Source organism: Pseudomonas sp. Irchel 3F3, from assembly GCF_900187545.1.
Taxonomy (GTDB): Bacteria; Pseudomonadota; Gammaproteobacteria; order Pseudomonadales; family Pseudomonadaceae; genus Aquipseudomonas; species Aquipseudomonas fortuita.
Genome location: NZ_FYDS01000006.1, coordinates 1 through 57671, shown reverse-complemented (window position 1 = coordinate 57671; position 57671 = coordinate 1). Strand labels below are relative to the sequence as shown.

General features: G+C 62.8%; 45 protein-coding genes (1 of these 45 running past the window's edge). 24 read left to right on the top strand and 21 right to left on the bottom strand.

From position 1 onward, the window contains the following. From CKW35_RS13910 to CKW35_RS13895, 4 genes are all read right to left on the bottom strand, one after another. On the bottom strand, nucleotides 1–1039 hold the 5' portion of the coding sequence (locus tag CKW35_RS13910) for a homoserine O-acetyltransferase (protein ID WP_016489640.1). Its footprint begins 101 nt before the window's first position; the window shows 1039 of its 1140 coding nt (coding positions 1–1039); the start codon lies at nucleotides 1037–1039; the stop codon falls past the left edge of the window. Between the two features lie 88 nt (nucleotides 1040–1127). Beyond that, on the bottom strand, nucleotides 1128–1718 hold the full coding sequence (locus tag CKW35_RS13905) for a YggT family protein (RefSeq protein WP_016489639.1): 591 nt from the start codon (nucleotides 1716–1718) through the stop codon (nucleotides 1128–1130). Nucleotides 1719–1728: 10 nt separating this feature from the next. After that, nucleotides 1729–2547, bottom strand: coding sequence for a pyrroline-5-carboxylate reductase (gene proC / locus CKW35_RS13900; RefSeq protein ID WP_016489638.1), 819 nt, complete (start codon nucleotides 2545–2547; stop codon nucleotides 1729–1731). Nucleotides 2548–2585: 38 nt separating this feature from the next. Beyond that, on the bottom strand, nucleotides 2586–3272 hold the full coding sequence (locus CKW35_RS13895; protein WP_016489637.1) for a YggS family pyridoxal phosphate-dependent enzyme: 687 nt from the start codon (nucleotides 3270–3272) through the stop codon (nucleotides 2586–2588). Nucleotides 3273–3337: 65 nt separating this feature from the next. On the opposite strand from CKW35_RS13895, the gene CKW35_RS13890 reads away from it, so the two are divergent. Continuing rightward, nucleotides 3338–4333, top strand: a complete 996-nt coding sequence (locus tag CKW35_RS13890) for a type IV pilus twitching motility protein PilT (protein ID WP_016489636.1) — start codon at nucleotides 3338–3340, stop codon at nucleotides 4331–4333. 53 nt (nucleotides 4334–4386) lie between these two features. Here the strand turns inward: CKW35_RS13890 and CKW35_RS13885 are convergent, their stop codons facing one another. After that, entirely contained in the window at nucleotides 4387–5013 is a 627-nt protein-coding gene (locus CKW35_RS13885) for a C40 family peptidase (protein WP_016489635.1), read from the bottom strand. Nucleotides 5014–5179: 166 nt separating this feature from the next. Between CKW35_RS13885 and CKW35_RS13880 the strand changes: the two genes are divergently transcribed. Continuing rightward, nucleotides 5180–5596, top strand: coding sequence for a TM2 domain-containing protein (locus CKW35_RS13880; RefSeq protein WP_016489634.1), 417 nt, complete (start codon nucleotides 5180–5182; stop codon nucleotides 5594–5596). Between the two features lie 66 nt (nucleotides 5597–5662). On the opposite strand, the gene CKW35_RS13875 is transcribed toward CKW35_RS13880, so the two are convergent. The 3 genes from CKW35_RS13875 to CKW35_RS13865 form a co-directional block, all read right to left on the bottom strand. Beyond that, complete coding sequence (locus CKW35_RS13875; protein ID WP_016489633.1) at nucleotides 5663–6361, bottom strand: SPOR domain-containing protein; 699 nt, start codon at nucleotides 6359–6361, stop codon at nucleotides 5663–5665. A gap of 1 nt (nucleotide 6362) precedes the next feature. Continuing rightward, nucleotides 6363–8099: an arginine--tRNA ligase gene (gene argS, locus CKW35_RS13870; protein ID WP_016489632.1), complete on the bottom strand. Its 1737-nt coding sequence runs from the start codon at nucleotides 8097–8099 to the stop codon at nucleotides 6363–6365. Nucleotides 8100–8219: 120 nt separating this feature from the next. Continuing rightward, the gene (locus CKW35_RS13865) at nucleotides 8220–10439 is read right to left on the bottom strand and encodes a primosomal protein N' (protein ID WP_095116163.1); all 2220 of its coding nucleotides are present in this window, start codon (nucleotides 10437–10439) and stop codon (nucleotides 8220–8222) included. A gap of 167 nt (nucleotides 10440–10606) precedes the next feature. Between CKW35_RS13865 and rpmE the strand changes: the two genes are divergently transcribed. The 3 genes from rpmE (at nucleotide 10607) to CKW35_RS13850 (ending at nucleotide 13093) form a co-directional block, all read left to right on the top strand. Continuing rightward, the gene (rpmE, locus tag CKW35_RS13860; RefSeq protein WP_016489630.1) at nucleotides 10607–10822 is read left to right on the top strand and encodes a 50S ribosomal protein L31; all 216 of its coding nucleotides are present in this window, start codon (nucleotides 10607–10609) and stop codon (nucleotides 10820–10822) included. Between the two features lie 2 nt (nucleotides 10823–10824). Next, nucleotides 10825–11646 (top strand): thermonuclease family protein, encoded by an 822-nt coding sequence (locus tag CKW35_RS13855; RefSeq protein WP_095116161.1) that lies wholly within the window; start codon nucleotides 10825–10827, stop codon nucleotides 11644–11646. A 178-nt stretch (nucleotides 11647–11824) separates the two neighbouring features. After that, on the top strand, nucleotides 11825–13093 hold the full coding sequence (locus CKW35_RS13850; protein ID WP_024717569.1) for a malic enzyme-like NAD(P)-binding protein: 1269 nt from the start codon (nucleotides 11825–11827) through the stop codon (nucleotides 13091–13093). Between the two features lie 403 nt (nucleotides 13094–13496). Here CKW35_RS13850 and CKW35_RS13845 read toward each other — a convergent pair whose 3' ends face one another. After that, complete coding sequence (locus CKW35_RS13845; protein WP_371855226.1) at nucleotides 13497–15947, bottom strand: penicillin-binding protein 1A; 2451 nt, start codon at nucleotides 15945–15947, stop codon at nucleotides 13497–13499. Between the two features lie 194 nt (nucleotides 15948–16141). Between CKW35_RS13845 and pilM the strand changes: the two genes are divergently transcribed. The 12 genes from pilM (at nucleotide 16142) to CKW35_RS13790 (ending at nucleotide 31175) form a co-directional block, all read left to right on the top strand. Next, nucleotides 16142–17023, top strand: a complete 882-nt coding sequence (pilM, locus tag CKW35_RS13840; protein WP_023048611.1) for a type IV pilus biogenesis protein PilM — start codon at nucleotides 16142–16144, stop codon at nucleotides 17021–17023. Continuing rightward, nucleotides 17020–17556: a PilN domain-containing protein gene (locus CKW35_RS13835; protein WP_095116157.1), complete on the top strand. Its 537-nt coding sequence runs from the start codon at nucleotides 17020–17022 to the stop codon at nucleotides 17554–17556. Before pilM ends, CKW35_RS13835 begins: the two co-directional genes overlap by 4 nt. Then, on the top strand, nucleotides 17553–18569 hold the full coding sequence (locus CKW35_RS13830; RefSeq protein ID WP_095116155.1) for a pilus assembly protein PilP: 1017 nt from the start codon (nucleotides 17553–17555) through the stop codon (nucleotides 18567–18569). Before CKW35_RS13835 ends, CKW35_RS13830 begins: the two co-directional genes overlap by 4 nt. Further along, the gene (locus CKW35_RS13825) at nucleotides 18493–19755 is read left to right on the top strand and encodes a type IV pilus secretin PilQ (RefSeq protein WP_016489623.1); all 1263 of its coding nucleotides are present in this window, start codon (nucleotides 18493–18495) and stop codon (nucleotides 19753–19755) included. Before CKW35_RS13830 ends, CKW35_RS13825 begins: the two co-directional genes overlap by 77 nt. Before the next feature lie 4 nt (nucleotides 19756–19759). Beyond that, nucleotides 19760–20278, top strand: a complete 519-nt coding sequence (aroK, locus tag CKW35_RS13820; protein ID WP_024717571.1) for a shikimate kinase AroK — start codon at nucleotides 19760–19762, stop codon at nucleotides 20276–20278. Between the two features lie 96 nt (nucleotides 20279–20374). Beyond that, entirely contained in the window at nucleotides 20375–21472 is a 1098-nt protein-coding gene (gene aroB / locus CKW35_RS13815) for a 3-dehydroquinate synthase (protein ID WP_024717572.1), read from the top strand. Between the two features lie 15 nt (nucleotides 21473–21487). Then, nucleotides 21488–23092 carry an SPOR domain-containing protein gene (locus tag CKW35_RS13810; RefSeq protein WP_095116153.1) on the top strand — a complete coding sequence of 535 codons (1605 nt, stop codon included), beginning with the start codon at nucleotides 21488–21490 and terminating at the stop codon, nucleotides 23090–23092. Between the two features lie 129 nt (nucleotides 23093–23221). Next, on the top strand, nucleotides 23222–23446 hold the full coding sequence (locus tag CKW35_RS27960; RefSeq protein WP_132844974.1) for a hypothetical protein: 225 nt from the start codon (nucleotides 23222–23224) through the stop codon (nucleotides 23444–23446). 19 nt (nucleotides 23447–23465) lie between these two features. Then, nucleotides 23466–27911, top strand: a complete 4446-nt coding sequence (gene gltB, locus CKW35_RS13805) for a glutamate synthase large subunit (protein WP_016489619.1) — start codon at nucleotides 23466–23468, stop codon at nucleotides 27909–27911. A gap of 123 nt (nucleotides 27912–28034) precedes the next feature. Next, complete coding sequence (locus CKW35_RS13800) at nucleotides 28035–29453, top strand: FAD-dependent oxidoreductase (protein ID WP_016489618.1); 1419 nt, start codon at nucleotides 28035–28037, stop codon at nucleotides 29451–29453. Between the two features lie 194 nt (nucleotides 29454–29647). Beyond that, nucleotides 29648–30712, top strand: coding sequence for a uroporphyrinogen decarboxylase (gene hemE, locus CKW35_RS13795; protein WP_051099567.1), 1065 nt, complete (start codon nucleotides 29648–29650; stop codon nucleotides 30710–30712). Between the two features lie 115 nt (nucleotides 30713–30827). Continuing rightward, nucleotides 30828–31175 (top strand): YgiW/YdeI family stress tolerance OB fold protein, encoded by a 348-nt coding sequence (locus tag CKW35_RS13790; RefSeq protein ID WP_016489616.1) that lies wholly within the window; start codon nucleotides 30828–30830, stop codon nucleotides 31173–31175. Between the two features lie 81 nt (nucleotides 31176–31256). Here the strand turns inward: CKW35_RS13790 and CKW35_RS13785 are convergent, their stop codons facing one another. Then, entirely contained in the window at nucleotides 31257–32444 is a 1188-nt protein-coding gene (locus CKW35_RS13785) for an MFS transporter (protein ID WP_224372599.1), read from the bottom strand. 165 nt (nucleotides 32445–32609) lie between these two features. On the opposite strand from CKW35_RS13785, the gene CKW35_RS13780 reads away from it, so the two are divergent. Beyond that, nucleotides 32610–33509 (top strand): LysR family transcriptional regulator, encoded by a 900-nt coding sequence (locus CKW35_RS13780; RefSeq protein ID WP_016489614.1) that lies wholly within the window; start codon nucleotides 32610–32612, stop codon nucleotides 33507–33509. Nucleotides 33510–33585: 76 nt separating this feature from the next. Then, a complete protein-coding gene (locus CKW35_RS13775; protein WP_016489613.1) occupies nucleotides 33586–34359 on the top strand; it encodes a ParA family protein in 774 nt (257 codons plus the stop codon). Between the two features lie 353 nt (nucleotides 34360–34712). Here the strand turns inward: CKW35_RS13775 and trxC are convergent, their stop codons facing one another. From trxC to CKW35_RS13755, 4 genes are all read right to left on the bottom strand, one after another. Further along, on the bottom strand, nucleotides 34713–35147 hold the full coding sequence (gene trxC, locus CKW35_RS13770; protein ID WP_016489611.1) for a thioredoxin TrxC: 435 nt from the start codon (nucleotides 35145–35147) through the stop codon (nucleotides 34713–34715). Nucleotides 35148–35283: 136 nt separating this feature from the next. After that, nucleotides 35284–36744 (bottom strand): protein adenylyltransferase SelO, encoded by a 1461-nt coding sequence (gene selO, locus CKW35_RS13765; RefSeq protein ID WP_095116151.1) that lies wholly within the window; start codon nucleotides 36742–36744, stop codon nucleotides 35284–35286. A gap of 45 nt (nucleotides 36745–36789) precedes the next feature. Continuing rightward, nucleotides 36790–40098, bottom strand: a complete 3309-nt coding sequence (gene mscK, locus CKW35_RS13760) for a mechanosensitive channel MscK (RefSeq protein WP_016489609.1) — start codon at nucleotides 40096–40098, stop codon at nucleotides 36790–36792. Between the two features lie 35 nt (nucleotides 40099–40133). Continuing rightward, a complete protein-coding gene (locus CKW35_RS13755) occupies nucleotides 40134–41876 on the bottom strand; it encodes a potassium/proton antiporter (RefSeq protein ID WP_016489608.1) in 1743 nt (580 codons plus the stop codon). A gap of 179 nt (nucleotides 41877–42055) precedes the next feature. Between CKW35_RS13755 and CKW35_RS13750 the strand changes: the two genes are divergently transcribed. Beyond that, nucleotides 42056–44206 (top strand): dermonecrotic toxin domain-containing protein, encoded by a 2151-nt coding sequence (locus tag CKW35_RS13750; RefSeq protein ID WP_095116149.1) that lies wholly within the window; start codon nucleotides 42056–42058, stop codon nucleotides 44204–44206. 45 nt (nucleotides 44207–44251) lie between these two features. Here the strand turns inward: CKW35_RS13750 and betA are convergent, their stop codons facing one another. The 3 genes from betA to betI form a co-directional block, all read right to left on the bottom strand. Beyond that, entirely contained in the window at nucleotides 44252–45949 is a 1698-nt protein-coding gene (gene betA, locus CKW35_RS13745) for a choline dehydrogenase (protein WP_016489606.1), read from the bottom strand. A 77-nt stretch (nucleotides 45950–46026) separates the two neighbouring features. Beyond that, nucleotides 46027–47499 carry a betaine-aldehyde dehydrogenase gene (betB, locus tag CKW35_RS13740; protein WP_016489605.1) on the bottom strand — a complete coding sequence of 491 codons (1473 nt, stop codon included), beginning with the start codon at nucleotides 47497–47499 and terminating at the stop codon, nucleotides 46027–46029. A gap of 39 nt (nucleotides 47500–47538) precedes the next feature. Then, nucleotides 47539–48195: a transcriptional regulator BetI gene (gene betI / locus CKW35_RS13735; RefSeq protein ID WP_016489604.1), complete on the bottom strand. Its 657-nt coding sequence runs from the start codon at nucleotides 48193–48195 to the stop codon at nucleotides 47539–47541. 532 nt (nucleotides 48196–48727) lie between these two features. Here betI and CKW35_RS13730 point away from each other — a divergent pair. After that, nucleotides 48728–50674, top strand: coding sequence for a BCCT family transporter (locus CKW35_RS13730; RefSeq protein ID WP_224372596.1), 1947 nt, complete (start codon nucleotides 48728–48730; stop codon nucleotides 50672–50674). Between the two features lie 173 nt (nucleotides 50675–50847). Here the strand turns inward: CKW35_RS13730 and CKW35_RS13725 are convergent, their stop codons facing one another. The 4 genes from CKW35_RS13725 to gpmI form a co-directional block, all read right to left on the bottom strand. Next, nucleotides 50848–51615 carry a divergent polysaccharide deacetylase family protein gene (locus tag CKW35_RS13725; RefSeq protein ID WP_024717347.1) on the bottom strand — a complete coding sequence of 256 codons (768 nt, stop codon included), beginning with the start codon at nucleotides 51613–51615 and terminating at the stop codon, nucleotides 50848–50850. 8 nt (nucleotides 51616–51623) lie between these two features. Further along, nucleotides 51624–52940 carry a S41 family peptidase gene (locus CKW35_RS13720; RefSeq protein ID WP_016489601.1) on the bottom strand — a complete coding sequence of 439 codons (1317 nt, stop codon included), beginning with the start codon at nucleotides 52938–52940 and terminating at the stop codon, nucleotides 51624–51626. 78 nt (nucleotides 52941–53018) lie between these two features. Then, on the bottom strand, nucleotides 53019–54326 hold the full coding sequence (locus CKW35_RS13715) for a murein hydrolase activator EnvC (RefSeq protein WP_016489600.1): 1308 nt from the start codon (nucleotides 54324–54326) through the stop codon (nucleotides 53019–53021). A gap of 208 nt (nucleotides 54327–54534) precedes the next feature. Further along, the gene (gene gpmI, locus CKW35_RS13710; protein WP_060516906.1) at nucleotides 54535–56070 is read right to left on the bottom strand and encodes a 2,3-bisphosphoglycerate-independent phosphoglycerate mutase; all 1536 of its coding nucleotides are present in this window, start codon (nucleotides 56068–56070) and stop codon (nucleotides 54535–54537) included. A gap of 206 nt (nucleotides 56071–56276) precedes the next feature. Here gpmI and CKW35_RS13705 point away from each other — a divergent pair, with 206 nt between their 5' ends. The 3 genes from CKW35_RS13705 to secB are packed head-to-tail and all read left to right on the top strand — an operon-like array spanning nucleotide 56277 to nucleotide 57471. Beyond that, nucleotides 56277–56690, top strand: coding sequence for a rhodanese-like domain-containing protein (locus CKW35_RS13705; protein ID WP_095116147.1), 414 nt, complete (start codon nucleotides 56277–56279; stop codon nucleotides 56688–56690). Nucleotide 56691: 1 nt separating this feature from the next. Beyond that, nucleotides 56692–56946, top strand: coding sequence for a glutaredoxin 3 (gene grxC / locus CKW35_RS13700; protein ID WP_016489597.1), 255 nt, complete (start codon nucleotides 56692–56694; stop codon nucleotides 56944–56946). A gap of 39 nt (nucleotides 56947–56985) precedes the next feature. Continuing rightward, nucleotides 56986–57471, top strand: a complete 486-nt coding sequence (gene secB / locus CKW35_RS13695) for a protein-export chaperone SecB (protein WP_016489596.1) — start codon at nucleotides 56986–56988, stop codon at nucleotides 57469–57471. The last annotated feature ends 200 nt before the right edge of the window (nucleotides 57472–57671 follow it).

The following is a 57671-nucleotide window of genomic DNA, read 5'->3' as shown; positions in this document are numbered from 1 at the left end:
AGCAGACGTTCTTGCGTGCAGCCATCAGGGCGTCGACGATCTCGCGCGAACGGGCCGGCGAGAAGCGCCAGTCGGTGGTGAACGACATGATGCAGTAATCCGCTTTGACGTGGGCCAGGGTAGCGGCCAGGTCGCCGCCTTGGGCTGCGGCCGGGTCGAAATAGTCCAGCGCCTTGGTCATCAGCAGGTAGGTGTTGGCATCGAAACGGCCGGAAAACTCCTCGCCCTGGTAGCGCAGGTAGCTTTCGACCTGGAACTCGACGCTGTGGAAGTCGTAGTTGAGCTTGTCGCTCTTCAGCTCGCGGCCGAATTTTTCGCCCATCGAGTCGTCGGACAGGTAGGTGATATGGCCGACCATGCGTGCCAGCATCAGGCCGCGTTTGGGAATCACGCCCTGGTCCTGGAACGAACCGCCGTGGAATTCGGGGTCGGTGAGGATTGCCTGGCGAGCCACTTCGTTGAAGGCGATGTTCTGCGCCGACAGCTTGGGGGCCGAGGCGATGTCGACGCAATGGCGCACACGCTCCGGGTAGCTGATGGTCCATTGCAGTGCCTGCATGCCGCCCAGGCTGCCGCCGACCACAGCGGCCCATTGCTGGATGCCCAGGCGCTCGCCCAGGCGCACCTGGCTGTGCACCCAGTCCTCTACGGTCAGTACCGGGAAGTCGGCGCCATAAGGCTTGCCGGTGGCCGGGTTGACGCTGCTGGGGCCGGTGCTGCCGTTGCAGCCGCCAAGGTTGTTCAGGCTGACGACGAAGAAGCGGTTGGTGTCGATCGGTTTGCCAGGGCCAATGCAGCTGTCCCACCAGCCTGGTTTGCGGTCGGTGGCGGCATGATAGCCAGCGGCATGGTGGTGGCCGGACAGGGCATGGCAGATCAGCACGGCGTTGCTTGCGCTGGCGTTCAGGGTGCCATAGGTCTCGTAGACCAGCTCGTAACTGGCCAGGGAGCGGCCACAAGCCAGTGCCAGCGGTTCATCGAACCGGGCGGTTTGCGGTACTACCAGACCGACGGAATCTTCGGGAAAGACAGTGGACATCGACCCTGCTCACGCTTGACGGAGGCGTAAGTCTAAAGAGCGCTACCCCCAGCGGCAAGCAGAGGCTTGCCGCTGGAAGCAACCAGGGTCAGATCATGCGCCACAGTTCTTGTGGCATGCCTGCGTAGGCGGCCAGCGGGGGCATGACGAACGACTGGATTACCTGGATCGCCAGGAAGGCGAAGATCGGCGAGATGTCCATGCCGCCCAGGTTGGGCACGATGCGGCGGAACGGTGCCAGCACCGGTTCGCTGATCTGGTAGGCCAGTTCCGCTGCCGGGTTGTGACTGTTGGGGGCAACCCAGGACACGATCACCATGACAATCATCGCCACCCAGAAAATTTTCAGGAACAGCGAGGTGATGCCAATGATCGCCCACATCAGCAGGTGCAGGACGTCACCGAAGGTGCCGTAGGTGACCATCAGCACAAAGCCCATCAGCAGCGCCTGGATGACGATCGCCAGCAACAGCGACGAGGTGTCCAGCCCGCCGATGCTGGGGATGATCCGGCGGATCGGCTTGAGCAGCGGCTGCGTGGCACGCACAGCGAACTGGCACAGCGGGTTATAGAAGTTGGCTTTGACCAGTTGCAGGACAAAACGCAGCAGGACGATCACCAGGTAGAGGCTGACCAGGGTTTGCACCACGAAGATCGCGGCGCCAGACAGTGCATTCATCTAAAGCTCCTTATTTGCCCAGTTGTTCGGCCAGCTCGGCGGAGCGCGTGGCCGCAGCCTGCAGTGCCTGCTCGACGATGGCTTCGAAGCCGCTGGCCTGGAACGACTTGATGGCCGCTTCGGTAGTGCCGGCGGGCGAGGTGACGCGGCGGCGCAGCTCGGCGGCATCGACATCGCTTGCAACCGCCATGCGGGCAGCACCAAGGGCAGTCTGCAAGGTCAGCTGGGAGGCGGTTTCACGTGGCAGGCCGAGTTTTTCGCCCGCTGCCGTCATGGCCTCAATCAGCAGGAAGAAATACGCAGGGCCGCTGCCGGATACAGCGGTCACAGCGTCCAGTTGTTGTTCCTGCTCCAGCCACAGGGCAGTGCCGACGGCCGACAGCAGCTGTTCGGCCTGCTGGCGTTGCGCGTCGGACACTTCAGCGGTGGCGTACAGGCCGCTTACGCCCTGGCGCAGCAGCGCTGGGGTATTGGGCATGCAGCGCACCACCGGGCGAGCGCCCACCCAGCTTTGCAGGCTGGCACAGGTGATGCCGGCGGCGATGGAAACGATCAGCTGGCCATCCTGCAGGTGGGGTTGCAGGGCCTGGCACACGGTTTTCATGACCTGCGGCTTGACCGCCAGCACGATGACGTCAGCGCCGTCGATGGCCTGGGCGTTGTGCTCGAAGGTTTCGATGCCGTGCTCGGCCTGGATACGGGTGCGGGTCTCGACGCCCGGGTCGCTGGCGCGGATCTGCGAGGCGTCCAGGCCCTGGGCACGCAAACCACCGATCAGGCTGGCGGCCATGTTGCCGGCGCCGATAAAGGCAATACGTGTCTTGCTCATGTCAGGTCCTTGTGGGGAAGAGTGAGTAAAGCATGGAGTCAGTGTTGGCCGTAGTCGCGGGCGCCGAACAGGGCGGTACCAATGCGTACCCAGGTCGCACCCTGTGCAATAGCCGCTTCAAGGTCGTGGCTCATGCCCATGGAGAGCGTGTCCAGGCCAAGGCCCAGGCTTTCCTGCAGCTGGCGCAAGCGGGCGAACGCTGCCTCTTGGGCGGCGCGGTCGTCGGTGGGCTCGGGGATTGCCATCAGCCCACGCAAGCGCAGGTTGGGCAGCCCGGCCACTGCCTGGGCCAGGGCCGGAAGGTCAGCGGGGGCGCAGCCAGACTTGCTGTCTTCGCCGCTCACGTTCACTTGCAGGCAGAGGTTCAGTGGCGCCAGGCCGGCAGGGCGCTGCTCGGACAGGCGTTGGGCAATTTTCAGGCGGTCCACGGAATGCACCCAGTCGAAATGCTCGGCGATGGCTTTGGTCTTGTTCGACTGAATGGGGCCGATGAAGTGCCAGATCAAGGGCAGGTCGCTTAGCGCCTGCTGCTTTGTCAGCGCTTCTTGTAGGTAATTTTCCCCGACATCGCGCACGCCAGCGGCGTGGATTTCGCGAATGGCGCTGGCGGGCTTGGTCTTGCTCACGGCCAGCAACTGGACGCTGGCCGGATCGCGCCCGGCAGCCTGGGCAGCGCTGGCAATACGGGCGGAAATAGCGGAAAGGTTGTCTGCTAGGGTGGACATGGACGGATGCCGACGGCTGTAGGGTCTGCGGCATTCTACCTACTTGAAGGCCTTTGGGGAGTCTCATGGATGTGACCGACCTGTTGGCCCGTGCTGTGGATGCAGGGGCTTCGGACCTGCACCTGGCGGCGGGTCAGATCCCGATGCTGCGCCTTGAGGGCGACTTGCAGCGCCTGGACATGCCGGCGTTGGTGCCGGCAGACCTGGCCGACGGCATGGCGGCCTTGCTGGCTGAACGCCAACGGCGGCAATGGGCAGAGGGCGATGAGTTGGACCTGGCGCTGCAGCTGCCCGCCCTGGGCCGTTTTCGGCTGAATCTGTTTCGCCAGTTGAACGGCCCTGCGGTTACCTTCCGGTTGATCCCGGGGCGGATCGCCACGGTCGGTGAACTCGACCTAGGGGATGTGTATCAAGCTGTTGCGCAGTGCACTGATGGCCTGGTCCTGGTAGGTGGGCCTACGGGCAGTGGCAAGTCCAGCACCCTGGCGACCTTGCTCGACCAACTGAACCGCGACCGAGCGCTGCATATCATCACCCTCGAAGACCCCGTCGAAGTTATCCACAGCAGCCAGCGCAGCCTGATCAATCAGCGTGAGATTGGCCGCCATAGCGGCGGGTTCGCCCAGGGGCTGCGCAGTGCGCTGCGCCAGGACCCTGATGTGATCATGATCGGTGAGCTACGGGACCTGGAATCCGTTCGCCTGGCCTTGCGCGCCGCCGAGACCGGGCACCTGGTGCTGGCGACCGTGCATACGCGCTCGGCGGCCAGCAGCATTGACCGATTGGTGGAGGTATTTGCTGCCGAGGAAAAACCGTTGGTGCGGGCAATGCTGGCCGAATCGTTACGCCTCGTGGTGGTGCAGACGCTGGTCCGGCGTGTGGACGGTGGGCGGGTGGCGGCGCGGGAAGTGCTGGTGGCGACGCCGGCGGTGCGCAACCTGGTTCGGGAGGGGCGAATGGCGCAGTTATGTTCGGTGATGCAGGGCGGGGCGTCGCAGGGGATGCGGACGATGGAAGGGGCGATGCGGGGGCTTAAGGAGAGCGGACTGATCAGAGGGTGATAGTGCACGCTCAGGCCTCTTCGCGGGCGTGCCCGCGAAGAGGCCGGGCGCTGTTAGCGCTTGGCCAGGTTCAGCTGCTGCTGTTCCTTCGGCAGCACCCGCTTGGCCACTACGTAGTGCTTCTGCCAGTACGGCTTGCTCAAGTTGTCGATGCTTACCCGCTTGCCACGCCGGGGTGCGTGGATGAAGCGGTCGTTGCCCAGGTAGATGGCAACATGGTTTACGCGGCGGCTCTTGATGTTGAAGAAGATCAGGTCACCAGGCTTCAGGTCACCCTTGGCTACCTTGACGCCGTGGCCCTGGGCCATGGCGTTGGAGGTGCGCGGCAGGTCGACGTCAGCGACATCGTTGAAGGCGTATTTAACCAGCCCGCTGCAGTCAAAGCCTTTTTTCGGGCTGCTGCCACCCCAAACATAAGGGGTGCCGAGCACATTCACCGCACGGCTAAGCACATCGCTGCTCTGCTTCGGCGACATGGCAGCGACAGGCAAGCCGCGGTTGCTGGCGGCATTGCCTGGTCGCGTGCGCAGGGAGGTCTGTTTGACCGGCGCGTGTTTCACCGAGGCATTGGAGGTATAGCCGGTGAAACCATTAGGAAGACGTTGCTCACGATTGGTGGCGTGGGCGGCCAGGGGCAATAATAGGCAGAGGGTCAGCCATGTCTTGATCAAAGGCGGCATAGATGAAGCTCTTATGAATAGTTATGTGTTGGGCGCGCAACTTTATAACAGCTTTTTGATCAATCTTTGATCCGTTGGTCGATTGCCCAGGTGCCGTACGTCGGCCTGCAACGAGAAAGTCACATTTTTTTTTAGAAAATTTTCGGATAACCCACGAGGGCTATGCATGAACAGTTATCAACAGGGGGCGCCCTTTCACGACACCCATAGCAAGACCATCGGTTACCTGCTGTGGATTTTCGGCTTCACCGGGTCGCATCGGTTCTATTACGGCAAGCCGATTACCGGAACCCTCTGGTTCTTTACATTCGGCCTGCTGGGCATCGGTTGGCTGATCGACCTGTTTCTGATCCCGTCCATGGACCGTGAAGCCGATCTGCGGTTCCAGTCTGGTCGCATCGATTACAACATCGCCTGGGTTCTGCTGACCTTCCTTGGGGTGTTCGGCCTGCACCGGCTGTACCAGGGCAAATGGATCACCGCGATCATTTACTTCTTTACTGGCGGCTTGTTCCTGGTGGGGGTGCTGTACGACTTCTGGACATTGAACAGCCAGGTGTCCGAGCGCAACGCCTTGCGTTGAAATGCTTTGCGGGTAATGAAAAAGGCCTTGTCGCACCGAAGCGGCAAGGCCTTTTTTGTTGCTGGGTTACTGCCGGGTCTGCCGTTGTTGCAGCAGCAGGTTGGTGAACCCGGCCCCGGCCAGTTGCTTCTGCGCGCCGGTCAGTTGCTCGCGGTTGCTGAAGGGCCCGACCAGTACGCGGTACCAGGTCTCGTCCTTGACCGTACCCGACTCCACCTTCACCGACTGGCCCAGCAGGATGATCTGCGCGCGGACCTTGTCGGCATCGGCCTGCTTGCGGAACGAGCCGGCCTGCAGGAAATACTGGGTGGTCGCTGCCGGCTTGATCACCGGCGGGGGCGGTGGCGGGGTCTGGCCCAGCAATGCCGCCTGCGCGCGCGCGGTGTCGATCTTCGCAGCTTCTGCCGGCGTTACCGGGGTCACCGGCTGGGCGGGTACCGGTGGTGTCTTCTCGGGCACGGCCTCCGGTGGCACGATCACCTCGGACTCTGGCAGCAGCGTGTAGAAGTCATACTTCGGCTTCACGGGCTGCTGTGGGGTGGCCTGCGCAGGCTTGCTGGCTTCGGCCGCTTTCTCCACCTTCTGTTGCTCGGGCTTGGCGCGCTTGATGTCTTCGCCGCCTGGCTCGAGCTTCATCAGGAACACGATAAACGCGCCGACGGTGAGGCCGACGGCCATCCATACCCAACCAGGGATCGGCTGTTTGGCCGGCGCCGTCTGGCGGCTGGCGCCGCGTTTGGGGGCGGGTTTTTTCTTGGCAGCCAACTTACATGCGCTCCAGGGTTTCCAGGCCGAGCAGTTCCAGACCTTGTTTGAGGGTGCGGCCGGTCAGGGCGGCCAGACGCAGGCGGCTCTGCTGTTGTTCCGGGGTTTCGGCGGCCAGGATCGGGCAGTTCTCGTAGAAGCTGGAGAACAGGCCGGCCAGGTCGTACAGGTAGCTGCACAGCACATGCGGCGTGCCTTTTTCGGCGACGCTGTTGAGGGTTTCGCCAAACTGGGCCAGGCGCGCAGCCAGGTCCTGCTCGTGGGGGGCCTGCAGCACGATCTTGCCGTCGACTTCGTCAAAGCCCTTGCCCAGCTTGCGGAACACGCCGGCTACGCGGGTGTAGGCGTACAGCAGGTATGGAGCGGTGTTGCCTTCGAAGTTGAGCATCAGCTCGAAGTTGAAGCTGTAGTCGCTGGTGCGGTGCTTGGACAGGTCGGCGTACTTCACTGCGCCAATGCCCACCACTTCGCCGATGTGGCGCAGATCTTCGTCGGCCAGGCTCGGGTTCTTTTCCTTGACCAGCGCGTAGGCACGCTCCTTGGCCTCGGTGAGCAGGTCGATCAGCTTGACGGTGCCGCCGTCGCGGGTCTTGAACGGGCGGCCGTCGGCGCCGTTCATGGTGCCGAAGCCCATGTGCTCCATCTGCATCGGGTGGCCGACAAAGCCTGCGCGGCGGGCGACTTCGAACACCTGGTTAAAATGCAGGGCCTGGCGCTGGTCGACAAAGTACAGGGCGCGGTCAGCGTGGAGTACGTTGCTGCGGTAGCGCACGGCGGCCAGGTCGGTGGTGGCGTACAGGTAGCCGCCGTCGGCTTTCTGCACGATCACCGGCAGTGGTTCGCCTTCGCTGTTCTTGAATTCCTCGAGGAACACGCATTGGGCGCCTTGGTCCTCGACCAACAGGCCCTTGGCCTTGAGCTCGGCCACCACGTTGGCCAGGTCGTCGTTGTACGCGCTTTCGCCCATCACGTCGGCCATGGTCAGCTTGACGTTGAGCAGCTCGTAGGTCTTCTGGCAGTGCGACAGCGAAATGTCCTTGAAGCGTGTCCACAGGGCCAGGCACTCGGGGTCGCCGGCCTGCAGCTTGACCACCAGGCCACGGGCGCGATTGGCGAACTCTTCCGATTCGTCGAAGCGTTTCTTCGCCGCCCGGTAGAAGTTTTCCAGGTCTGACAGCTCGTCACTGGTGATCGGGTTTTCCTGCAGGTAGGCCATCAGCATGCCGAACTGGGTACCCCAGTCGCCGACGTGGTTCTGGCGAATGACGTTGTCACCCAAAAATTCCAGCACGCGTGCGACGCTGTCACCGATGATGGTCGAGCGCAGGTGGCCGACGTGCATCTCTTTGGCCAGGTTTGGCGCCGACATGTCGATGACGACCTTTTCGCTCGGGCCGGCCTTGCGCACGCCCAGGTGGTCATCGGCCAGGGCAGCATCCAGGCGGTTGGCCAAGGCGTCGGTGTTCTGGAAGAAGTTGAGGAAGCCGGGGCCAGCGATTTCTACCTTGCTGATGTCGGCGCTGGCCGGCAGGGCGGCGATCAGTTTTTCGGCCAGGTCGCGTGGCTTCATGCCTGCCTGCTTGGCCAGCATCATGGCGATGTTGCTGGCGAAGTCGCCGTGGGTCTTGTCCCGGGCGTTTTCCACCTGGATCGCCGGCGACAGCCCTTCAGGCAGCACACCGTCGGTGACGAGTTGGGTGAGGGCTTGCTGGATCAGCTGGCGAATGGTGTCTTTCATGGGGATCTCTTTTCGACCGCAAGCGCGGTGAGCGCCTGGATGCGCAGGTGGAAAAACTGGGCATTATCCGTTGCCGGGAGCGGGTTGCCAACCTTTGGGGCTGCAAAGCAGCGCCAGACGTCAATACAGGTCGACCGGGTCGACGTCCAGCGACCAACGTACCTGGCGCCCGCTGGGCATCTGCTCCAACACTAGCAACCAGGCGCTGATGAGTCGATGCAAAGGCGCCCGGGTATTGGCCTGTATCAACAGTTGCGCGCGGAAGCGCCCGGCGCGGCGCTCCATGGGCGCCGGCACCGGGCCCAGCAGTTCGATGCCCGGCAGGTGTTGCTCGGCGACCAGGCGCTCGGCGGCGGCGCAGGCTTCGTCGAGAAAGCCTTCGGCCTGCCCCGGCTTGTGCGCTTCGGCGCGTAGCAGGGCCAGGTGGGAGTAGGGCGGCAGCCCGGCGGCGCGGCGTTCGTCCAGGGCCTGTTCGGCAAAGGCGAAGTAGCCCTGCTCGGTAAGCTGCACCAACAGCGGGTGGTCGGCCAGGTGGGTCTGGATGATGACCTTGCCTGGCTCTTCGGCCCGCCCGGCCCTGCCGGCCACCTGCACCATCAGCTGCGCCATGCGCTCACTGGCGCGAAAATCACCCGAGAACAGCCCGCCATCGGCATCGAGGATGGCCACCAGGGTCACCCGGGGGAAATGGTGACCCTTGGCAAGCATCTGCGTACCGACAAGGATGCTCGGCTGGCCCCGCTGAATAGTCGTGAACAGGTTGTGCATGGCGTCTTTGCGCGCTGTGCTGTCGCGGTCCACCCGCAGGATCGGGTAGTCCGGAAACAGCACTTTCAGGCGCTCTTCGGCCCGCTCGGTGCCTGCGCCGACCGGGCGCAGGTCCACGTGGTTGCACTGCGGGCACTGGTGCGGCAGGCGTTCGTCATAGCCGCAGTGGTGGCAGCGCAGCACGCCAGAACGCTGGTGCACGGTCATGCGTGCATCACAGCGCGGGCACTCGGACAGCCAGCCACAATCGTGGCACAGCAAGGTAGGGGCGAAGCCGCGGCGGTTGAGGAACACCAGCACTTGCTGGCCTGCTTCCAGGGTCTGGCGGATGGCTTGTTGCAACGGGCCGCTGATGCCGCTGTCCAGTGGCAGGCTCTTTACATCCAGGCGCAACATGCGCGGCGGGCGGGCTCCGCCAGCGCGCTGGTTCATGCGCAGCAGGCGGTAACGGCCGGTAAGGGCGTTGTGCAGGGTTTCCAGCGACGGCGTGGCAGAGCCGAGCAGGATCGGGATGTTTTCCTGGTGGGCGCGCACCAGTGCCAGGTCGCGGGCGTGGTAGCGCAGCCCTTCCTGCTGTTTATAGGAGCCGTCGTGCTCCTCGTCGATGATGATCAGGCCGGGGTTTTTCATCGGTGTGAACAATGCCGAGCGGGTGCCGATGATGATGTCGGCTTCGCCGTCCCGGGCAGCCAGCCAGGCGTCCAGGCGCTCGCGGTCGTTCACTGCCGAATGCAGCAGGGCGATGCGGGCGTTGAAGCGTTGCTCGAAGCGCGCCAGGGTCTGTGGGCCGAGGTTGATCTCCGGAATCAGCACCAGCGCCTGTTTGCCGGCTTCCAGGGTTTCACGAATCAGCTGCAGGTAGACCTCGGTCTTGCCGCTACCGGTAACGCCCGCCAGCAGGAACGCGCCAAAGCCCCCAAAGCCTTCGCGCACAGCATCAAAGGCGTCGCGTTGCTCCTCGTTGAGCGGCAATTCCGGCTGCGCCAGCCAGTGTTCGTGGCGTAGCCCCGGCAGGTGCCGGCGTACTTCAATTTGTACCAGTTCCTTGGCCAACAGCAGGTCGAGGCTGTCCTTGTTCAGGTTGAGCTTGGCCAGCAGGCTGTGGGCCACGCCGTGTGGGTGCTGGGCCAGGGTCTTGAGCGCGTCGCGCTGGCGTGGCGCGCGGGCGATGCGCGGGTCTTCCAGGCGGGCGCCGGGGGCGACGTGCCAGAAGCGCTCCTGGCGCATCTCGGCGGGCTCGCCCTGGCGCAATAATGTCGGCAGGGCCCAGCTCAGGGTGTCGCCCAGGCTGTGCTGGTAGTACTGGGCGGTCCACAGGCACAGCTTGAACAGCGATGGCGGGATCGGTGATACCGGATCGAGCAGGGCGCTGGCCGGCTTGAGCTTGTCGGCGGGCACCTCGCTTTGCGCGCATACCTCCACCAGCACGCCGATCATTTCGCGGCGGCCGAATGGCACACGAATGCGCATGCCCGGGGTCAAGGCCTGGCGCGCCATGCTCGTGGGTGCCTTGTAGTCGAACAGGCGACGCAGCGGGGAGGGCAGGGCAAGGCGCAGGATGACGTCGGGCACGCGGAAGGTCTCGGAGGGCGTATCAAAGACTGGCGAGCCTAGCAGACGACGGCCGGTGCAAGCGACAACTTGCACTGACGCAGCGCTCTGGTATTATTTGCCGCCTAATTACGTGCGGTATTCAACAATTGGTGTTGGATGGCGGCACGCAGCTCGAGGAAGCGACCATGAAAGAAGGTATCCACCCGAACTATGAAGTAGTTGCAGTCACCTGCAGCTGCGGCAACAAGTTCGAAAGCCGTTCGACCCTGGGCAACACCCTGTCGATCGACGTTTGCAACCTGTGCCACCCGTTCTACACCGGTAAGCAGAAAGTCCTGGACACCGGTGGTCGCGTACAGAAGTTCGCCGATCGCTTCGGCATGTTCGGTGCCAAGAAGTAATCATGCGCATGGCGAACCCCTCGGGTTTCGCATTGCTGCACAAAAAAGCGTCCCTTGTGGGCGCTTTTTTTATGGGCGTCATCTGGCATTTCCCGGCCCTGGCGTTCTGCCCACTGCCGCAGCAGGCGCAGCAAGTGGTTGTGCGCCAGGTAGTGGATGGCGATACCTTGCGCCTGGTTGATGGCCGCAGCGTGCGGCTGATCGGCATCAATGCTCCGGAAATTGGCCGCAAAGGGCGCACCAGCGAGCCCTATGCCGAGGCTGCCAGGCGGCGCCTCCAAGCATTGGTCAACGCCAGTGACGGGCGCATCGGGCTGGTACCGGGCGTTGAGGAAAAAGACAAGTATGGCCGCACACTGGCGCATATCTACGGCATCAGTGGGGACAATATTGAAGCACGGTTGCTCAGCGAGGGTTTGGGCTACCGGGTGGCAGTTGCCCCCAATGTAAGCCTCAGCGGCTGCCAGCAGGTTGCCGAGCAAGCAGCGCGCAAGGCCGGCAATGGTGTGTGGCGGCGCTCGCCTGTGGTGGCTGCAGCCGATGTCAGGCAGTCGGGTTTCGCGGTGGTCAGTGGCCGCATCAAGGGTGTCGAGCGCAACCGTGGCGGGGTCTGGTTGACCCTGGACGAGGCTGTTGTGCTACAGGTTCCCACTCGTCTGCAACGCAACTTCCCCGCCAGCTTCTTCGATAATCTCAAGGGACGCCAGGTCGAAGCGCGTGGCTGGGTGCTGGATCGTTCCCGCAAGGGCGGCCTCAAGCCTGGGCAGCGACGCTGGGTATTGCCATTGACCGATCCGAGCATGTTGGAGCGTTTTTCAGGCTAAAAGATGTAGACATTTCGCTATTGGATTGTACACACTGTGAGCCGTATGCCCCCGTGGGTTATAGCGTAAAGTCGTAGGCTAAAGGCCTTGACACAAGTGACCGACCAGTCTTGTGACTCCCCGGCTCTTTGCGTATCCTCGGCGGTCCGTCAGAACAGTAAATAGCGGAATGCCCACCATGTCAGACCTGAAAACCGCCGCTCTCGAATATCACGCTCACCCTCGTCCGGGGAAACTGAGCGTCGAACTCTCCAAGCCCACTGCCACCGCCCGTGATCTCGCCCTGGCCTACAGCCCAGGTGTTGCTGAGCCCGTGCGTGAGATTGGCCGTGATCCAGAGCTGGCTTACAAATACACCGGTAAAGGTAACCTGGTTGCGGTGATTTCCGATGGCACCGCCATCCTCGGTCTGGGTGACCTCGGCCCACTGGCTTCCAAGCCGGTCATGGAAGGCAAGGGTGTTCTGTTCAAGCGTTTCGCGGGTATTGACGTGTTCGACATCGAAGTCGAATCGGAAAGCCCACAAGCGTTCATCGACACTGTCCGCCGCATCTCGATCACCTTCGGTGGCATCAACCTTGAAGACATCAAGGCGCCAGAGTGCTTCGAAATCGAGCGCACCCTGATTGAACAGTGCGACATCCCGGTGTTCCACGATGACCAGCACGGTACCGCCATCGTTACCGCGGCCGGCATGATCAACGCCCTGGAAATCGCCGGCAAAAAGCTCGAAGACGCCAAGATCGTCTGCCTGGGTGCCGGTGCTGCCGCCATCTCCTGCATGAAGCTGCTGGTGAGCATGGGTGGCAAGGTCGAAAACATCTTCATGATCGACCGCAGCGGTGTCATCCACGCTGGCCGTGACGACCTGAACCAGTACAAGGCACAGTTCGCTCACGCAACCGACAAGCGCACCCTGGCTGACGCACTCGACGGTGCGGACGTGTTCGTAGGCCTGTCCGGCCCGAACCTGCTCAGCCCGGAAGGCCTGAAGTCGATGGCTGCCAACCCGATCGTGTTCGCCTGCTCGAACCCGGACCCGGAAATTTCGCCAGAGCTGGCGCACGCCACTCGCAGCGACGTGATCATGGCTACCGGTCGTTCCGACTACCCGAACCAGGTCAACAACGTACTGGGCTTCCCGTTCATCTTCCGTGGTGCTCTGGACGTTCGTGCCAAGCGTATCAACGAAGAAATGAAGATCGCCGCCGCCATCGCCCTGAAAGACCTGGCCAAGCTGCCAGTGCCGAAGGAAGTGTGCGAAGCCTACGGTGTCGAAGGCCTGGAGTTCGGTCGTGAGTACATCATTCCGAAGCCGCTGGACGCACGCCTGATCACTGTCGTTTCCGACGCTGTTGCCAAGGCCGCTATCGAATCCGGTGTGGCTACCCTGCCGTATCCGAAGCACTACCCGCTCACCAGCGTGGATGACGTGTTCAAGGGCTGATTACCCCTGTCGCGACAAAAAAGCCCCGGCTCGCATGAGCCGGGGCTTTTTGTTGGGGCGTTGGAATGCGTCAGGGCTGCCAGGTGTTCGTCAGGGTACTTGTGGCGCCTATGAGACCGAGCGCCGCCCGCGCGGCGCATCGCGACGCAAGGCCGCTCCCACATTTGTTGCAACGTGGCCATGTCTGTGAGGCCATGGTTGTCAGCCTTGCTGGCATGACTGGATTTGGAGGTGGGCATTGATGCCGCCCTGCCTGTCTCAAGGCATGCACCCAGGCGGGCAACCATGGCTTGGCAGGTTCGGCACGTTGCAACAGATGTGGGAGCGGCCTTGCGTCGCGATGCGCCGCGCGGGCGGCGCTCGATTCACGCGCCCACGCAAAACCTGAGTCAGGCGCCCTGCCTTAAAACAGGTCCATCGGCGCCGCTTCATCGGCCGGCAGCGGGCTGCCCGGTGCTGCGCCATTGCCCAGTTCGTCCACCGAGGGTGGCGAATCTTCGGCCTTGAACAGCTCGAAGAAGGCATTCGGCGTGCTCGGGGAGGCAGCACGGCCGCTGACCGGGTCGACGCGCAAGCTGAGGATGCCTTCAGGTTCTGCTGGCGCATGCGCCGGCTTGTCCTTGAGTGCCGCGCCCATGAAGCTCATCCAGATCGGCAGCGCCGCCGTGCCACCGTACTCGCGGCGGCCGAGGGTTTCCGGCTGATCGAAACCGACCCATACCGTGGTCACATAATCGGCGTTGTAGCCGGAGAACCAGGCATCTTTGGACTCGTTGGTAGTGCCCGTCTTGCCTGCCAGGTCGGTGCGGCCCAGGGCCAGCGCCCGGCGCCCGGTACCGCGTTTGATCACGTCTTGCAGCATGCTGGTGAGGATATAGGTGGTGCGCCCGTCGATGATCTGTTCGGCCACAGCCGGCGCTTGCGGTGCAGCGGCCACCTGGTTGAAGGCAGAAGGTGCCTCACCTGGCATGGCCGCGGTGCTGATCGGCTGCTCGGGAGCCGCCAGGCCAGCCTGATCCTGGGCCCCTTCGGGGACGCGGGCCGGGTTGGCGGTGAACAGTGTTTCGCCGCTGCGGCTTTCGATGCGCTCGATCAGGTATGGGCTGATCTTGTAGCCGCCGTTGGCGAAGGTGCTCCAGCCTGTGGCGATTTCCATCGGGGTCAGGGTGGCGGTGCCCAAGGCCAGCGACAGGTTGCGCGGCAGGTCCTGCTTGTTGAAACCGAACTTGGCGATGTAGTCGATGGTGCGGTCTACACCCATGGCCTGCAGCAGGCGAATCGACACCAGGTTGCGCGACTTGTACAGGGCTTCGCGCATGCGGATCGGGCCGAGGAAGGTGTTGGTGTCGTTCTTCGGTCGCCATACTTTGTCCACGGATTCGTCGACGAACACGATCGGCGCATCGTTGACCAGAGTGGATGCGGTGTAGCCGCTGTCCAGTGCGGCGCTGTAGATGAACGGCTTGAAGCTCGAACCCGGCTGACGCTTGGCCTGCATGGCGCGGTTGTAGTTGCTCTGCTCGAACGAGAAGCCGCCAACCAGTGCACGAATGGCACCGTTGTAAGGGTCGAGGGTGACCAGCGCACTTTGCGCGCCAGGCACCTGGCTGAACTTGAGCTTGCCGTCTTCCAGGCGCTGCAGGCGTACCAGGTCACCGACCTGTGCCACGTCGGCCGGCGATTGTGGTGCGCGGCCCTGGGCGTTGCTGTTGATGAACGGGCGCGCCCACTTCATGGTGTCCCAGGCCACTTCGGCTTGCTGGCCGTCCCGGGTCAGTACCTGGAGGCCGGTTTTATCGACATGGGTAACGATGGCCGGTTCCAGGCCACCCAAGGTGCGCTGCTTGCCCAGTTCCTGTAGCCAGGCTGCCTGGGTACGCCCCGGAAAGCGTGCTTCGGGGCCACGGTAGCCGTGGCGCTCATCGTAGTCGGACAGGCCTTTGAGGATGGCCCTATTGGCCATTTCCTGCATGTCGCTGGGCACCGTGGTGGTAACGCGGAAACCTTCGGTGTAGGCCTCGCTGCCGTAGCGCCCGACCATTTCGGCGCGGGCCATTTCGGCGATGTAAGGCGCATTCACCTCAGGCGTCGGCACGTGGTAGCTGGCATTGAGCGGCTCAGCCAGGGCCGCCTGGTAGCTGGCCTGGTCGATCTTGCCCAGCTTGTACATGCGGCCGAGGATCCAGTCGCGGCGCTCCTTGGCGCGCACCGGGTTGGCCAGCGGGTTGAAGCGTGACGGTGCCTTGGGCAGGCCGGCGATCATCGCCATCTGCGCCAGGCTCACGTCGCGGATCGATTTGCCGTAGTACACCTGCGCGGCGGCGTCGATGCCGTAGGCGCGGTTGCCCAGGTAGATCTTGTTCACGTAAAGCTCAAGGATTTCGTCCTTGGTCAGCTCACGTTCGATCTGCAGTGCCAACAGGATTTCGTTGGTCTTGCGCGAGAAGCTGCGTTCGCTGGTGAGGAAGAAGTTTTTCGCCACCTGCATGGTGATGGTGCTGCCGCCGGTCTGGATATGCCCGGTTTTCACCAGCTGGGTCGCCGCGCGCATCAGGCTGCTGGGGTCGACACCATAGTGATTGAGGAAATTGTCGTCCTCGGCTGACAGAAGCGCCTGAATGAACTGTGGCGGAATTTCTGCGAAGCGGATCGGCGAACGACGCATTTCGCCGAACTCGGCAATCAGCTTGCCGTCGCTGCTGTACACCCTGAGGGGGATCTGCAACTGGATGCTTCTGAGGGACTCGACCGAGGGCAGGCTGGGGCTAAGATACAGAAACGCACCGCTCACACCGAGTACGAGCGCGCAAATGACGGCGACGGAAGACCACCAGAAGAACTTCAGCAGGCGTATCAAGGCTTTTCGGTGTCCAGGTTGGGAGTGAGTTGCACGCAGGTCCGGCGGACCAGAAAACGCTGGGCATTATAAGCATTTTTTCGCCCCTCCGGGTTACCGGCCAGGCTGTCCGTCGCCTCGATGGGCAGGCCGGGCCTGGTGTTGACGCGGGGTTGCGACAGACCGCTGCACCACGCAGCAAGGAAGCCGCGATGCTAGGACGCTTCGGCAAGGATGCCAGTTCAATCGTGGGGGTGGAAATCGCCCCTGACGCTGTTCGTGTTGTGCAACTGCAGCGGCGCAGTCGGCGCTACAGGGTACTTGCATCGGCACAAGAACCATTTGAATCCGCAGCTGGCAAGGATTGGGTCGCAGAGCCCGATGCCGTGGTGGCTGCCTTGCGCCGTGCCTACCTGCGTAGCGGCCTCAGGCAGCACCGGATAGCGTTGGCGTTACCGGCCAGCCAGGTGATCTGCAAGCGGTGCCATGTGCCGATGGAGCAGGTCGGGGCTGAACTGGAGACGCAATTGCTGGCCGATGCCGAGCGGCTGTTTCCATTTCCATTGGAGGACCTGGCCTTGGACTTTCAGGTCTTGGGGGCATCCGGAACGCAACCGGGGTGCGCCGAACTGATGGTGGCCGCGTGTCGGCAAAGTGCCTTGGCGTCACTGGATGCCATCGTCGAGGCGGCCGGGTTGCAACTGGAGGCCATCGAGGTCGACAACATTGCCTTGTGCCGCATGTTGCCCGTGGGCTGCCTTGAAGGTTCGGCGCTGCTGCGGGTCGAAGCGCACAGCGCAGTGCTTTATGACTGGCAGCCTGGCCGGCCTTACCAGCGTCGTGAACTAAACATGCAGGGGCTGAAGGGCATGGCGCAGTTGCCGGAGCACCTGCACGCGCTGCTTGCCGATGCGCAGTTGCCGGCGGGCCTGTGGATTACCAGTGGCTCATCGGTGGAGCCTGGGGTGTTGCAAAACCTTGGCCGCCAGCTGAATACGCCGTGCAGGCACTTGCCTGGCCTGAAAGGGTTGGAGCACGTTGACGGCACGATGGTCCTGGCGTGCGCCCTGGCACTTGGAGGGTTGCACCCATGATACGGCTTAACCTGCTGCCTTGGCGGGAACGGCAGCGCGAGGCGGCGCTCAGGCGCTTTCGCACCCAGCTGGTTGCCGGCGCACTGCTAGCGCTGTGTGCCGTGACCCTGGTCGACCAGTTGGCCCGACAGCGCGGTCAGCAGCAGGCGCTGGTCAATGCCCAGCACCAGGCCGCCCTTGAGGTGCTGGCCGAGCAACTGCAGCCGCTGGCAGATGTGCGTGCGCAGCATGATGCACTCAATGCCCGTGCAGCTGCACTCGAAAGCTTGCGCGCCCAGCAGGGGGTGCTGGGTAATGTGTTCGCTGAGATCGAAGGGGCGCTGCCGGTCGGGGTCCAGCTACTCGAACTCAGCTTTGAAAACGGCCATCTGCAGGTGACTGGGCTGGCTGCCTCTGGCGCCTTGGTTGCGCAGTTCATGCGCGATCTGGAGCGATCGGGTGTGCTGCTCGATCTGACGCTCAAGCGTGTCAGGAGCATGCCGGCTGGCGATGAGTTTCTGCTGGCTACGCGTGTTGCGGCGTTCTGGTCGTGAAAGCAGCGCAGGTCTTTGCCTGGTGGGCGGTTGCCGAACGTTCCAGAAGCATCAGGCTCATCGCCCCAGTGCTGGTGGCCGGGATGGTGTTCGGCCTGGGTTGCGCGCTTCGCCTGCCGGCAGGGTTGCAGCAGCAGGCACAGGAAGCGGCCCGGCAGGCCACATTGAACGAGCAGCAAGCAGCCAGTGCGGCAAAGCTGGAGGAGCTGCAGCGATTGCGGGCGTCTCTGGCTTTTGCCGAACGGCGGTTGCTGGAGGCTCACTGGCACCTGGCCGCCGGGGAAGGCATGAGTGAGCTGGTTGACCGCCTGGCGGCTTCGGGGCATGCACATGGCTTGCTGGTTGAGCGGTTCGACGTGCAGGAAGTCGAGCAACAGGCAGGCTATTGGAAAGTGCCGTTGCAGGTGCAGGTGGTGGGCCGGTACATGGATTTGCGCCAGTGGCTGGGTGACTGGCTGGGCCAGGCACGCCTGCTGCGCAGCGGTGACATGAAACTGGCCGCCGTCGCGGGGCAGCCCGGGCTTTTGCGTCTGCAACTGCAGGTAGATGCGTTTCAGGCCTCAGCGCCCGTACCGACACCTGAGGTGCTTGCGCTTATGCCGGCCAAGGCCGCCACGCCAGTGCCTGGGGTCGATCCCTTCGCCCCTGGGGCGATACGAGTGGCCGGTTCCGGTCTGGGCAGCGTGCCACTGGCACAGCTGGAAATGGTCGGCAGCCTGTCGCGAGGGGCGGCCCATGAGGCGCTGCTGATGGCGGCTGGCAGGCTCTACCGCGTGCGGGCGGGTGAGCGCTTGGGGCGTAACCACGGAGTGGTGGCGCGGGTCGATCAAGGTCAGGTCGAAGTGCGAGAACGGTTATTCATGGCGGGGGTGTGGCATGAGCGTACGGCGTTCATCACCCTGGCAAAGCGCCCGGGCAAGGAGGCCCCGAACCAGAATGAAGAACGTGATGAAATGGGTGTTGGCGGCCCTGCTGCCGATCCCGCTGGTGTGGGCGACGCCGTATCAGGGTGAGCCACTGTCTTTGAATTTCCAGGATGTAGAGGTTCGCTCGGTGCTGCAGGTGCTGGCCGATTACGCGGGCATCAATCTGGTTGCCAGCGATGACGTGCAGGGCAACGTGACCTTGCGTTTGCAGGACGTGCCCTGGGATCAGGCGCTTGACCTGGTGCTGCGCAGCAAGGGCCTGGCACAGCGGCACGAAGGCAATGTGTTGCTGGTGGCCCCTGCGGCAGCGTTTGCCCCGCAGCCGTTCGATGCCCATCCGGTGCCGGATGCGCAGATGCAGCCGTTACGCCGTGAACTGATACCGATCCATCATGCCAAGGCGGCGGAGCTGGTTGAGTTGTTGCTGACCAGCCTGGCGGATGACAGCACCTTCACCGTTCGTGGCAGCCTGGGTGTCGATGAGCGCACCAATACCCTGGTGGCGCATCAGCCGGCCGATCGCCTGGCCGAATTGCGGCAACTGGTTACGCAGCTGGACGTGCCGGTGCGCCAGGTGGCGATCGAGGCGCGTATCGTCGAGGCCAACGTCGACTACGAGAAAAGCCTGGGGGTGCGCTGGGGCGGGCCGCTGTACGGGGAAAGCCTGCGCCCGGGCAAGGAACTGTTCGTCGACCTCGGCGTGGAGCGGGCGGGCAGCAGCGTCGGCCTGGGCCTGCTGCGCGGTGACGTGTTGCTCGACCTGGAACTCAGCGCCATGGAAAAAAGCGGCAACGGCGAGATCATCTCGCAGCCCAAGGTGGTCACGGCCGACAAGGAAACGGCCAGGATCCTCAAGGGCACCGAGGTGCCCTACCAGGAAACCAGCCAGAGTGGCGCCACCTCGGTCGCCTTCCGCGAAGCCTCGCTTTCGCTGGAGGTGACCCCGCAGATTACACCTGACAACAAGGTAATCATGGCTGTCAGGGTGACCAAGGACGAGCCTGATTACGTCAATGCCGTGAACAACGTACCGCCGATCCGCAAGAACGAGGTCAATGCCAAGGTTCGTGTGGCTGACGGCGAAACGATCGTGATCGGTGGCGTGTACTCGACTTCGCAAAACAATGTGGTCGACAAGGTGCCATTTTTTGGCGATCTGCCGTATGTTGGGCGGCTGTTTCGACGCGATGTATTACAAGAGAAAAAATCCGAGCTGCTGGTCTTCCTGACTCCGCGTATCATGAGTGACCAGGCGATTGCTGTGAGTCGTTGATTCTGTGCGAAATTTGATACTTGTGGGACCCATGGGCGCTGGTAAAAGCACCATTGGACGCCTATTGGCCAAAGAGCTGCGCCTGCTGTTCAAGGATTCCGACAAGGAAATCGAACTGCGATGCGGCGCCAACATCCCGTGGATTTTCGACAAGGAAGGCGAGCCAGGTTTCCGTGAGCGCGAGCAGGCGATGATCGCCGAACTGTGCGCACTCGACGGCGTGGTTCTGGCGACCGGCGGTGGCGCGGTGATGCGCGAAGCCAACCGCCAGGCATTGCGCCGGGGTGGTCGGGTTATCTACCTGCATGCTTCGGTGGAGCAGCAGGTTGGCCGTACCGCGCGTGATCGCAATCGCCCGCTCCTGCGCACCGCCAACCCCGAGGCCACCCTGCGCGCCCTGCTGGAAGCCCGCGACCCGCTCTACCGCGAGATCGCCGACGTGGTGGTGGAAACCGACGAGCGGCCGCCCCGCATGGTGGTGATCGATATTCTCGAGCGCTTGCAGCAGTTGCCGCCCCGTTAGCCCGGGTCTATTCTCGGCCACCAGCGCCGAGGCGAGGTTCAACGTTAGCGCGTGGTTGCCCGAACGGCGCCGCGCCCAAGTACATTGTGGGGATACATGCAGACACTTAAGGTCGACCTGGGCGAGCGCAGCTACCCGATCTACATTGGCGAAGGCCTGCTGGGCCAGCCCGAGCTGCTGGCGCCGCACATTGCCGGCCGGCAAGTCGCCATCGTTTCCAACGAGACCGTCGCACCCCTGTATCTCGAACGCCTGAGCAACACCCTCGGCGCCTACTCGGTGCTGTCGGTGATATTGCCCGATGGCGAAGCCCACAAGAACTGGGAAACCCTGCAACTGATCTTCGATGGCCTGCTGACAGCTCGCCATGATCGTCGCACAACCGTGGTTGCCCTGGGCGGCGGCGTGATCGGTGACATGGCCGGCTTCGCTGCCGCCTGCTACCAGCGCGGTGTCGACTTCATCCAGGTGCCGACCACCCTGCTTTCCCAGGTTGACTCTTCGGTGGGCGGCAAGACCGGTATCAACCACCCGTTGGGCAAGAACATGGTCGGTGCCTTCTATCAGCCCAATGCGGTGCTGATCGATACAACCAGCCTTAAAACCCTGCCAGCGCGCGAACTGTCGGCCGGCCTGGCGGAAGTGATCAAGTACGGTCTGATCTGCGACAAGCCGTTTCTCGCCTGGCTCGAAGATAATATGCAAGCCCTGCGCGCCCTCGACTCGGCAGCCCTGACCGAGGCCATCCGCCGCTCGTGCGCGGCCAAGGCCGCAGTGGTGGGTGCCGATGAGCGTGAGTCCGGCGTGCGGGCCACGCTGAACCTGGGGCATACCTTCGGGCATGCCATCGAGACCCATATGGGCTACGGCGTCTGGCTGCACGGCGAAGCCGTGGCGGCGGGCACGGTGATGGCCCTGGAAATGTCCATGCGCCTTGGCTGGATCGACCAGGCCGAGCGTGATCGCGGGATCCGCCTGTTGCAGGACGCAGGTTTGCCGGTGGTGCCACCACAGGAAATGACCCCGGCGCATTTCATGGAGCACATGGCGGTCGACAAGAAAGTGATCGACGGACGCTTGCGTCTGGTGCTGTTGCGCCAGATGGGCGAGGCCGTTGTGACCGACGACTATCCGAAAGAGATTCTTCAGGCCACGCTGTCGGCGGATTACCGCGCGATCGTGGCCCAGCTTTGAGGTTGTGACAGCGCAATGACCAGTTTGCATGCCGATGAGGCCTTTCTCGACCATTACCAGTTGAGCCACGATCCGTTCGCGCCCCGTGTGCCCGGCTTCAAGTTCTTCCCGGCGCAGCGCAAGCCCGTGCTTGGCCAGCTGCACCACCTGGCGCGCTACAGCCAGCTGATGCTGGTGGTCAGCGGCCCGCTGGGCAGCGGCAAGTCGCTGCTGCGCCAGGCCCTGGTGGCCAGCACCAACAAGCAGGCTGTGCAGAGTGTGGTGGTGTCTGCCCGCAGTGCCAGCGATGCTTCCAGCATGCTTGCCCAGGTCGCTCAAGACCTGGGTGTGGCCCAGCCCGAAGTGCAGGCGATCCTGTCCAAGGTGGTGCAACTGGCACTGACCGGGCAGGAAGTGTATTTGCTGGTGGACGATGCGGAACAACTCGACGAGTCGGCACTCCAAGCGTTGCTGGAGTTGGCGGCGGGGGTACCGGAAGGGCGCCCGCACGTGTTCCTGTTCGGTGAGCCTTCACTGATTGCCGGGCTGGACGAGCTCAATGTCGAGGAAGAACGCTTCCACATCATCGAGCTTGCCCCCTACAGTGAAGAAGAAACCCGCGAGTACCTGGAGCAGCGCCTGGAAGGGGCTGGCCGGGGCATCGAGGTGTTCAGCCGTGAACAGATCGTCGATATCCATGAACACTCCGACGGCTGGCCTGGCAACATCAACCAGGTCGCCCGTGACACTTTGATCGAAGCCATGATCGCCAGCCGTTCGACGGTCAAGCGACCATCCATGGGGTTCAAGATGCCTAAAAAACATGTGCTCGCGCTGTCCGCTGTGGTCGTGGTCGCTGTCGCGGCCGCTGTGTTGATGCCCAAGAAAGGCGACAAGCCACCCGCTGAGGCGCCGGCCGCCCAGGCCCAGTTGCCGCTTGGCGACGGCAAGCAGGGTGCCAATATCGAGTTTTCCGGGTCTTCCCAGCCGATGCCGCTGCCGCTGGTTGGCCAGTCCCAGCCTGTAATGCGCGAGCCGCTGGCCCAGGCCGCGGGCATGGGGGAGGGTGAAGAAGGCAGCCCGGCGGGTGACACTGCCCTGCAGCCTGGCAACCCGCCGCCAACCGTGACCACCATTGCGCCGCCGCAAGGCGTGCCGGCTGGCCCGGCACCTGTGCCTGCACAGCCTGTGGCTACTGCGCCGGTCCAGCCGGTTGTACCTGCGCCCAAGCCTGTCGCAACCCAGCCTGCGAAGCCGGTTGCACCTGCCAAGCCTACGCCTGCGCCTACCCAGGTCGCCGTGGCCAAGCCGGCCGCCAAGCCTGCCGAGAAACCTGCCGCCACTGGCAGCGGCAACAGCGGCTGGTACGCCGGGCAGAAGCCGGGCAATTACGTGGTGCAGATCCTGGGCACCAGCTCCGAGGCCTCGGCCCAGGCGTTCGTCAAGAGCCAGGGTGGCGACTATCGCTACTTCAAGAAAAACCTGCAGGGCAAGCCGCTGTACGTAGTCACCTACGGCAGCTTCGCCAACCGTGATGCAGCGGTTGCGGCAATCAAGAACTTGCCAGAGAAGGTCCAGGCTGGTAAACCTTGGCCACGTACCGTCGGCAGCGTCCAACAAGAGCTGGCCACGGCCCGCTGATACCTTCCGGGCGGCATCACCCCGCCGCCCAGTTGCTGAGCGATTACTGACTTTCGAATAGCCTGCTGCGTTTCAACGCGGCAGGCTTTTCTGTCCCAGACTGCCGGCCACAAGCCCCTAGTTGCAGTCATGGCTGAAACGCTTCAGACTCACGCCAAGCCGCTATCACGGCGCATGGCGCAAAAACATTCAAAATTACGACATAAATTTTCAATGGTGAGACATGAAAATTTGTGGGCGTCGCTGTCGCTGTGCAACAATGGTTTTCCATGGCCACCGCAAAAAAGCTGGCGTTTGATCGGCGTGGATGGTAAGTGGTTGTTAAAAAAGAGATTTACCTCCGTTGAGAGGTGAACCTGGTGAGAATGTGTCTATGAAAACAGGTCTGTACCATCCCGAAGAATTCAAGGACAACTGTGGTTTTGGCCTGATCGCCCATATGACGGGCGAACCGAGCCACCACCTTCTGCAAACCGCCATGCAGGCGCTGACCTGCATGACCCACCGTGGCGGTATCAACGCCGACGGCAAGACCGGTGACGGTTGCGGTCTGCTCATGCAGAAGCCCGATCAATTCCTGCGAGCCGTGGCCCAGGAACACTTCGCCGTCGAGCTGCCCAAGCAGTACGCCGTCGGCATGGTGTTCTTCAACCAGGACCCGGTCAAAGCCGAAGCGGCCCGCGCCAACATGGACCGCGAAATCCTCGCCGCTGGCCTGAAACTGGTCGGCTGGCGCAAGGTACCGATCGACACCAGCGTACTCGGCCGCCTGGCCCTGGAGCGCCTGCCGCAGATCGAACAGGTGTTCATCGGTGGCGAAGGCCTGAGTGACCAGGAATTCGCCATCAAGCTGTTCAGTGCCCGTCGCCGTTCATCGGTGGCTAACGCCCACGACAGCGACCACTACATCTGCAGCTTCTCGCACAAGACCATCATCTACAAAGGCCTGATGATGCCGCGCGATCTCGCGGCGTTTTATCCAGACCTGGGTGACGAGCGCCTGCAAACCGCGATCTGCGTGTTCCACCAGCGCTTCTCCACCAACACCCTGCCGAAATGGCCGCTGGCGCAGCCGTTCCGCTTCCTCGCCCACAACGGCGAGATCAACACCATCACCGGCAACCGCAACTGGGCCATGGCCCGTCGCACCAAGTTCGCCAATGACCAGATCCCCGACCTCGAAGAGCTCGGTCCGCTGGTCAACCGTGTCGGTTCCGACTCGTCGAGCATGGACAACATGCTGGAACTGATGGTGACCGGTGGCATCGACCTGTTCCGCGGCGTGCGCATGCTGGTACCGCCAGCCTGGCAGAACGTCGAGACCATGGACGCCGACCTGCGTGCCTTCTACGAATACAACTCCATGCACATGGAGCCGTGGGATGGCCCGGCCGGTATCGTCATGACCGAAGGCCGCCACGCGGTGTGCCTGCTGGACCGCAACGGCCTGCGCCCGGCGCGCTGGGTGACCACCACCAACGGCTACATCACCATCGCCTCGGAAATTGGCGTGTGGGGTTACCAGCCTGAGGAAGTGTTGGCCAAGGGCCGTGTCGGCCCGGGCCAGATCCTGGCGGTGGACACCGAAACCGGCCAGATCCTCGACACGGACGCCATCGACAACCGCCTGAAGTCGCGCCACCCGTACAAGCGCTGGCTGCGTCAGCACGCCACCCGTATCCAGGCGACGCTGACCGACGACCAGGGCGCGGCCAGCTACGACGCTGACCAGCTCAAGCAATACATGAAGATGTTCCAGGTCACCTTCGAAGAGCGTGACCAGGTACTGCGCCCATTGGGTGAGCAGGGCCAGGAAGCCGTTGGTTCGATGGGTGACGACACGCCGATGGCCGTGCTGTCGCAGCGTGTGCGTTCGCCTTACGACTTCTTCCGCCAGCAGTTCGCCCAGGTGACCAACCCGCCGATCGACCCGCTGCGCGAAGCCATCGTGATGTCGCTGGAGATCTGCCTGGGCGCCGAGCGCAACATCTTCCAGGAGTCCCCGGAGCACGCTTCGCGGGTCATCCTCAGCTCCCCGGTCATTTCGCCCGCCAAGTGGCGTTCGCTGATGAACCTGGAGCGCGAAGGTTTCGACCGTCAGCTGATCGACCTCAACTATGAACAGGGCGTCGGTCTGGAAGCGGCCATTCGCAACATCGCCGACCAGGCTGAAGAAGCCGTGCGCGCTGGCAAGACCCAGCTGGTGCTGAGCGACCGCTACATCGCCCCGGGCAAGCTGCCGGTGCACGCTTCGCTGGCCGTTGGCGCGGTACACCACCGCCTGACCGAACAGGGCCTGCGTTGCGACAGCAACATCCTGGTGGAAACCGCTACCGCCCGCGACCCGCACCACTTTGCCGTGCTGCTGGGCTTCGGTGCCTCGGCCGTCTACCCGTACCTGGCGTATGAAGTACTGGCTGACCTGATTCGTACCGGCGAAGTGCTGGGCGACCTGGACGAAGTGTTCAAGTACTACCGCAAGGGCATCTCCAAGGGCCTGCTGAAGATCCTGTCGAAGATGGGTATCTCCACCATCGCCTCATACCGCGGTGCGCAGCTGTTCGAAGCCATCGGCCTGGCCGAAGAAGTGGTCGGCCTGAGCTTCAAGGGCGTGTCCAGCCGCATCAAGGGGGCGCGCTTCGTAGACCTTGAAAGCGACCAGAAGCTGCTGGCGGCCGAAGCCTGGAGCGCGCGCAAGCCGATCCAGCAAGGTGGCCTGCTGAAGTTCGTCCACGGTGGTGAATACCACGCCTACAACCCGGACGTGGTCAACACCCTGCAAGCCGCCGTGCAGCAGGGCGACTATGCCAAGTTCAAGGAATACACCACGCTGGTCGACCAGCGTCCGGTATCGATGATCCGCGACCTGCTGAAAGTGAAGGTGGCCGACCAGCCACTGGCGCTGGAGCAGATCGAACCGCTGGAGGCCATTCTCAAGCGGTTCGACTCGGCCGGTATCTCGCTGGGCGCACTGTCGCCGGAAGCCCACGAGGCGCTGGCCGAGGCCATGAACCGCCTGGGCGCGCGTTCCAACTCTGGTGAAGGCGGTGAAGACCCGTCGCGCTACGGCACCATCAAGAGTTCGAAGATCAAGCAGGTGGCCACCGGCCGCTTTGGTGTGACCCCTGAATACCTGGTCAATGCCGAGGTGTTGCAGATCAAGGTTGCCCAGGGCGCCAAGCCTGGTGAGGGCGGCCAGCTGCCGGGCGGCAAGGTCAACGGCCTGATCGCCAAGCTGCGTTATGCGGTACCGGGCGTGACCCTCATCTCGCCGCCGCCGCACCATGACATCTACTCGATCGAAGACCTGGCCCAGCTGATCTACGACCTCAAGCAGGTCAACCCGCAGGCCCTGGTGTCCGTGAAGCTGGTGGCAGAAGCCGGCGTGGGCACCATCGCCGCTGGCGTGGCCAAGGCCTATGCCGACCTGATCACCATCTCCGGTTATGACGGTGGTACCGGTGCTTCGCCGCTGACCTCGATCAAGTACGCCGGCGCCCCGTGGGAACTGGGCCTGGCCGAAACCCACCAGACCCTGCGTGGCAACGACCTGCGCGGCAAGGTGCGGGTTCAGACCGACGGCGGCCTGAAAACCGGCCTGGACGTGATCAAGGCGGCCATCCTTGGCGCCGAAAGCTTCGGCTTCGGTACCGCGCCAATGATCGCCCTGGGTTGCAAGTACCTGCGCATCTGCCACCTGAACAACTGCGCCACCGGCGTAGCCACGCAGAACGACAAGCTGCGCAAGGACCACTACATCGGCACCGTCGACATGGTGATCAACTTCTTCACCTTCGTCGCTGAAGAAACCCGTGAGTGGCTGGCCAAGCTGGGCGTGCGCAGCCTGGGCGAGCTGATCGGCCGTACCGACCTGCTCGAAATGCTGCCAGGCGATACCGAGCGCCAGCAGTACCTGGACCTGTCGCCGCTGCTGGGCAGCTCGCACATTCCGGCAGACAAGCCGCAATTCTGCGAAGTCGACAAGAACCCGCCGTTCGACAAAGGCGAGCTGGCCGAGAAGATGGTGGACATGGCCCTGCCGGCGATCCGCGACCAGGCCGGTGGCGAGTTCAACCTCGACATCTGCAACTGCGACCGCTCCATCGGTGCCCGCATCTCTGGCGAAATCGCCAAGCTGTACGGCAACCAGGGCATGGCTGCCAACCCGATCACCTTCCGCTTCAAGGGTACTGCGGGCCAGAGCTTTGGCGTGTGGAACGCCGGTGGCTTGAACCTGCACCTGCAGGGTGATGCAAACGACTACGTCGGCAAGGGCATGACCGGTGGCAAGGTCACCATCGTGCCGCCAGCCGGCAGCCCGTTCGAAACCCAGCACAGCGCCATCGTCGGCAACACCTGCCTGTACGGTGCCACTGGCGGCAAGCTGTTTGCCGCGGGCACTGCGGGCGAGCGCTTCGCTGTGCGTAACTCCGGCGCCCACGCTGTTGTCGAGGGCACTGGCGATCACTGCTGTGAATACATGACCGGCGGCTTTGTCTGCGTCCTGGGCAAGACCGGTTACAACTTCGGTTCTGGCATGACTGGCGGCTTCGCCTACGTGCTCGACATGGACAATAGCTTCGTCGACAAGCTGAACCACGAGCTGGTGGAAATCCAGCGTATCAGTGGTGAAGCGATGGAAGCCTACCGCAGCCACCTGGCGCGGGTACTTGGCGAGTATGTGGAAGAGACCGGCAGCGAGTGGGGGCGTGAGCTCTCGGAGAACCTGGACGACTACGTGCGGCGCTTCTGGCTGGTGAAGCCGAAGGCAGCCAACCTGAAGCAACTGTTGTCCAGCACACGTGCCAACCCGCAGTAAAAACAGCTGCAAGTGGCAAGCCTCAAGCTGCACCTGAAGGCAGTACGAGGTTTGCCCGGCTTAAGTGATCGTCTTGCGGCTTGCAGCGTGTAGCTTGCAGCTGCTGTAAAGAGGTTTTGAAAAATGGCTGAACGTCTGAACAACGACTTCCAGTTCATCGAAGTGGGCCGCAAGGACCCTAAGAAAAAGCTGCTGCGCCAGCGCAAGAAGGAGTTCGTGGAAATCTACGAACCGTTCAAGCCGCAGCAGTCAGTAGACCAGGCGCACCGCTGCCTGGGCTGCGGTAACCCGTATTGCGAATGGAAGTGCCCGGTGCACAACTTCATCCCTAACTGGTTGAAGCTGGTGTCCGAAGGCAACATCCTGGCGGCGGCTGAGCTGTCGCACCAGACCAACACCCTGCCGGAAGTGTGCGGCCGTGTGTGCCCGCAAGACCGTTTGTGTGAAGGTGCCTGCACCCTGAACGACGGCTTCGGCGCGGTGACCATCGGTTCGGTGGAGAAGTACATCACCGACACCGCCTTTGCCATGGGCTGGCGCCCGGACATGTCAAAGGTCAAACCAACCGGCAAGCGCGTCGCCATCATCGGTGCCGGCCCTGCTGGCCTGGGGTGCGCCGACGTGCTGGTGCGCGCTGGCGTAACCCCGGTTGTGTTCGACAAGAACCCGGAAATCGGTGGCTTGCTGACCTTCGGCATTCCAGAGTTCAAGCTGGAAAAGACCGTGCTCAGCAACCGCCGCGAAGTGTTCACCGGCATGGGCATCGAGTTTCGCCTGAATACCGAGGTGGGCAAGGACGTGACCATGGAACAGCTGCTCGCCGAGTACGACGCAGTGTTCATGGGCATGGGTACCTACACCTACATGAAGGGCGGCTTCCCGGGCGAAGACCTGCCGGGCGTGCATGACGCACTGGATTTCCTGATCGCCAACGTCAACCGCAACCTGGGCTTCGAGAAGTCCCCGGAAGACTTCGTCGACATGCAAGGCAAGAAGGTGGTGGTACTGGGCGGTGGTGACACCGCGATGGACTGCAACCGCACCTCGATCCGCCAGGGCGCCAAAGCGGTGACCTGCGCCTATCGCCGTGACGAAGCCAACATGCCGGGTTCGCGCAAAGAGGTGAAGAACGCCAAGGAAGAAGGCGTGAAGTTCCTTTACAACCGCCAGCCTATCGCCATTGTCGGCGAGGACAAGGTCGAAGGCGTGAAGGTGGTCGAGACGCGTCTCGGCGAGCCGGATGCCCGTGGCCGCCGCAGCCCTGAGCCGATCCCGGGCTCCGAGGAGATCCTGCCAGCCGATGCCGTGGTGATCGCCTTCGGCTTCCGCCCAAGCCCGGCGCCGTGGTTCGAGCAGCATGGTATCCAGCTGGACAGCCAGGGCCGTGTAGTAGCCCCGGAGAAAGGCAAGTTCAAGCACCAGACCAGCAACCCGAAAGTGTTCGCCGGTGGCGACATGGTGCGTGGTTCGGACCTGGTGGTGACGGCGATCTTCGAAGGGCGTACGGCTGCGGAAGGTATCCTGGACTACCTCGAAGTCTGATTTTCGACCTATTCGCGGGCATGCTCGCTCTCACAGGGTTAAGCGCAGAACCTGTGGGAGCGGGCATGCCCGCGAAGCTTTTGTATACAAAAACGCTTGATCTATAGCATCCAATAGACAAAACGCATGGCCATGGCCGTGCCTTTTGCGCTGGCGTCTGAGAAAATGCCCGCACTATTTTTCCGGATGCCGACATGACTGCCCTGAAGAACGATCGTTTCCTGCGTGCGCTGCTCAAGCAACCCGTAGACGTCACCCCGGTGTGGATGATGCGCCAGGCCGGCCGCTACCTGCCGGAGTACCGCGCCAGCCGCGCCAAGGCCGGCGACTTCATGAGCCTGTGCATGAACCCGCAGTTTGCCTGCGAAGTTACCCTGCAGCCGCTGGACCGCTACCCGCTGGACGCGGCGATCCTGTTCTCGGACATCCTCACCATCCCTGACGCCATGGGCCTGGGCCTGTACTTCGAAACCGGCGAAGGCCCGCGTTTCAAGAAGGTCATCAGCACCCCGGCCGACATCGAAGCGCTGCCGATCCCCGATCCGCAGAAAGACCTGGGCTATGTGATGGACGCGGTCAGCACCATTCGCCGTGAGCTCAATGGCCGTGTGCCCTTGATCGGCTTCTCCGGCAGCCCGTGGACCTTGGCCACCTACATGGTCGAAGGCGGCTCGTCGAAGGACTTCCGCAAGACCAAGGCCATGGCCTACGACAACCCGCAAGCCCTGCACCTGCTGCTGGACAAACTGGCCCAGTCGGTCACCAGCTACCTGAACGGCCAGATCCTGGCCGGTGCCCAGGCTGTGCAGATCTTCGACACGTGGGGCGGTAACCTGTCGGCGGCGGCCTACCAGGAGTTCTCCCTGGCCTACATGCGCAAGATCGTCAGCGGGCTGATCCGCGAGCACGAAGGGCGCAAGGTGCCGGTGATCCTGTTCACCAAGAACGGTGGCTTGTGGCTGGAAAGCATTGCCGAAGCCGGCGCCGACGCACTGGGCCTGGACTGGACCTGCGAGATCGGCGATGCCCGCCGCCGTGTGGGTGACAAGGTGGCGCTGCAAGGCAACATGGACCCGACCGTGCTGTACGCCAAGCCTGAGGCCATCCGCCAGGAAGTGGCGCGCATTCTGGCCAGCTATGGTCACGGCACCGGCCACGTGTTCAACCTTGGCCATGGCATTACCCCGGAAGTCGACCCGGAGCATGCGGGCGTGTTCATCAATGCCGTGCACGAGCTTTCGGCGCAGTACCATCAGTGACCTGAGCGCTGAAAGCAAAGCCCGGCCCTGTGCCGGGCTTTTTGTTGCATTAAGTTTGGATTCAGCGAACGTCGCTAATCTGGTCCCATCCAAACCTAAACAGGACCCGATCCTCATGAAAGCACGTTATCTCGCCCTTATCTTTGCCCCGCTGTTCAGCACTGCTGCACTGGCCGCCAGCTATACCGGCCCCGGCGCCCAGTCGGTCACCACCGTGGCAGCTGCCAACGACGCTGCCGATGACACGCCCGTGGTGCTGCAGGGGTATGTGACCAAGAAGATCAACAACGACGACAAGTACGAGTTCAAGGACAACACCGGCACCATCACTGTTGAAATCGACGATGAAGACCTGCCGCCGACGCCGTTCAACGACAAGACCAAGGTGAAGCTGACCGGTGAGGTGGAAAAGCACCTGATGAGCCGGGAAGTGGATGTGGATATCGTCGAGATCATCAACTGACCTGATGGCCTCTTCGCGGGCACGCCCGCTCCCACAGGGATTGCACTGAACCCTGTGGGAGCGGGCGTGCCCGCGAATGTTTCACACCGATTTGGGCGGTAACTTGCTCAGGTGCAACGCCACCAGCAACGCAACCGCCAGCAAGCTGCCAATGAACAGCCCGATGCCGTTCCAGCCCCACTGGTGCCAGAATACCCCGCCCGCCGTACCGGCCACGCTGGACCCTGCGTAATAGCTGAACAGGTACAGCGACGATGCCTGCCCCTTGGCTTTGAGCGCCCGGCGGCCAATCCAGCTGCTGGCCACCGAGTGTGCGCCAAAAAAGCCGAAAGTGAACACCAGCATGCCCACGATCACCATCGCCAGCGGGCTGGCCAGGGTCATCAGCAAGCCACCGGCCATCACCACGATACTGGCCCAGAACACTTTGCGCCGGCCTAGCTTGTCTGCCAGGGCACCGACTTGCGCCGAGCTGTAGATCCCGGACAGGTACACTACCGACAGCAAACCGACCAGCGCCTGGTTCATGTGGTAGGGCTCGGCCAGCAAGCGGTAGCCGATGTAGTTGAACAGGGTGACGAAAGCCCCCATCAGCAGGAAGGCTTCCAGGAACAGCCAAGGCAGCCCGGCATCTTTGAAGTGCATGACAAAACCGTCCAGCAGGCTGCGCGGGCTCATCATCTGCGGGCGGAAGTTGCGCGATTCGGGCAGCACCTTCCAGAACACCAGTGCGGCGACCAGGGCCAGGCCACCGATGGTCAGCATGGCCGTGTGCCAGCTGACGAAGTCGATCAGCACGCCGGTAATCAGCCGCCCGCTCATGCCGCCAATCGCGTTGCCGCCGATGTACAGGCCCATGGCCAGGCCGATGTGCTGTGGGTGGATCTCTTCGCTCAGGTAGGTCATGGCCACAGCGGCCAAACCGCTCAGGGACAGGCCAACCAGGGCGCGGGTGGCCAGTACCAGTTCCCAGCTTGGCATTACCGCGCTGGCCAGGGTGGAGAGGGCGGCGCAAACCAGGGCAAAGACCATCACCGGCTTGCGCCCGATGCGGTCAGAGATGGGGCCGGTGATCAGCAGGCCGAACGCCAGCATGGCGGTGGAAACCGACAGCACCAGGCTGCTCTGCGCCGCGTTGATGGCAAATTCTTTCGACAATAGCGGCATCATCGGCTGCACGCAGTACAGCAGGGCAAAGGTGGCGAAGCCGCCGCTGAACAGTGCCAGCACGGTCTTCATGAAGGCGGGGGTGCCTTTTTCAATCCACATTTCGTTCAGGGAGGCAGGCTCTGGTTCGGCAGGAAGGGGAGCTACAGCAGTTTTCACGGGCGGGTACCTCTGGCGCAATGAAAAAAGCATATAGCTGGCTAATGATTAGATCCAATATATTGTTCGACCTATTTAAGACGTTTTTCGACTCATTAGGAGCTGGTCATGGAACTGCGTCACCTGCGCTACTTCATTGCTGTGGCTGAAGAGCTGCACTTTGGCCGCGCCGCCCAGCAACTGGGCATTTCCCAGCCGCCCCTGAGCCAGCAGATCCAGGCCCTGGAGCAGGAACTGGGAGCGCGGCTGTTCGAGCGTACCAACCGTCGGGTCGAGCTGAGCGAGGCGGGGCGACTGTTCCTTGAGGAAGCGCGGCAGGTGCTGGCGCAAGTGGAGAAGGCCGCAGATGTGGCGCGGCGGGCGCAGTTGGGTGAATTGGGCGAAATGAAGATTGGCTTTACCTCGTCTGCGCCATTCACCTCGAAGATCCCCAAGGCCATCCATGCCTTTCGCCAGCGCTTCCCGGCTGTGCACCTGAACTTAAAAGAAATGAGCAGCCGTGATATCGCCGAAGCAGTGTTCGACGAGTCCATCGAAGTAGGGCTGATGCGGCCGATGCCTTTGCCGGAAGGCTTGTTGGCCACCGAATTGTTCCGCGAGCCGCTGGTGGCGGTGATCAACGCATCGCATCCGCTGGCTGAAGGCACGGAACAAGGGGTGCACATGGCGGCGCTGGCCCATGAGCCGTTTGTGTTCTTCCCGCGCAGTTATGGCAGCGGCCTGCATGCACAGTTGCTCAGCCTGGCGCGGCAGGCGGGCTTCAGCCCGCACTTTGCCCAGGAGGCTGGGGAGGCAATGACCATCATCGGCCTGGTCTCGGCGGGGTTGGGGGTATCGGTGTTGCCAGCGTCGTTCCAGCGTATGCGCATCGAAGGGGTGGTGTACCGCACGCTGCTGGATGAAGGGGCGATGTCGGCGGTGTGGCTGGTGCAGCGCGAGCGGGGCAATTCGGTAATGGCCAAGGCGTTTGCCGAGCTGTTGACCGGGCAGGTGGTCGGCCAGGGCTAATGTTGGCCAAATGGCGCTGGCCATTGCCGCAGTGCCGCCACATACTCGGGCATTCGTTGAAACACGGAGGTCAATCATGCGTCGCGTGGTGTTCAATCAGAAAGGTGGGGTGGGCAAGTCGAGCATCGCCTGCAACCTGGCGGCGGTCAGTGCCAATGAAGGCTACCGGACCCTTTTGATCGACCTGGATGCCCAGGCGAACTCGACCCAGTACCTCACCGGCCTGACCGGCGAGGATATCCCGATGGGTATTGCCGACTTCTTCAAGCAAAGCCTGTCCAGCGGGCCGTTCAGCAAGAAGAACAAAGTCGATATCTACGAAACCCCGTTCGACAACCTGCACGTGGTCACTGCCACTGCCGAGTTGGCCGACCTGCAGCCCAAGCTTGAGGCCAAGCACAAGATCAACAAGCTGCGAAAGTTGCTCGACGAGCTGGACGAGGACTACGAGCGTATCTACATCGATACCCCGCCAGCGCTGAACTTCTATGCCGTTTCTGCGTTGATCGCCGCAGATCGCGTGCTGATTCCCTTCGACTGTGACAGCTTTTCGCGCCAGGCCCTGTATGGCCTGCTGGCGGAGATCGAAGACCTCAAGGAAGACCACAACGAAGACTTGATGGTCGAAGGCATCGTGGTCAACCAGTTCCAGTCCCGTGCCAGCCTGCCGCAGCAGATGCTCGACGAGCTGCTGGAAGAAGGCCTGCCGGTGCTACCGGTGTACCTGGGCAGCTCGGTGAAGATGCGCGAATCGCACCACGCCAGCCTGCCGCTGATTCACCTGGAGCCCAAGCACAAGCTGACCCAGCAGTTTGTGGAGTTGCATGATCTGCTGGAGGAGCGAGGTTAGACGTCTGGTAGGTATCAAGGCTGCCAGGTGCCTGGCGCAGCATTTTCGGCGCCTGTGAGATCGAGCGCCGCCCGCGCGGCGCTTCGCGGGACAAGCCCGCTCCCACATCTGTTTTGGGCCAGTCCCTTCTGTGAGTTCACCGCTGTCCGGCTTGTTTGTTCCATTCGATATTAAAGGTTACGCAGCTACCCTTCACCCATCTTTCGCCATATACCAAGGGTGCGCGCGCCTATGGCACAGGAGTAATTGGCCAGAAACAAATGTGGGAGCGGGCTTGTCCCGCGAAGCGCCGCGCGGGCGGCGCTCGATCTCACAGGCGCCATCCTGCTAACGGCATGCACTAGAAAACACACCTAAACCCCTTGGCTACGCACCCACTCCAGCAACGACTGGAGTGGAAATGCTCCGGCCTGGCGGCTGACTTCGCGGCCGTTCTTGAACAGCAGCAGGCTGGGGATCGAGCGGATGCCCAGTTGCCCGGCCAGGTTGCGGTTGGCTTCGCTGTCGAGCTTGGCCAGGCGGCAGCGGCCGGCCAGTTGGCGGGCGGCTTGTTCGAAGGTGGGAGCGAAGGATTTGCAGGGGCCGCACCAGTCGGCCCAGATGTCGACCAGCAGCGGCAGGTCGCCTTTGATCTGGCTGGCGTAGCTGGCTTCGGTGAGCTCGAAGGGGGTGCTCAACAGCACCTCCTGTTTGCAGCGGCCGCATTTCGGCGCGTCGCCCAGGCGCTCGGCGGGCAGGCGGTTGAGGCCGTTGCAGTGGGGACAGGGGATTACCAGTGGGTCGGACATATCAATTCCTTGTGTTGTTTGTTCGGGCCCTATCGCCGGCAAGCCAGCTCCCACAGGGGGACCGCTTGCCTCAGGTCTGGCACGTTACCTGTGGGAGCTGGCTTGCCGGCGACAGGGCCGGTAGAGCAATTATCAATCAGGAAGAGCAGCTGATTTCCAGGTGCTTGCCCCATTCCGGCGGCCGCTGGGCGTAGGCCTGCATCCCGGGCTGTTCCTCGAAGGGGCGGGTTAGTACCTGGTGCAATTGCCGTACTTCACTGTAATCCCCTGCCTCAGCCGCTTCGATGGCCTTTTGCGCCAGGTAGTTGCGCAGCACATACAGCGGGTTCACCGCATGCATCCGTTCACGGCGGCCTTCGGTATTGCCGGGTTCGCGTTCACAGCGGGCCAGGTAGTCTGCACCCCAGGCATCGAAGCCGGCCAGGTCGATAAAGTCGTCGCGCACCACCTTCAGCGCCTGTGCCGCAGGCTGTTCACCCAGCTTGCGGAAGAACAGGCTGTAGTCCACGCCACCACGCTGCATGCACTGCAGCAGGCGCTCGACCAGTGCCATATCGTCGTCTTCGGCAGTGGTCAGGCCCAGGCGCCGGCGCATCAGGTCCAGGTAATGCGCCTGGTACAGCGGCAGGAACAGCCCCAGTGCTTCCTTCAGTGGCTCAACCTCGATGACAGTGGTCAGGGCCTGAGCCAGCGCGCTGAGGTTCCAGTGGGCGATGGGCACCTGGTTGGCGTAGCTGTAGCGGCCACGGTCGTCGGAGTGGTTGCAGATGAAGTTGGCGTCGAAGTCGTCGAGGAAGGCGTACGGGCCGAAGTCGAAGGTGATGCCCAGGATCGACATGTTGTCGGTGTTCATCACCCCGTGGCAGAAGCCATAGGCCTGCCAGCGGGCGATCAGTTCGGCGTTGCGCTCGACGATGGTACGGAACATGGCCAGGTACGGTTGTTCGGCGTCACGGCATTCGGGGTAGTGCTGCTCCAGCACATGGTCGATCAGCACACGCTGCTGTTCGGGCTGCTTGGTGTAGTAGAAATACTCGAAATGGCCGAAACGGACATGGCTCTGCGCCAGGCGGGTGAGCATGGCGGCGCTTTCACGGGTTTCGCGCCACACCACGGTGCTGGAGCCGATCACGCACAGCGCCCGGCTGCTGGGGATGCCGAGGGCGTGCAGGGCTTCGGAAGCAAGGAATTCGCGGATCGACGAGCGCAGCACGGCGCGGCCGTCGCCCATGCGTGAATACGGGGTCTGGCCGGCGCCCTTGAGGTGCAGGTCCCAGTGCTCGCCTTTGTCGTTGAGGACTTCGGCCAGCAGCAGGCCGCGGCCATCGCCCAGGCGGGGGTTGTACGAGCCGAACTGATGGCCTGAATAGACCATCGCCCGTGGGTCGGCTTCTTCCCACAACTTATGGCCGCTGAACAGCTCGGCGAACACTGGCAGGTCGGCTTGCGCGGGGTCGAGCTCGAGCAAGGCCATGGCCGACTCGCTGGCTACCACCAGGCGCGGGTCTGCAATGGGCTCGGGCAGCACCTGGGTGGAGAACGCATCGCCCAGGCGGGCGAAGCGGTTGTCGAAGGTGAGTTGGTCGAGGGCTTTCACGGGCTGCTCCTGAGATTCAGCACAGAATAAAGCATTCGAGCCCACTCAGGCCGGTGCAGTGCCATCCGGTTTAGGTTGCTCCAGCGGAATCAACTGCTGCTTGCCGCCCTTCTGGTCCATCAGGAACACCTCCACCTGGCGTACCGAGATCTTGATGTTGTGGGCCTTGAACTCGCGGTTGATGTAGCGGTTGATCTCGTCCAGCGTCGGGTTGCGGTCGCCCAGGTCGCGCACGTGCATGCGCAACTCATGGTCCAGCGAGCTTTCACCGAAGTTGAGGAAGTACACGATCGGCTCCGGGTCCTTGAGCACGCGCGGGTTTTCGTGTGCGCCCTTGAGCAGCAGGTCGCGTACCAGGTCCAGGTCGGAGCCGTAGTCGATGCCCAGCTTCAGCGTCACTCGGGTGACCGTGTCGGTCAGCGACCAGTTGATCAGCTGGCCGGTGATGAAGGTCTTGTTGGGGACGATGATGTCCTTGCGGTCGAAATCGGTGATGGTGGTGGCGCGGATGCGTATCTTGCTCACCGTGCCCGACAGGTTGCCGATGGTGATGGTGTCGCCGATCCGTACCGGGCGCTCGAACAGAATCATGATGCCGGAAATGAAGTTGGCGAAAATTTCCTGCATGCCGAAGCCCAAGCCCACCGACAACGCGGCCACCAGCCATTGCAGCTTGTCCCAGCTCACCCCCAGGGTCGACAGGGTGCTGACGATACCGATGCCGACAATGGTGTACGACAGCAAGGTGGTGGTGGCATAGGCACTGCCTTGGGCCAGGTTCAGGCGTGAAAGCACCAGCACCTCGAGCAGGCCTGGCAAGTTGCCCGCCAGGGCGAAGGTGATGCCGACGATCACCAGCGCACCCAGCAGGTCGCCGAGGCTGATCGGCACCATACTGGCGGCCGTGCCGGTGCCGCTGGTGTATTCGTACAGGACGAAGTTGTTGAGGTAGGCGAACACTGAGATCAGGTCTGCCCACACCCAGTACAGGCCGGCGATGAAGCCGCCGAGCAGGGCCAGGCGGATCAGGCGCAGCGATTGCTGGTTGACCTGCTCGATGTCCAGCGTCGGCTCTTCGGTAATGACTTCGCCATCCAGCCCTTCCTTGGCCGCAGCCCGTTTGCTGAGCGCGCGTTGGTAAGCCAGGCGCCGTGCCGCCACTGACAGGCCGCGCACGAATGCCGCTTCGATCACCAGCCAGAACATTAGCAGGTACAGGGTGTAGATCAGCCGGTCGGTGAGTTTAAGCGCGGTGTAGTAGTAGCCGAAGCACACAGCGACGAACAGGGCGATGGGCAGGGCGGTGAACGCGACGCCCACGGCCTTGCGGAACAGAGAGGTATTGCGGTGCGCGGGGCTGCTGAGCAGCAGGCGGCTGAGCAGCCAGGCCATCAGTGCGTAGCAGGTCAGCACCACGCCGATACCCAGCACGTCGTCGGCCAACGCCGAAGGCTGGTGTTCGGCCACCGCCACCACACCGACCAGTGCCAGCACCACGGTGCCCAGGCGCCGCACCCAGCCACGCAGGAACTCGACCTGCGGTTTGTGCCAGCGGAAGTGGATTTCTGCCACGCCACCGGGGGCGAGGATGCGGTAGGCGGTGTAGAACACCAGCCAGGCCTGGGCCAGCTGCCAGAGTGCGGCGCCCAGGTTGGCGTTTTGCCCGCGGGCGTCGATCTGCAAGGCGTAGCTGCACAGCGCCAGGCCAAGGCTGACCGGCATCGCCAAGAGGATGTTGATAAGGATCGCCTGGGGCGTGTGCCATTGGCTGTCACGGCGGAAGTGGCCGATGTCCTGGTGCACCTTGCCTAGCCGTTGGTACAGGTACTTGCGCCGCCACAACAGCGCGCCGATGACCAGCAACAGTGGCAAGAACAGCAGCGGACGCTGGCTCAGGCCGTCGGCCAGCTCTTTCAGGCCCGAGCCCCACGGCAGGTTGGCGACCTGGTCGGCCAGGCGCTCGGGTACATAGCTCAGCCAGTCCCAGTCCAGCGGCTTGTTGCTGGGGATCCAGAACATCTGCTCGTCCAGGGTGGTGCGCAGGTTCTGTGCGGTGCCCAGCAGCTGCTTCTGGTTGAGCTGCAGGGTGATCGATTCGTTGAGCAGCGCCGACAGTTCGCGGTTCAGCCGCTCCAGCAGGTCACTGCGGGTGATCGCCACTTCCAGCAACGCCTTGCGCAGCTGGGGAGTCACGTCTTCCTGCGGTTGGGCGGCCAGCAGCTTGTCGACGTAGGTGACCGGGTTGCTCATCTGCTCGCGTTGCTGGTTGACCTCGAACTGGTACAGCCGGGTGTCGGCGATCTGGTCGGCCAGGTCGCGGTCGACTTTCAGGTGCGGCAGGGTCTGCTTCTGCTTGTAGAGGATCTTTGACAGCAGCAAGCTGCCCTTGAGCACGTTGATCTGCTCGTCCAGCGCCTGGTCGGCCTGGGTCAGGCTGTCCAGCTGCTGCTTGGTGCGCAGGTTCTGCTGGGTCAGCTCGTTGAGGCGGTCGGTGCTTTTCAGCAGGTAGTCGGAGAGCTTGAGGTTGATCGCGCTTTCGGTCGCCAGCAGGCTGCTGCCACCGGCCTTCTGGGCCTCGATCGACTGTTGGGTAACCGCTTCCTGGGACTGGGCCAGGCGCTTTTCGTTGATCAGGGTCTGCAGGTCCTGGATTTCCTGCTCCAGGCGCGCGGCGCGCTCGATCAGCAAATCATGACGAGCATTGCCGAGATCTTGCAGCAGGGTGTTGCCGGCCAGTTCCTGGCGGCGCAACAGGGTCAGCGCGTTGAGCGAGGCAAGTTCGGCGTTGAGCTGGTTGCGCTGGTCGGCGTTGATCGATTTGCCGCCGTCCTTGCCGGTTTTAAGGATGGTGTTGATCTGCTGGGCGCGGGCCTGGCTGTTGCTGATTTCGGCCTGGGCGCGTTCCGGGCGGGTTTGCGAATTGATGATCAGGCTGTTGGCTTCGGACAGCGCCTTCTGCAGCTCGCCCTGCTGGGTGTTGCGTTCGCTGAGCATTTGCTCGAGCTGCGGCACGGTGAGTGCGGCGTACCGTTGAGCGACGGGCTGCGCCTTGCTTTGCTTGAGCCTGGCGAGCTCCTTCTGGCTGTCACTGGTTTCCTTGGGCGCACTGGTCAACTGCTGCTTGAGCGCGGCGAGCTTCTTTTCGTTGTCTTCCTTGCTGGCAAGCAGGCTCAGCGTTTGCTCGAGCACTTGCTGCAGGGCCTTCTGGTCAGCCTCGGGCAGTTTGCGCTCGGCGATCTTGTCGAGGCTATTCTGGATGCTGGCGGTGGTCGGGGCTTCTGCCGCGGTGGCGGCAAAGGAAAGGGACAGGCACAGCCCGAGCAGGGCTGTGCGAAGGTACGCGCGCAGGGACATAGGCAGACTACTTGTGGATCCGGCAGAAACGAAGTTTAGAGGAACAATCCTGGTCCGGGTCGCGTTCCTTCGGGGAATCTGACGCCTACTTTCTGAATCTTGTTCCCGTCCATGGTCGCCACGGTCCAGATCGTGCCATGCCAATCGACCTGGTCACCTACTACTGGAGCGCCTCCGACCTTCTGTCGGATGAACTGCGCCAACGGCATTTTCGCGTCCAGGCCATCGAGTTTCAGGCCGTAAAGCGCTGCAACGGCTCCCAGTTCGGCATCGCCTTCGAGCACGAAGTCGCCAAAGAAACGCAGGTCCAGGCCGCGTTGTGGCGCTTGGCTGAACAACTTGCCCAGGGCAGGCAGGTTGTGCTCATGACCGATCACGCAGAGCATGTCGTCAACTTGCAGCACGGTACTGCCTGAGGGGTGCAGCAGTTGTTCGCCCCGGAACAGCGCGGCAATCCGCGTGCCTTCGGGCATTTTCAGCTCGCGCAGGGCGGCCCCGATGCACCATTTTTCGGCGCCCAGGCGGTAGACGAACATTTCCCACTCGCTGGTGATGTGCACTTCCAGGGCAGAGCGGGAGATTGGCGCCGGGTCTGGCGGCACGGTCACTTTTAGCAGTTTGGCCACCCACGGCAGGCTGGTGCCTTGCACCAGCAGTGATACCAGCACGATGAAGAACGCCAGGTTGAAGAACAGCTGAGCGTCTGGCAGGCCGGCCATCAGCGGGAACACCGCCAGAATGATCGGCACCGCGCCGCGCAGGCCTACCCAGGAGATAAAGCCTTTTTCGCGGCCATGGAAGGCCTTGAACGGCAGCAGTGCCGCGACCACCGACAGCGGCCGCGCCACCAGGATCATCCACAATGCCAGGCCTAGCGCCGGCAAGGCGATGGGCAGCAGGTCGTGAGGTGTGACCAGCAGGCCCAGCACCAGGAACATGCCGATCTGGGCCAGCCATGCCATGCCGTCGAGCATGTGCAGGATGCCATGGCGGCTGCGGATAGGCTTGTTGCCCAGCACCAGGCCGCACAGGTATACGGCGAGGAAGCCGCTACCGTGCAGGGCGTTGGTCAGCGAGAACACCACCAGGCCGCCGGCTACTACCAGGATCGGGTACAGGCCACCGGCCAGGTTGATGCGGTTTACCAGTTGCAGCATCAGCCAGCCGCCACCCAGGCCCAGCAGCCCGCCGATGCCGAATTCGCGCAACAGGTGGCCCAGCAGGCTCCAGTGCAGGCCGGTCTGGCCGCTGGCGATCATGTCGATCAGGGTGACCGTGAGGAACACGGCCATTGGGTCGTTGCTGCCCGACTCGATCTCCAGGGTGGCGGTAACCCGTTCGTTCAGGCCTTTGCCGCCCAGCAGCGAGAACACCGCAGCCGCATCGGTAGAGCCCACGATGGCGCCGATCAGCAGGCCCTGGATCAGGCTCAGGTTGAACAGCCAGGCGGCGACCAGGCCGGTGAGGGCGGTGGTGATCATTACCCCGACCGTGGCCAGCGACAGCGCCGGCCACAGCGCTACGCGAAAGCTTGCCACCCGCGTGCGCAAGCCACCGTCGAGCAGGATCACGGCCAGTGCCAGGTTGCCCACCAGGTAGGCGGTCGGGTAGTTGTTGAAGATGATGCCGCCACCATCGACACCGGCGACCATGCCGACGGCGAGGATGATGACCAGAATGGGGATGCCCAGGCGCGAAGACAGCGAGCTGACCAGAATACTTGCACCCACCAGCAATGCGCCGATCAAGAACAGGCTGTTGATGGTGCTTGCATCCAAAGGCAGGTACTCCGAGACAGCGGCGGGAAGGGACGTGGTAGCGCGTTGTTCAGCAAAAGCTAGCAGGTCGCGTGCCAATCGATTCTAACCTGAGGCCGATGCGGGCTGTAAAGCGATACCGCATCGTTACTGCGGCTTGCCTGTGTAGTGGAACGCCTTGTCCCAGGTAGCCAAGATCCATGAACGATCAAGAAACCTTGTCACTCGCCCAGCTGGCCCAACGCATGCTGGGGCATTTCCCTGATTTGCACAGGATGGCGCGTCAAGCGGCCGGCCATGTGCTGCACCAGCAACTAGGGTACTGGGTGGATCCGGACAGGCTCTATTGGCACGAATTCCACGCCGCAGCAACGAGCTCGCGCAGCTACACCGGCTGGTGCCACAGCGGGCCGCCTTGGCGCTCCCTGAGCCTGACCGAGCTGGTGATCCAGCGCTTCAGCCCACAGCAGCAGGACAGTGCAGATGAATTAAGCGTTTACGGTGGCTTCTACCGGGTGGACGCCAGCCACATTGACTATGACGAGCGCAACGAAGTGCGGCTTGACCCACAGCACGTGCTGAAGGCGTTCTGGCAACTGGATTTTGCGGGGCGCTATACCGAGGCTCTGAGCAGGTTCCGGTCGCTGCATGGCGAAGATTATTGCGTGCTGGCCCGCGCCCGTTTCCTTGCCGCCGTGGGCCAATCGACGCTCAGCGAGCCAGAGCGGCGGGAGCTGATGGTGGCGACGTTTGCGGTACCCGCACTGCCGATCAGTGTGCAAGGTCTGCGACAGACCCGGCCAGTGAATGCCCAGCGGGGTTGGAGCACGCTTGCCATCGGCGGTATCAGCGCCAGGCTGCTGTTCCAGCATAAGCTGAAGACTGGCAAGTTGTGCCTCTATCTTGCCGATGCGCAGGCTGTTGTGCAGGTATTCGACAATCGCCACGTACTTACAGCATGGCTTGCTGATCAGGCCGACACGCCTGAGGGGCGGGAGCGCCTGGTCAGGCTGTTCGTCGGGGATGGAGTACTGGCACAGCCGCTACGCCTGCGCATAAGCACATACCTCAAGTGGCTTGCCCAGTCACGGGGCGATATCACGATTGCCGGGCAGGCGATTGCAGGGGACCTGTTCGTCCACCTGCGCGAAGCGGTCATGGATGATCTGACCAGCGATGCCCACGAGCGGCTGACCACCAACGCACAACTGCGCAAGGCCAACTGGTTGGCGGGCTTACAAGCTGCCAGTCTGGTCATTGCACCGATGGCGCCGTTTGGCTGGCCAGTCTTATTGACCTCGCTGGGGCTTGGCACCGTGAGCCTGGCGCTGCACCTGGACCGGGCGCTCAATGGCAAACGGGCCTGGCGCACGGCAGCATGGTGGGCAGTACTGACGGATATCCTTTTCATCCTGCTTGATGCAGCAATGATGCGTGCCGGTGAGCTGTTCAGCGATAGCCGCGTACCCCCGCGCATTGTTGGCCAGGCGCAAACCGCGGTTGCCAAGGTCGATTGGGGGCTTTACATGGCGCCGGCGGCAGACGAATTGCTGGCTGTGTCGGACGGGGCGCTGGCCCGCCAGGAAGCCCTGATGGGCGCGGTGCCGTGGGCTGACCTGGATGCCTTGGGCGCCCGCGGTGAGTATCTGGATGCATTCAGTGAGCCCTTTCCCGTCTATCGCGATGAGCACGGCTTTGGCTCGCCCGCCATTGCCGAGTACACCAGCTCACCAGAGCGCTACAACAACCTGTGGCGGGGGCTGCCCCTCGAGGGTACTCACGCCGAGAATATCCAGCGCAGTCACGACCTTGCCCGTGCCCTTGGCGAGATAGGCGTAAGCAACCAGGTACGGCTGTACCGTGCTGCGTCGGGCTTGCGGGGTTCCGGTATACCGGCGTTCGGCGATGGCGCCATTGAGGTGGGGGACGTGCTGGTGACCACCGACTTCACGTCTTTCACGGAAAACCGTTATGCGCTCTGGGAGGTTTTCAACGACCCGCAGACCCAGGTCAGTGGCAGAGGGGCGTTTGATGACAACGCGTTGGTGTACGTGCTGGAACCGGGCGAGGACATGCAGGCCACGCCTATCGGGCCTTTCTCAAGGCGACCGGATGAGGCAGAGTCGCTGATGTTGCCAGGGCGCTACCTGCAAGTGGAAAAGATGACAGCCGTTCAGGGCCACGATTATCGCTTCATGGAGGTGTGCCTGAAGGCACTGGCGCAAGCGCCAAGCGGGGTGACAGTGCGGGAGATGCGCACGGGGGTATTGTTCGATCGCCAGGCACTGGCTGAGCGGTTGGGCACAGAGGATGACGCGTTGATGCGCACCTTCTTTGCGCTGCCCACCTGACTGGAAGGCGTAAGAGGGGCCGCAGCGCGGCCCCTGATCAGGGTGTCAGCCCTGCTTCACTTCACGCATCGGCTTGCCTTTCACCGGCGCATCCCCTGCCACATAGTACTTGGCGGTGCTGCGCGGCAGCGGCTTGCGACCACGGATCTTGTCCGAGATCTTCTCGGCGATCATGATCGTGGTGGCGTTGAGGTTGCCGGTGATGATCAGCGGCATGATCGACGCATCGACCACGCGCAGGCCCTTCATGCCATGCACACGGCCTTCGCCGTCAACCACTGCCATGTCGTCGGTGCCCATCTTGCACGAGCACGACGGGTGGAAGGCGGTTTCGGCGTGCTCGCGGATGAACTTGTCCAGCTGTTCGTCTGTTTGCACGTCGGCGCCCGGGCTGATCTCGCGGCCACGGTATGGGTCCAGTGCCGGCTGGGCCATGATTTCGCGGGTCAGGCGGATGCCGTCACGGAACTCCTGCCAGTCCTGCTCGGTGGACATGTAGTTGAACAGGATGCTCGGGTGCTGGCGCGGGTCTTTCGACTTGGCCTGGATGCGGCCACGGGCAGGCGAGCGCATGGAGCCCATGTGCGCCTGGAAGCCGTGTTCCTTCACGCCATTGGAGCCGTTGTAGTTAATGGCCACCGGCAGGAAGTGGTACTGAATGTTCGGCCACTTGAATTCAGGGCGCGTACGGATGAAGCCGCCAGCCTCGAACTGGTTGCTGGCGCCGATACCGGTGCCGTTGAACAACCACTCGGCGCCGATGGCCGGCTGGTTCCACCACAGCAGCGATGGGTACAGCGACACCGGCTGGGTGCAGGCGTACTGCAGGTACAGCTCAAGGTGGTCCTGCAGGTTTTCGCCAACGCCCGGCAGGTCGTGCACAACCGGGATGTCGAGGCTTTCCAGCAGTGCGCGCGGGCCCACGCCGGAGCGCTGCAGCAGCTGCGGAGAAGCGATGGCGCCGGAGCTTACGATCACCTCCTTGCGGGCACGGGCTTCAACACGCTCTTCGCTGTCGCCGACCAGGTAAGTCACGCCAACGGCGCGTTTGCCGTCGAACAGCACGCGGTCGCTCAGGGCGTGGGTGACGATGGTCAGGTTCGGGCGCTTCTTGGCTTGGTCCAGATAGCCACGGGCGGTGCTGGAGCGGCGGCCGTTTTTAGTGACCGAACGGTCCATCGGGCCGAAGCCTTCCTGCTGGTAGCCGTTGAGGTCTTCGGTGCGCGGGTAACCGGCTTGTACGCCGGCCTCGACCATGGCGTGGAACAGCGGGTTGTTGCCGGCCTTTGGCGTGGCAACGCTGACCGGGCCTTCACCACCGTGGTAATCGTTCGGGCCGATGTCACGGGTTTCGGCTTTACGGAAGTACGGCAGGCAATCCAGGTAGGTCCAGTCTTCCAGGCCTGGCAGTTCTGCCCAGCCGTCGAAGTCCATGGCGTTGCCGCGGATGTAGCACATGCCGTTGATCAGCGACGAGCCACCCAGGCCCTTGCCACGGCCACACTCCATGCGGCGGCCGTCCATGTGCGGCTCCGGGTCGGTCTCGTAGGCCCAGTTGTAGCGGCGGCCCTGCAGCGGGAAAGCCAGGGCGGCTGGCATCTGGGTGCGGAAGTCGAAGCGGTAGTCAGGGCCACCGGCTTCGAGCAGCAGCACGGTGACGCCGGCGTCTTCGGTCAGGCGGGTGGCCAGGGTGTTACCGGCCGAACCGGCACCGACGATGATGTAATCGAATTCTTGGGACATGAAAGTACCCTCGTGTTGGCGGTGATCAGGGAGCGGGAACGCCCGTGCACAGCGGCACGGGCGTGGCTAGACAGGGCTTAGAAAACCGAGTTGTAGCCGCCCAGCTCGACCTGGACCGACTTGATGCGAGTGTATTGAGCCAGCGAGCTGACGCCGTTCTCACGGCCGACGCCCGACTGCTTGTAGCCACCGACCGGCATTTCGGCCGGCGATTCACCCCAGGCGTTGATCCAGCAGATACCGGCTTCCAGCTTGTGGATGATGCGGTGGGCGCGGGTGATGTCGTTGGTGCACACACCGGCGGCCAGGCCGTACTCGGTGTCGTTGGCACGGCGGATCACTTCTTCCTCGGTCTCGTAGGACAGGATGCTCATGACCGGGCCGAAGATTTCTTCCTTGACGATGGTCATGTCGTCGGTGCAGTCGGTGAACACGGTCGGGGCCACGAAGGCGCCCTTGGCGAAGTCACCTTCGGTCAGACGCTCGCCGCCGCACAGTACGCGGGCACCTTCTTCTTTACCCTTGGCAATGTAGCCCAGCACGTTTTCCATGTGAGCGAAGCTGACCAGCGGGCCGAAGTTGGTGTTTTCGTCTTCCGGGTTGCCAACGCGGATGCGCGCAACACGCTCGGCGATCTTGGCTTCGAACGCCGCCTTCATTTCAGCCGGGATGAACACGCGGGTGCCGTTGGTGCACACCTGGCCCGAGCTGTAGAAGTTGGCCATCATGGCGATGTCGGCGGCCTTGTCCAGGTCGGCGTCGGCGCAGATGATCAGTGGCGACTTGCCGCCCAGCTCCATGGTGACTTCCTTCAGCGAGGAGCTTGAGGCGCTGGCCATGACTTTCTTGCCGGTGGTGGTGCCGCCGGTGAAGGAGACTTTTTCGATGCGCGGGTGCTCGGTCAACCAGGTGCCAACTTCGCGGCCGCTGCCGGTCAGCACGTTGAACACGCCATTCGGCAGGCCGGCTTCGGTGTAGATCTCGGCCAGTTTCAGGGTGGTCAGCGAGGTGACTTCCGATGGCTTGAAGATCATCGCGTTGCCGGCGGCCAGGGCCGGGGCGGATTTCCACAAGGCGATCTGGATCGGGTAGTTCCAGGCGCCGATACCTGCGGTCACGCCCAGCGGCTCGCGGCGGGTGTAGACGAAGGACGATTCACGCAGCGGAATCTGCTCGCCTTCGATGGCCGGTACCAGGCCTGCGTAGTATTCCAGCACGTCGGCGCCGGTGACGATGTCGACGTAGCGGGTTTCGGAATACGACTTGCCGGTGTCCAGGGTTTCCAGCTGGGCCAGTTCATCGTTGCGCTCGCGCAGAATTTCGACGGCACGGCGCAGGATGCGCGAACGCTGCATGGCGGTCATCGCAGCCCAGACTTTCTGGCCACGCTCGGCGCTTTCCACGGCCTTCTCGACATCGGCCTCGGTGGCACGTTGTACGTGGGCGAGGACTTCGCCGGTGGCCGGGTTGATGGCTTCGAAGGTGGCATCGCTGCCAGCGTCGACGTAAGCGCCATCAATGTAGAGTTTTTGCGTTCCGAAACGGGCCATAGTGTCCTCGCAAGTGCAGTGTGTGGTTTGGCTTGCGCGTCACGCTCCTGCCGGGTTGGCAAGGGCCGTGCGTGCTGGTTCGGCAGCCTGGTCGTTTGTGCCCAGGGTGTGCTGTTTAGCCAGTTGTAGATCCATGTATTCGTAAGCAATCCGTATCGCCTGGTCGGTGTCGAATGCATCACCCGACAGGGCGCCACGCAGCCACAAACCGTCGATCAGGGCTGCCAGGCCGCGGGCTGCCTTGCGCGCATGGTAGAGCGGCAGGGCACGGCGGAACTGGCAGCACAGGTTGGAATACAAGCGGTGGTCGTTGATCCGCTGCAACCTGTGCAAATCGGGCTGGTGCATGCTGGAAGCCCAGAAGGCCAACCAGGTTTTCATTGCCGGGCCGTTCACCTGGCTGGCATCGAAGTTGCCTTCGATGATCACTTTCAGATGAGCGCGCGGGCTGTCATCCGCCAGGGCCTGTCGGCGTGCTCTGACACCTTCGTTGAGCATGCTCATGATGTAACCCATCGTCGCTGCGATCAGGCCGTTCTTGTCCCGAAAGTAGTGACTGATGATGCCGTTTGACACACCGGCCAAGCGGGCAATCAGCGCAATGCTGGCGTCCCCCAGACCGACCTGATCGACCGCCTGCAATGTGGCTTCGATCAACTGCTGGCGGCGGATGGGTTGCATACCGACCTTGGGCATCTTGCTATCTCCTCAGGTCTGCGAGCAGGCGACGGGCGGCTGACTCGGCGAAGACCAGTCTATTTTGTTTTGATTGAACGTTCAATCAATAAAGAATAAGCTCTGCGACAATTTGTGCCATTGACAGCTTTCAGGGCGGTCGAGAAGGCACGGATTGACACCCTAGGAAATCGTGTAACCCCCGGAATACAAGGCGTTGACGGGCATGAGCGATGCGAAATACAGATTCTGCCGCACGGCCCCTGGCCCTGCGACAGGCCCTTGGAGCGGGCGAGGTAGTCGGTGACGAATGCGCGCACCCCTGCGGATGCTTGGCATTTTTCAGCAGCCCCAGTCTGTTTTTTTGCAACGTATCGATTCGGGATCACGGTTTCCAAGGTGCTTTTATAACACCTGACGCAGTGGGGATATTCCACCAATTGCTCGGGAAAGACTGATTAGCCTCCACAGCCGTACTGCCCGGAGCATTCGTGCAATGAGTTCTGCCTCACTTACCAAGCCCCCCGCCGAGAGGGTACGGGTCAACCGCGTGGTGTTCTTCACCTCCGCGCTGATGATCCTTGTTCTGACTGCCTTGCTGATCGCTGTACCCGATACCGCTGGCCAGGTGCTGGGCGTGGCCCAGAAATGGCTGACGCGCACCTTTGGCTGGTACTACATGCTGGTGATCTGCGGTTACCTGCTGTTCGTCGTCTACCTGGCCTTCTCCGATTACGGCAAGCTCAAGCTTGGCGGCAAGGACGACCAGCCTGACTTCAGCTACGGCGCCTGGGCCGGCATGCTGTTCTCTTCCGGTATTGGCATTTCGCTGCTGTACTTCGGCGCTTCCGAGCCGCTGGACCATTACTTCAACCCACCGGAAGGCACCCCGGCCAGCCTCGAAGCTGCGCGCCAGGGCCTGCAGCTGACCTTCCTGCACTGGGGCCTGCATGGCTGGGCGATCTACGCCTTGGTCGGCCTGGCTGTGGGTTACTTCGCCTACCGTCACAACCAGCCGCTGGCATTGCGCTCAGCGCTGTACCCGCTGGTGGGCGAGCGTTGGGTCAAGGGCGCTGCCGGCAACGCGGTGGACATCTTCGGCATGTTCGTCACCCTGCTGGGCCTGGTGACCAACCTGGGGATCGGCTCGATGCAGGTGTCCTCGGGCCTTGAATACCTGTTCGGCATGGAGCACAGCCAGACCAACCTGCTGGTGGTGATCCTGGTCATGGCCGGCGTGGCAACCGTGGCGGCGGTATCGGGCGTGGAAAACGGCATTCGCCGCTTGTCCAACCTGAACATCCTGCTGTTCAGCGGCCTGCTGCTGTTCGTGCTGCTGGCGGGCAACACGCTGCACCTGTTCAACGGCTTTGTGCAGAACGTTGGCGACTACCTGAACGGTATCGTGCTGAAAACCTTCGACCTTTACGTGTACGAAGGCGAAGCCGGCAAGTCCGAGCGCTGGTTGGGCCTGTGGACCGTGTTCTACTGGGCCTGGTGGATTTCCTGGGGCCCGTTCGTCGGCATGTTCATTGCCCGTATCTCCAAGGGCCGTACCGTGCGCCAACTGGTCAGCGGCGTGCTGTTGATCCCGCTGGGCTTCACCTTGGCCTGGCTGTCGATCTTCGGCAACACCGCACTGGACCTGGTGATCAACCAGGGGGCGGTGGAGCTGGGCAAGACCGCGCTGGAACAGCCGTCAATGTCGATCTACCAACTGCTGGAATACTTCCCGGCGGCGAAGATCGTGATTGGTGTGGCGGTATTTGTCGGCTTTGTACTGTTCCTCACCCCGGCCGATTCCGGCGCGGTGATGATGGCCAACCTGTCGTGCAAAGGCGGCAAGGTGGATGAAGACGCCCCGCACTGGATGGTGGTGTTCTGGTCGGTTGTCATTACCCTGGTCACCATCGGCCTGCTGTTTGCCGGTAACTTCGAAGCCATGCAAACCATGGTCGTGCTGGCAGGCCTGCCGTTCTCGGTGGTGCTGGTGCTGTTCATGTTCGGCCTGTACAAGGCCATGAAGCAGGATGTGGCGGTCGAGCAGGAGCGCGCCGAACTGGCTGCCCGTGGTCGTCGTGGCTTCAGCGAGCGCCTGACCCAGCTGGAGCTGCAGCCCACCCAGGCTGTGGTGCAGCGCTTCATGGACAAGCAGGTCAGCCCGGCGCTGAAAGAAGCGGCCGCGCAGTTGCAGACTCTGGGCTTTGAGGTGGAAACCCGCGTTGGCCAGTCGCGCAACATGATGGGCCTGCGGGTGATGATGGACGAGGGTAACCCGTTCGTTTACGAAGTGAGCCTGGACGGCTACATGGCCGCGCCGAGCGAGGCGCCGGTGGAGGGTGAACCGGAAGTGCGTCAGCGCTACTATCGCGCCGAGGTGTACCTGCACGATGGCAGCCAGGAGTATGACCTGATGGGCTTTGCGCCCGAGCAGATCGTGCGTGATGTGCTGGATCAGTTCGAAAGCCACCGCCAGCTGCTGGGGCGTGTGTACAGCTGATTGCTGTTGATGCAAACAAAACCCCGCTCACTGAGCGGGGTTTTTTATTGGGGTCGCTTTGCGGCCCTTCGCGGGCATGCCCGCTCCCACAGGATTGTCACAGGGCCTGAAGCCGGCGCGATCCCTGTGGGAGCGGGCGTGCCCGCGAAGGGCTGCAAAGCAGCCCCAGCTTCTCAGCGATTGGTGTAGCGGCCATTCTTGCCATGCCCAGGCATCGCCTGGTTGCTGCGCACGGCAATCATCTGGCTGAGCCTGATCAGTTCGACGCCCTGGGCCTTGAGCTGTGGCAGTGCTCGTTCCAGCACGTCGAGGGTTTGTGGGTAAGGATGCCCGATCAGCACCGCAGACCCTTGCTTGCGCGCCAGGGCGATGCCTTGCTGCAACTGCCCGGTGATCGCCTCGGTTGTGCGCACATCGTCGAGGAACACATCCCGCGAAACGTGGGCCAGGCTGATGCGCTGGGCCTCGGCTGCGGCCACGGTGGCGGCGCTGGTGCGGCTGTCGACGAAGAACAGGTGGCGTTGCTGCAGTTCACCCATCAACCAGGCCATGGGTTCACGCTGTGCCGTCATGCGGCTGCCCATGTGGTTGTTGATGCCGGCGGCGTAGGGCACTTTCGCCAAGGCCGCATCCAGGCGCTGCGCCAGCGCTTCGATGGCTATGCCCGGGTGCCAGGCATAGGGCCCGGTGGCCGGGTCCATGGGCATGTGCAGGATCACCGTTTTGCCGGCCTTGTGGGCCTGGCGGGCGAAGTCAGTGGCATGCGGGGTATCGGGCATGATCGCCATGGTCACCGGGCCGGGAAGGGCGAGGGTGCGGCTGTCACGCTCGGTGCTTTGGCCCAGGTCGTCGATGATGATGCTCATGTAGGCCTTGCTGACCGGCGCCGCGTGCGCGACACCGGCCATCAGGGAGAACAGCAGACACAGCAGGTAACGCATCGTGTGGATCATTTGCCCGAAGTGATGTTCAGCCCCTTGAGCAGGCTCAGGGCCTGGCTCAGCTGGAAGTCATCGTCCTGCGGGCGTTCCTTGCGTTTGCTGCTGCCGGTCGGGCGGTCGGCGCCGCCGTTGCCGTTGCCCAGGTGGCCCTGCAGGTCGGCTTCCTTGAAATTGTCGGTATCGACTTCGGCGGTAAGTTTGGCCGGGCGCACTTCGATATCGGGGACGATGCCCTGGGCCTGGATCGAGCGGCCATTCGGCGTGTAATACAGCGCGGTAGTCAGCTTCAGGGCGCGGTCGTTGGCCAGCGGCAGCACGGTCTGCACCGAGCCTTTGCCGAAGCTATCGGTACCCATCAGTACGGCGCGCTTCTGGTCCTGCAGGGCGCCTGCGACAATTTCCGAGGCCGAGGCACTGCCGCCGTTGATCAGCACCACCAGTGGCACGCCATCGCTGGCGTCGGCCGGGTCGGCAGAGAAACGCAGTTCGGAGTTGGCGATGCGGCCCTTGGTGTAGACGATCAGGCCCTTGGTCAGGAAGTGGTCGGCCACTTCCACCGCCGACTGCAACACGCCGCCCGGGTTGTTGCGCAGGTCCAGCACTACCCCGCGCAACTTCTTGCCGTTGTCTTTGCGCAGCTTGGCCAGCGCCTTGCCCACTTCGTCGCCGGTCTTGACCTGGAACTGGGTGATGCGGATGTAGCCGTAATCGTTCTCCAGCAGCTGGCTCTTCACGCTCTTGACCTGGATAACCGCGCGGGCCAGTGTCACGTCGAACGGATTGCCGCCGTCACGCACCAGGGTCAGGGTGATCTTCTCGCCGATCTTGCCGCGCATCTTGTCGACCGCTTCGGTCATGGTCTGGCCACGGGTCGGGGCGCCGTTGATCTTGACGATCAGGTCGCCTGCCTGCACGCCGGCACGCGAAGCCGGGGTGTCGTCGATTGGCGACACCACCTTGATAAAGCCGTCTTCCTGGCCAACCTCGATGCCCAGCCCGCCGAACTCGCCGCTGGTGCTTTCCTGCAGCTCCTGGAAGTCCTCCGGGCCGAGGTAGGCGGAGTGCGGGTCGAGGTTGCTGAGCATGCCCTTGATGGCGTTTTCCAGCAGGGTCTTGTCATCCACCGGTTCGACGTAGGCAGCCTTGATGCGGTCCATGACCTCGGCGAAGGTGCGCAGCTCTTCCAGCGGCAGCGGCGCCTTGGCGGTTACCTCGGTGGCTGGCACTGCGGCGGCCTTGGCCGGCTCTGCGGCGGTGGCCAGGGGCGCGCCGACCGCCAGGGCGATGGACAGGGCCAGCTGGGTGAGACGAGGCGAGTGCAGCATGTCGAACGAACTCCTGATCCTGTAAGTGCTCCCTGGGGAGCATCGGCGCAGCTCTCAGTCTACGCCGTATAAATTTGACTAGCCCCGGCACCATTGCGAAGGGTCGGTAGGCCGGCCCTGCTGGCGGATGGCGAAGTACAAGCCTGCCGCGTCCTGGCCACCGCTGTCACCAACGGTGGAAATGGCTTCACCGGCCTTGACGATATCACCGGCGTTTTTGAGCAGGCTCTGGTTGTGACCGTACAGGCTCAGGTAACCATTGCCATGGTCGAGAATGACCAGAAGCCCCGCGCCGCGCAACCAGTCGGCGAACACCACGCGCCCGCCGTGCACCGCACGGACCTGGGTGCCCGGGTTGGCACTGATCATCACCCCATCCCACTTGGCACGGGCGTCGCTGCCGCGGGCATCACCGAAGCGTGCCAGCAATCGACCGTTCACCGGCCATGGAAGTTTTCCCCGTGCCGAAGAAAATGCACCGCCGTAGCTTGCGCCGTCGGTGGAAACCATCGGGCCGAGCGTGGTGCGAGCCTTTTTCGGTGGTTCCACAGGTTCCTGGGCCTGCTCGCGGGCAGCGGCGGCGGCCAGCGCCTCCTGCTGACGGCGTTTTTCCGCTTCCTGCTGGGCCAGCAAGGCTTTCTTGCGCGCCTCTTCAGCTTCGCGGGCCTGCCGGGCCAGGGTTTCCTCGATGGTCTTGAGGACTTTGGACAGGTCGGCCTGGTCCTGCTCGCGGGCTTGCAACTTCTGATCGCGGTCCTTCATGTCGCCATTGAGCTTGGCCAGCACCTGCTGGCGCTTGCCGCGTTCGGCTTCCAGCGCCTGGCGGCGGCTGTCGAGGTCGGCGCGCTGGGTCAGCAACTGTTGCTGCTGGCCGGCAATTTCCTGCTCGACGTTGGCCAGTTGGCGCAAGGTCTCGTTGAAGGTGCGCAATTGCTCCAGGCGCGCTTTGCTGAGGTAGTCGTAGTACGTCAGGGTGCGGGCGAACTTCTCGGGGTTCTGCTGGTTGAGCAGCAGTTTGAGGTATTCCTCGCGGCCGTTGTTCTGGTAGGCCGAGCGGGCCTGTATGGCAATCAGTCGTTGTTGTTCAACGCGGGCGCTCTGGAGTTTTTTTTTCTCGGTATCAAGGCGCTCCAGATCGCCCTCGGTCTTTTTTAGTTCTTGCTGCAGTGCCTCCACCTGCTTTTCGAGGTTGCCGATGTCGGTCTCGGTGGCTTTGAGGTCCTTTTGCACACCGGCCTTTTCTTCCTGGAGCTTGCCCAGCGTCTTCTTGAGCTCGGCAATATCCTGGCGGGTGGCGTCCAGTTGCTGCTGGGTCTGGGCACGCTCATCGGCAAAGGCCGGGCTGAGCAGGCAAGATAGGGCGAGTAGGATCAGGGCGCGAAGCATGGGGTTTGGCGTACCAAGGATGGAGACCGGCCTAGTATGCCCGCCCGGGCAGGCAAAAAAAACGCCTCGCTGCGGGTGCAGGGGGGCGTTGGTCTGGAAGTCATGTGCGATCGGGGCCGCTTTGCGGCCCATTCGCGGGGCAAGCCCGCTCCCACAGGTACCCACGCAGTGCGTTGTGGGAGCGGGCTTGTCCCGCGAATGGCGCCAATCAGGCGTCGATCAGGATCGACGTCCCGGTCATTTCCACCGGCTTTTCCAGCCCCAGCAACTTCAGCATGGTCGGTGCCACATCGGCCAGCACACCGCCTTCGCGTACCTTGACGTTGCGCTTGCCCACATAGATGAACGGCACCGGCTCGGTGGTGTGCGCGGTGTGCGCCTGGCCGGTGCATTCGTCTTCCATCTGCTCGACGTTGCCATGGTCGGCGGTAATCAGCGCTTCGCCGTCTACCTTCTCCAGTGCTTCGACAATGCGCCCTACACAGGTATCCAGCGCTTCGACCGCCTTGACCGCTGCCTCGAACACGCCTGTGTGGCCAACCATGTCACCGTTGGCGTAGTTGACCACGATCACATCGTAACGCTGCTGCTCAATGGCTTCGACAATGCGATCGGTCACTTGCGGCGCGTTCATCTCCGGCTGCAGGTCGTAGGTGGCGACCTTCGGCGACGGGATCAGAATGCGTTCTTCACCTTCAAACGGCTCTTCACGCCCGCCCGAGAAGAAGAAGGTAACGTGGGCGTACTTCTCGGTCTCGGCGATGCGCAGCTGGGTCTTGCCGTTCTTGGCCAGGTACTCGCCCAGCACATTGTTCAGGCTGGAGGGTGCAAAAGCCGCCGGGGCCGGGATCTTGGCCGAATACTGGGTCAGGCCGATGTAGGCCGCCAGTTTTGGCAGGCGGGCGCGTGGGAACTCGCTGAAGTCGGTTTCCACAAACGCACGCGACAGCTCGCGGGCGCGGTCGGCGCGGAAGTTCATGAAGATCACGGCGTCGCCATCTTCAACCTTGACCGCCTCGCCAATGCGCGTGGCCTTGACGAACTCGTCGCTCTCGTCACGGGCATAGGCCGCTTCCAGGCCGGCCTGGGCGGTGTCGGCGGTGTACTCGGCGGTGCTGTCGACGATCAGGTTGTAGGCGGCGCTGACACGGTCCCAGCGGTTGTCGCGGTCCATGGCAAAGTAGCGGCCGATCAGGCTGGCGATGCGGCCCTTGCCCAGCCTGGCGAAGGTGGCGTCGATCAGTTCGATGGACGACTGGGCGCTGCGTGGCGGGGTGTCGCGGCCATCGAGGAAGGCGTGCAGGTAGATCTTTTCTGCCCCGCGCTGCGCAGCCAGTTCGGCCATGGCAACCAGGTGGTCCTGGTGGCTGTGCACGCCGCCATCAGACAGCAGGCCGAGAATGTGAACGGCCTTGCCGGCACTGGTTGCCTTGTCCACAGCGCCGGTGAGCACCGGGTTCTCGAAGAACTCGCCATCGCGGATGGCTTTGGTGACGCGGGTGAAGTCCTGGTAGACGACGCGGCCGGCCCCCAGGTTCATGTGACCGACTTCGGAGTTGCCCATCTGCCCGTCCGGCAGGCCGACATCCATGCCCGAGCCGGAAATGAGCCCATGCGGCCGGGTGGCGCGCAGGCGATCATAAACCGGCGTATTGGCGGCAAAGATGGCGTTGTGTTCGGGGATTTCACTGTGGCCGAAGCCATCCAGGATGATCAGGACCAGGGGTTTGGGCGTACTCGTCATCAATCAAACTCACGGTTGTTCAAAGATGATAAAGACACGCATTTTAGGGCAAATACGCCACCTGCGGCGAATATTCGTCCTGTTCCCTGACCAGCGCGGCCAATGCGGCAACATGAAGGTACCTTTGCAGCCCGCCCGTCGGGCTTTGGTGGTACTGGGGGGCTGTGTATACTGGCCGGCATTTTCAATCGCCTGGAACACCGCTGATGGTTGCTCACCTGATTCAATTCGCGACAGATCACTACATCCTGGTTGCGATTTTCGTTGTTCTGCTGGTCCTGCTGCTGCTCAACGAAATCCGCCGCGGCGGCCAGAGCCTGAGCAATGGCCAACTGACCGCCCTGGTCAACGCCGACAAGGGCCTGGTCATCGACATCCGTACTGCCAAGGAATACGCCGCTGGCCACATCGTCGGTGCCATCAACATTCCGCAGGACAAGCTGTCCGCTCGCATGAGCGAGCTGGAAAAGCACAAAGAGAAGACCCTGATCGTTGTCGACGCAATGGGCCAGCAGTCCGGCACCCACTGCCGCGAACTGCTCAAGGCTGGCTACACCGCTGCCAAACTGAGCGGTGGCGTTTCCAGCTGGAAAGCCGATAACCTGCCCCTGGTGAAGTGATATGAAGCCCGTCATCGTCTATTCCAGCGACTACTGCCCCTACTGCATGCGCGCCAAGTACCTGCTCGAGAGCAAGGGCGTGGCCTTCCAGGAAATCAAGGTCGACGGCAAGCCGCAGGTTCGCGCCGAGATGAGCCAGAAGGCCGGCCGTACGTCGGTGCCGCAGATCTGGATCGGCAGCACCCACGTCGGTGGATGCGATGACCTCTATGCCCTGGAGCGCGCTGGCAAGCTCGACGCGCTGCTGGCGGCCTGATTTGCACTGCATTCAAAAACATTAGGATAAGGACCTGCCATGACTGACCAACAGACCAACGGCGCTGCTGCAGAAGACAACAGCCCTCAGTTCTCCCTGCAGCGCATCTATGTGCGCGACCTGTCGTTCGAGGCCCCGAAAAGCCCGCAGATCTTCCGTCAGACCTGGGAGCCAAGCGTTGCGCTGGACCTGAACACCAAGCAGAAGGCTCTGGAAGGTGACTTCCACGAAGTGGTGCTGACCCTGTCGGTTACCGTCAAGAACGGTGACGAAGTGGCCTTCATTGCTGAAGTGCAGCAGGCCGGTATCTTCCTGATCGCCAACCTGGATGCGGCTTCGATGAGCCACACCCTGGGTGCGTTCTGCCCGAACATCCTCTTCCCTTACGCCCGTGAGACCCTGGACAGCCTGGTGACCCGCGGTTCGTTCCCGGCCCTGATGCTGTCGCCGGTCAACTTCGACGCACTGTACGCGCAAGAAATGCAGCGCATGCAGGAAGCGGGCGAAGTGCCGACTGTGCAGTAATCACTGCCGGTATCAAGAAAGCGCCTCTCGGGGCGCTTTTTTGTTGCCTGTTCCGGCCTCTTCGCGGGGCAAGCCCGCTTGTGTCTTGGAGAAGGAATAGAATCTGAAGTGAGAGCGGTGAATGGCAAGCTGATAGCCCGAGGTGCCCAGAGCACGTGTGGGAGCAAAAGCTGCCATTCACCGTTCCACTTTGGCGAGAG

Excerpts from the sequence above, each read along its gene's own strand:
- CKW35_RS13905 (WP_016489639.1), bottom strand. The coding sequence starts at position 1,718 with ATGAATGCACTGTCTGGCGCCGCGATCTTCGTGGTGCAAACCCTGGTC.
- proC (WP_016489638.1), bottom strand. The coding sequence starts at position 2,547 with ATGAGCAAGACACGTATTGCCTTTATCGGCGCCGGCAACATGGCCGCC.
- CKW35_RS13895 (WP_016489637.1), bottom strand. The coding sequence starts at position 3,272 with ATGTCCACCCTAGCAGACAACCTTTCCGCTATTTCCGCCCGTATTGCC.
- CKW35_RS13890 (WP_016489636.1), top strand. The coding sequence starts at position 3,338 with ATGGATGTGACCGACCTGTTGGCCCGTGCTGTGGATGCAGGGGCTTCG.
- CKW35_RS13885 (WP_016489635.1), bottom strand. The coding sequence starts at position 5,013 with ATGCCGCCTTTGATCAAGACATGGCTGACCCTCTGCCTATTATTGCCC.
- CKW35_RS13880 (WP_016489634.1), top strand. The coding sequence starts at position 5,180 with ATGAACAGTTATCAACAGGGGGCGCCCTTTCACGACACCCATAGCAAG.
- argS (WP_016489632.1), bottom strand. The coding sequence starts at position 8,099 with ATGAAAGACACCATTCGCCAGCTGATCCAGCAAGCCCTCACCCAACTC.
- rpmE (WP_016489630.1), top strand. The coding sequence starts at position 10,607 with ATGAAAGAAGGTATCCACCCGAACTATGAAGTAGTTGCAGTCACCTGC.
- CKW35_RS13855 (WP_095116161.1), top strand. The coding sequence starts at position 10,825 with ATGCGCATGGCGAACCCCTCGGGTTTCGCATTGCTGCACAAAAAAGCG.
- CKW35_RS13850 (WP_024717569.1), top strand. The coding sequence starts at position 11,825 with ATGTCAGACCTGAAAACCGCCGCTCTCGAATATCACGCTCACCCTCGT.
- pilM (WP_023048611.1), top strand. The coding sequence starts at position 16,142 with ATGCTAGGACGCTTCGGCAAGGATGCCAGTTCAATCGTGGGGGTGGAA.
- CKW35_RS13835 (WP_095116157.1), top strand. The coding sequence starts at position 17,020 with ATGATACGGCTTAACCTGCTGCCTTGGCGGGAACGGCAGCGCGAGGCG.
- CKW35_RS13825 (WP_016489623.1), top strand. The coding sequence starts at position 18,493 with ATGAAGAACGTGATGAAATGGGTGTTGGCGGCCCTGCTGCCGATCCCG.
- aroB (WP_024717572.1), top strand. The coding sequence starts at position 20,375 with ATGCAGACACTTAAGGTCGACCTGGGCGAGCGCAGCTACCCGATCTAC.
- CKW35_RS13810 (WP_095116153.1), top strand. The coding sequence starts at position 21,488 with ATGACCAGTTTGCATGCCGATGAGGCCTTTCTCGACCATTACCAGTTG.
- CKW35_RS27960 (WP_132844974.1), top strand. The coding sequence starts at position 23,222 with ATGGCTGAAACGCTTCAGACTCACGCCAAGCCGCTATCACGGCGCATG.
- gltB (WP_016489619.1), top strand. The coding sequence starts at position 23,466 with ATGAAAACAGGTCTGTACCATCCCGAAGAATTCAAGGACAACTGTGGT.
- CKW35_RS13800 (WP_016489618.1), top strand. The coding sequence starts at position 28,035 with ATGGCTGAACGTCTGAACAACGACTTCCAGTTCATCGAAGTGGGCCGC.
- hemE (WP_051099567.1), top strand. The coding sequence starts at position 29,648 with ATGACTGCCCTGAAGAACGATCGTTTCCTGCGTGCGCTGCTCAAGCAA.
- CKW35_RS13790 (WP_016489616.1), top strand. The coding sequence starts at position 30,828 with ATGAAAGCACGTTATCTCGCCCTTATCTTTGCCCCGCTGTTCAGCACT.
- CKW35_RS13785 (WP_224372599.1), bottom strand. The coding sequence starts at position 32,444 with ATGTGGATTGAAAAAGGCACCCCCGCCTTCATGAAGACCGTGCTGGCA.
- CKW35_RS13780 (WP_016489614.1), top strand. The coding sequence starts at position 32,610 with ATGGAACTGCGTCACCTGCGCTACTTCATTGCTGTGGCTGAAGAGCTG.
- CKW35_RS13775 (WP_016489613.1), top strand. The coding sequence starts at position 33,586 with ATGCGTCGCGTGGTGTTCAATCAGAAAGGTGGGGTGGGCAAGTCGAGC.
- trxC (WP_016489611.1), bottom strand. The coding sequence starts at position 35,147 with ATGTCCGACCCACTGGTAATCCCCTGTCCCCACTGCAACGGCCTCAAC.
- mscK (WP_016489609.1), bottom strand. The coding sequence starts at position 40,098 with ATGTCCCTGCGCGCGTACCTTCGCACAGCCCTGCTCGGGCTGTGCCTG.
- CKW35_RS13750 (WP_095116149.1), top strand. The coding sequence starts at position 42,056 with ATGAACGATCAAGAAACCTTGTCACTCGCCCAGCTGGCCCAACGCATG.
- betA (WP_016489606.1), bottom strand. The coding sequence starts at position 45,949 with ATGTCCCAAGAATTCGATTACATCATCGTCGGTGCCGGTTCGGCCGGT.
- betB (WP_016489605.1), bottom strand. The coding sequence starts at position 47,499 with ATGGCCCGTTTCGGAACGCAAAAACTCTACATTGATGGCGCTTACGTC.
- betI (WP_016489604.1), bottom strand. The coding sequence starts at position 48,195 with ATGCCCAAGGTCGGTATGCAACCCATCCGCCGCCAGCAGTTGATCGAA.
- CKW35_RS13725 (WP_024717347.1), bottom strand. The coding sequence starts at position 51,615 with ATGCGTTACCTGCTGTGTCTGCTGTTCTCCCTGATGGCCGGTGTCGCG.
- CKW35_RS13720 (WP_016489601.1), bottom strand. The coding sequence starts at position 52,940 with ATGCTGCACTCGCCTCGTCTCACCCAGCTGGCCCTGTCCATCGCCCTG.
- CKW35_RS13715 (WP_016489600.1), bottom strand. The coding sequence starts at position 54,326 with ATGCTTCGCGCCCTGATCCTACTCGCCCTATCTTGCCTGCTCAGCCCG.
- gpmI (WP_060516906.1), bottom strand. The coding sequence starts at position 56,070 with ATGACGAGTACGCCCAAACCCCTGGTCCTGATCATCCTGGATGGCTTC.
- CKW35_RS13705 (WP_095116147.1), top strand. The coding sequence starts at position 56,277 with ATGGTTGCTCACCTGATTCAATTCGCGACAGATCACTACATCCTGGTT.
- grxC (WP_016489597.1), top strand. The coding sequence starts at position 56,692 with ATGAAGCCCGTCATCGTCTATTCCAGCGACTACTGCCCCTACTGCATG.
- secB (WP_016489596.1), top strand. The coding sequence starts at position 56,986 with ATGACTGACCAACAGACCAACGGCGCTGCTGCAGAAGACAACAGCCCT.